Raw genomic sequence first — 57,671 nt, 5'->3', positions numbered from 1 at the left:
CGCCAATAACAAAAATTGGTTCGTCATGTATTACTTCTTTAGAACGATTTAAATGTTCAACGTAAGATTTAATTCCACCTTCGTAATGGAATTCTTTCTTTTGTTTGTTTTCTCTACGGTCTTCAATTGTTAAGCGAATACCTCTATTAAGGAACGCTAATTCTCTTAAACGGTTTGCTAATGTATCAAAGTCATATACTGTCGTTTCAGTGAAAATTTCTGCATCAGGTTTAAAATGAGTAATTGTACCCGTAACATCAGTTTCACCAACGATACTCATATCTGCAACAGGTATACCTTTAGAAAATTGTTGATAATAAATAGTACCTTCACGGTGTACATGAACTTCTAGCAAAGTGGACAACGCATTTACTACTGATGCACCTACTCCGTGTAATCCACCAGATACTTTGTATCCGCCACCGCCGAATTTTCCACCCGCATGAAGTACCGTCATAATTACTTCTAGTGCAGGTCTACCCATTTTTTCATGAATACCTACTGGAATCCCACGACCATTATCTTTAACTGTAATACTATTATCTTCTTCAATTGTTACATTAATCTCATCACAGTATCCAGCCAATGCCTCATCTATACTGTTATCAACGATTTCCCATACTAAGTGATGTAATCCTTTTCCGCTCGTAGACCCGATATACATACCCGGTCTCTTACGTACGGCTTCTAAACCTTCAAGAACTTGTATCTGATTTTCATCATAATTATGTTCTTGCATCTTTTGATCCATTGTCATGAACACTCACCTACTTTTTTTATTTTACATAAAAGAATTAGTAAATTTCAGCTATGCTTATTAGGCGGCGTAGTAGAAATTTCATAAATTATTTATTGAGAAGTACTTACAATTGTTCCATGTGAAACATTTATAATATTAGCTTGTTTTATCGTTTCGTGCTGAATTCCGTCGACACTTGTCGTTGTGACAAAAGTCTGAACTTTATTTTGAATTGCATTTAATAAGTGTGTTTGACGATAGTCATCTAGCTCTGAAAGAACATCATCTAATAAAAGTATAGGATATTCTCCAACTTCCTCTTTAATCAGTTCAATTTCTGCTAGTTTTAATGAAAGAGCTGTTGTCCGCTGCTGTCCTTGCGATCCAAAAGTTTGAACGTTTTTATCATTAACCATAAAAACCAAATCATCTCTATGCGGACCAAGCAATGTAGTACCTCTTGATACTTCACGCTCTTTTTCAGCTTCGAATAGTTTTATGTACTCATCTTCCATTTTCGTCAAATCTGTTAAATCTGATACATTAATGCTTGGTTTATATATAATTTCTAGCTTTTCGGTCTCTCTAGATATTTGACTATGAATAGGCGATGCCCAATCCTGTAGTAATTTGATGAACGAAATTCGTTTTTCGATTATTTTTACGGCATGCTTTACAAGCTGAGATGTTAGGACTTCAAGCATTAAATAGTTCCGATCTCGGCTAGATTGTAATGTTTTTAGTAGTGAATTTCGCTGTTGGAGGATTCTCTGGTACTGACTTAATTCATGTAGGTAAACAGGCGAAACTTGTCCTAGTTCCATATCTAGGAATTTACGACGCACTTGCGGACTACCTTTTACTAAGTGTAAATCTTCCGGTGCAAACATAACGACATTCATCACGCCTATATATTGACTTAACTTCATCTGTTCAAGATGGTTCAGCTTTGCTTTCTTACCTTTCTTTGAGAGGATTAGCTGTAGTGTTACTTGCTGATTTTTTTTCTGTAACGTACCCTTTATTGTACCATATTCTTCATCCCAACGTATCATTTCTTTGTCATTACTTGTTCGATGGGACTTTGTTAAAGCTAGCACATAAATGGATTCCATTAAATTTGTTTTACCTTGAGCATTCTCACCAATAATGACATTGACATTATTTTGAAAATTTAATTCAAGTTTTTCATAATTACGATATTGTTTTAGTTGTAAATCTTTAATATACAATGGGATTCCCCCAAAACTTATGAAGTTATAATATACGAACCTTTTCCAGTTATAGAAATTGTATCATTTAATACTAATTTTTTTCCTCTTCTGTTCTCCGGTTCATTGTTTACAAAGATTTCATGCTCTGATAAAAACCATTTAGCCATTCCACCTGTATCAATTACACCCGCAAGCTTTAAAAATTGGCCTAATGTAATATACTCTGTATTTATTTTAACTTTTTCTGTTTTCATTTTTTATCACCCTCATTTATCCATTCCTTAATTGTACTAAACTTCTTTAAGAAAAAAAACACTTAACCCTTATTTTGTCTATTAAGTAAAAAAAGACTGACCTAAATGTACTATGCACTCCCCAAACAAATTGTAGAATAAATTCTTTATTCATTCTGCTCGTTGGAGATTGCTAGTACATTCTATTAGGTCAGCCCCTTTCGATAGAATTTACTAACTAGTATGTGCGAACTGGTAAAATTAATTGCAATGTTCTTGAATCATTTACAGTACGAATTAAAAATGGTCTCATAGCCCCTGTAAATTGGATATAGATTTCTGGGCTTTCAATTGCTTTTAATGCATCCATTACATACTTCGCACTAAATGAGATCTTTAACTCTTCACCTTTAATATCCTCGCAAACAATTTCGTCTACTACTTTACCGATTTCAGGAGAATAAGAAGAAACATTGACCACTGAGTTACCAACTGTTTCTAAGTGAACAACATTATTTCTACCTTCCCTTGCTAATAAGGAAGCGCGATCAATAGCTTGTAAGAATTCCTTAGTCATTACAGTTAGTTCCGTTTTACTTTCACTTGGAATTAACTTTGATGTATCAGGATAATTACCTTCTAATAATCGAGTAAAGAATAATAGATGTTTTGTCTTAAATAAAGCTTGATGCTCTGTTAAGACGATTTCTACTTTTTCATCATTGTCATCTAGAATTTTACTTAATTCATTTAAACTTTTCCCAGGAATTACTACGCTAGCTTTAAATTCACTTGTCGTAGAATTTCCGTCAATTTTAGCTTGTCTTAAAGCTAGTCGGTGGCTATCTGTCGCAATACATGTTAGATCACCATTTTCGATCTTCCAGTTTACACCGGTTAAAATTGGTCTAGTTTCTGAAGTTGATACTGCAAATACTGTTTGACGAATCATAAATTTTAATAAATCTGCAGAAATAGAAATTGTTTCATGTTCTTCAATTTGAGGAAGTAGTGGATATTCCTCAGAGTCAAAGCCATTTAAACTAAATTCAGTTTTTCCGGCTTTTATTGTTGTTACATAATTATTATCAGACTCTAGTTCGACAAAATCTGAAGGTAATTTTTTTACAATATCACTAAAATATCGCGCATTTAATACAATGCTTCCAGTTCGTTTTACATCAACTAGTTGTTGATCATCCAATACTGTTGGTAAATAAGATTCTATAGATATATCTGAATCACTACCTGTGAAAGTTAGTCCTTCATTTGTAACGACTAATTTAATTCCAGTTAAGATTGGAATAGTTGTTCTTGATGAAACAGCTCTCATAACATCTTGTACAGCTTTAACAAGATGATCTTTTTGTACAGTAAATTTCATTGTTTGTACTCCTTATATAATTTATAAAATAATATAGTAATAGTAGTAGGGCCTGTGAATTTGTGGATAACTCTATTTTATTAAAGAAAAATAAGTCTATCAACATGTGGATAGACTGTGTAAAAAAGATAGAAAGTTATGCACAGGTAAATAACTCTACTGATTTAATTTTTCATTGATTTCTTTGATTTGAGATTGCAGTTGTGAGTCGGTTTCAATTAATTTTGAAATTTTTTCATGCGCATGAATAACAGTTGTATGATCTCGGCCTCCAAACTCTTCTCCTATTTTAGGTAAAGAATGGTCTGTAAGCTCTCTTGAAAGATACATTGCAATCTGTCTTGGGAAGGCTACGGATTTTGTACGTTTCTTTGCTTTAAAATCCTCTAATTTAATACTAAAAAATTCTCCAACTGTTCGTTGAATATCGTGTATTGATACTGTTTTAGGCTTCGTCGCTGTAATTAAATTCTTTAAGGCTTCAGCGGCCACACTAGCGTTTATGTCCTTGTTAATTAACGATGAATAAGCGACTACACGAATAAGTGCTCCTTCTAATTCACGGATGTTTGTATCAATTTGATTTGCTATATATAACATTACCTCATTTGGAATATCTAACCCCTCAGCCTTAGCCTTTTTACGTAAGATCGCTATCCTAGTCTCTAAATCCGGTGGTGTAATATCTGTAATAAGGCCCCATTCAAATCGTGAACGAAGTCGATCTTCTAATGTAGGAATTTCTTTAGGTGGTCGGTCACTTGAGATAATAATTTGTTTACTTTCTTCATGGAGTGTATTAAACGTATGGAAAAATTCTTCCTGTGTTTGTTCTTTTCCAGCTAAGAACTGAATATCATCTATAAGTAGCACGTCTACATTACGATACTTATTTCTAAATTCAATTGCTTTATTATCACGAATTGAATTAATGAACTCATTTGTAAATTTTTCTGATGATAAATAAACGACTTTGGCATTTGGATTATGCTCAAGTACATAGTGTCCAATTGCGTGCATTAAGTGGGTTTTTCCTAATCCAACGCCCCCATATATAAATAATGGGTTATAGGCTTTTGCAGGTGCCTCAGCAACCGCTAATGATGCTGCATGGGCAAAACGGTTACCTGAACCAATTACGAAAGTATCAAAAGTATATTTAGGGTTTAACATACTTTGGTTGAACTCCACTGGTTCCTCAAATTTTACTTTGGCTTTAACTGCCGGTATATTCATCTCTATTTCTTCTACATGATTTTGAGGAAGGATAAATTTGATTTCTAATTCCGCTCCAGTTATTTCTAAAACTGTATCCATTATTAAAGATGAATACTTTGACTCAAGCCAATCACGGGCGAATTCATTTGGCGCAATAATTGTTAAAATATCATTCTTTAAAGAAAATGCCTTTGTTGATTTTAGCCATGTTTCAAAGCTTGGTTTACTTATTTTTTTCTCTATTTCTGCTAGAACCCTGGACCACAGATCCCCTATATTCTCCAAACAATAATCCCTCCTTACAAAGCTTGTTCAACTTTTGTACAAGCACATAAATTAAGTATTTATTTTTATTCATGTCTTTGAATATGCGTTATTTTATAAAACTGCAAAAATCCACTTTATTTGACAGTATTCACCCTTGTGGATAACTTTAAAATAGTACAAGTGTAAAACCTGTCCACAAGTTATTAACATCTGTGGACAAATAAAAATAAAAAACAAGTTGTCCAAAGTGGAAAACAAATTAATAATATCAAAAATCTTTAGCTATTTCAATGAGTAGTTAATGTTATCCACATGCTAATCCACTTGTTTAAAAAAATTGTCCACAGAAAAAGAACTTGTGTAAAAGTTGTCAGTAACCGTTGTGGGTAAAAAATGTGTAGAAAAATATTATCCACAGAGCACTTAACAATTTTAAGAAAAGGGGAAGTACTACTTTTTTATAGATTTTTTTTATTCACTTAAAGTTCCGTTCCAAAAAATCTTTCGACACCACATCTTTTGCTCGGATTACTCGTTTATAAATTTTTTGGAGGGAAATGATAGGAGTAAATCGCATTTCTTTTATTAAATAAGTAACTATTTATTATTTTTTTCTTACTAAAACTCACTGGATCAGCCACTCTTCATAAATTGGAAATAATTATTCATTATGATTTAACATCTTACATTGACATTAATAGTAGTTATTCTTTATAATTTATAGGACTGTCTATTACAGTAATTCCTCAGGGAGGTGTCATATAATGAAAAGAACATTTCAACCAAACAAACGTAAACGCAGCAAAGTACATGGTTTCCGTAGCCGTATGAGCACTGCAAATGGACGTAAAGTTCTAGCAGCTCGTCGTCGTAAAGGAAGAAAAGTATTATCTGCGTAGGCCACTGTCAACAGTGGTCTTTTTCACTAATATGAAGGTCTTTTTTGCTTTTATGTCACAATTTGTAAGTAAAAAAGGCCTCATTTTTTATAAAAAAGTTGTTATGATAATTGAAGGAATCATTTGAGGTGTCAGTGGAACATGAACAAGAAAAACAGAATAAAAAAGAATGCAGATTTTAGTCGCGTTTTTCAAGAGGGTTCGTCAACTGCGAATCGACAATTTGTAATCTATACATTAAAAAAGGAAGATCAAAAACAATTTCGTATAGGATTATCTGTTAGTAAGAAGTTAGGTAATGCTGTAGTCAGAAATCATATTAAGCGGTATATAAGACAAGCTCTTACTGAATTAAGTGATGATCTTCGTGTGAGTATGGATTATGTTGTAATCGCAAGAAAGCCCTGTACTGAACTACCTTTTAATGAATTTAAAAAAAGTTTAATTCATGTGTTGAAAAGGGCGGAAGCGCTTAAAATACGTGATTCAAAACATAAATTAGATAAAAATCAAATTAAGTAATTACATATTTAAATGTAACTTCTTAAAGGAGGAACTAGTTTGAAGACTAAGAAGTACCAATTGCTAGTTACAGTTCTTTTATTAGTAGTCGTGTTAGCTGGGTGTTCGCAAACAAACCAACCGATTACATCTGAAAGTACGGGGATTTGGAATGAGTATTTCGTTTATCCACTATCATGGTTAATCACTGCTGTATCTAAAATTTTTGGTGGAAGTTATGGAATGTCGATTATCGTCGTAACACTTTTAATCCGTTTAGCATTACTACCATTAATGATTAAACAAATTAAAAGTACAAAAGCGATGCAATCAATCCAGCCTGAAATGGCCAAACTTAAAGAAAAATATTCTTCTAAAGATCAAAAAACTGTCCAAAAATTAAATGAAGAAACAATGAAGTTGTACCAACAACATGGTGTAAATCCACTATCTGGTTGTTTACCAATTTTTATTCAAATGCCAATCTTAATTGCTTTCTATCATGCAATTATGAGAACAATGGAAATTAAAGCACATGACTTCCTATGGTTCCAATTAGGACACCCGGATCCAATTTATGCTTTACCAATTATCGCTGGTATTACAACTTTCATTCAACAAAAGGTGTCAATGAGTACTGGTTCAATGACAGGACCTGCTGCTCAACAAATGAAAATCATGCTTTATGTTATGCCAATCATGATTTTAATATTTGCTGTTAGACTTCCATCTGCTTTAGCTTTATATTGGGTAGTTGGTAATACATTTATGATTCTTCAAACATTATTTGTTAATAGAGGTAATACTACCGTAAAAAATAAAAATGTAGGAGGGGCTAGTAAGTGAGAGAAGTAACTGCTACTGGTCAAACAATCGAACAAGCAGTTCAAATAGCACTTCAGCAACTTAGTTCAACAGAAGAAGACGTAGACATTACAGTAATCGAAGACGGTAAAAAAGGATTTTTAGGATTTGGTGCTAAACCTGCTAAAGTATTAGTTGTTAAAAAGAAGACTTTGATCGAAAAAGCATACGACTACCTTTTAAATATTGTTAAAAGTCTTGATGAAACTGCAGATGTAAATTTCGAATTGCAAGGTACGAAAGAACAAACCTTCTTATTTACAGTAAAGGGTGATAAGGTTGCCCTTATTATTGGAAAAAGAGGTAATACTTTAAATGCTCTTCAATTCTTAGTTCAAACATTTGTAAATCGTCATTCAAAACAATTGATTCATGTTGTCGTTGACGCAGAGAATTATCGATTAAAACGTAAGGAATCGCTAGAAATTCTTGCAAAAAAGACTGCTCAAACAGTTTTAAAAACAAGAAAAGCGATCTCTTTAGAGCCAATGCCTTCTTTCGAAAGAAAAATTATACATCATATACTGACAGATATGCCGAATATCTCTACAAGGTCTGTAGGACAAGATCCGCATCGTCAATTAGTTATAGATTTAAAGAAACCAATTAAGGGCTAAGCCTTAATTGGTTTTTTAATGTTCTTCATTCAAGTCATTTAAGTTTACTTGTACTTTCGTACGGTTATAATATAAAAACATTCAATTATAAAATTCTTTATGCTATGCTATAGATTTAGAAGTAACATGTTAACTTTTGTTTAACATGCTCCGAGGTGATTTTTTGATGGAATTCGATACAATTACAGCGATTTCGACACCAAAAGGCGAAGGTGCAATTGCCATCGTTCGATTAAGTGGCGATGAAGCTGTTCAAATAGCGAATAAATTATTTAAAGAAAAAGATTTAAATATAGTAGATTCACACACAATTCATTACGGACATTTAGTTGACCCAAGTTCCGGTAATACTGTTGAGGAAGTTATGGTCTCGATCTTAAGGGCACCAAAAACGTTTACACGTGAAGATGTTGTCGAAATAAATTGTCACGGTGGAATTTTTTCAGTTAACAAAGTACTTGAATTAGTACTATCACAAGGGGCTAGATTAGCGGAGCCTGGTGAATTTACAAAAAGAGCATTTCTTAATGGACGAATTGACTTATCTCAGGCAGAAGCAGTAATGGATTTAATTCGTTCAAAGACTGACAGGGCAATGGCAATCGCGATGAATCAAGTAGAAGGTCGATTGTCTAAGCTAGTTAATAGCTTAAGACAAACATTACTTGAGATTTTAGCTCATATTGAAGTAAATATTGATTATCCTGAATATGATGATGTTGAAGAAATGACCAATACTGTTTTAATTGAAAAAGCAAAAACAGTTCGAGTTGAAATACAAAAACTGCTAGAAACATCAAAACAAGGTAAAATTTTACGTGAAGGACTATCTACTGTCATTATAGGTAGACCGAATGTTGGGAAATCGTCTCTTTTAAATACACTTGTCCAAGAAAGTAAAGCAATTGTTACTGATATTCCAGGTACAACGCGTGATGTTATTGAAGAATACGTAAATGTAAAAGGTGTGCCATTACGCCTAATTGATACAGCCGGTATTCGTGAAACTAAAGATGTTGTAGAAGCAATTGGTGTTGAAAGATCTAAAAAAGTATTGAATTTGGCTGACTTAGTTTTATTTGTTTTAAATAATAATGAGCAATTAAGTGAAGAAGACCGTAAATTATTTGGTGAAATGAGCGGTAAAGATGTAATTGTGATCATTAACAAAACAGATTTGCCACAAAAGCTTGATATGGATGAAGTAAAAGCGTTAGTTGGTAATGCTACAATTGTTACGACTTCCTTAAAAGAAGAAAAAGGAATTGATGATTTAGAAAAAGCAATTGCCAACTTATATTTTGAAGGGCAAATTGAGGCACAAGATTTAACATATTTATCTAATGCTAGACATATTGCGCTATTAAAACAATCAGAACAGACAATTAATGACGCAATTGAGGCGATGAAAAATGGTATGCCGATTGACTTAGTACAGATTGACTTAACAAGAGCATGGGAATTGTTAGGCGAAATCATTGGAGATACAGTTCAGGAAAGTTTAATCAACCAGCTATTTTCTCAATTCTGTTTAGGAAAATAAAATGGTTAGGAGGAGAAAAGATGAGTTTTGAAGCAGGCAATTATGATGTAATCGTTATTGGAGCTGGTCATGCTGGATGTGAAGCCGGTTTGTCATCTGCTCGAATGGGTGCAAAAACACTAATGCTGACAATAAATCTTGATATGGTCGCATTTATGCCTTGTAACCCATCAGTAGGTGGTCCTGCCAAGGGGATTGTTGTACGTGAAATTGATGCACTTGGCGGTGAAATGGGTCGAAATATCGATAAAACACATATTCAAATGAGAATGTTAAATACGGGTAAAGGTCCGGCAGTACGCGCATTGCGTGCTCAAGCGGATAAATTTGCTTATCAACATGAATTAAAGAAAACTATTGAAAATACAGAGAATCTAACACTAAAGCAAGGATTAGTAGAAAGATTAATTGTAGAAGATGGACAATGCACAGGTGTAATTACGCAAACTGGTGCAATTTATCGTTCAAAAACAGTTGTCATTACAACTGGAACTTTCTTACGTGGAGAAATTATTGTAGGAGAATTAAAATACTCAAGTGGTCCTAATAACCAACAACCAGCAATTAAGCTTTCTGAGCACTTAGAGGAATTAGGAATTGAACTTGTTCGTTTTAAAACAGGTACGCCTCCTCGTGTAAATAGTCATAGTATTGATTATTCAAAAACTGAAATACAACCTGGCGATGATGTACCTCGTGCATTTTCATTCGAAACAGAACCAGTTGAAACAGAACAAATTCCTTGTTGGTTAACATATACAAGTGAAACTACACATCAGATCATCGACGATAACTTACACCGTTCGCCGATGTACTCTGGTATGATTAAAGGTACTGGGCCACGTTATTGTCCTTCTATTGAGGATAAAGTTGTCCGATTTAATGATAAACCGAGACATCAAATTTTCTTAGAGCCAGAAGGAAGAAATACTCAAGAAGTTTATGTACAAGGATTATCAACTAGTTTACCTGAAGATGTACAGGAAAAGATGCTACGTTCGATTGCAGGTCTTGAAAATGTTCAAATGATGAGAACTGGATATGCAATTGAATATGATGCGATTGTACCTACTCAATTATGGCCAACATTGGAACTTAAGCAAATTAAGAACCTGTATACTGCTGGTCAAATTAACGGAACTTCGGGTTATGAAGAAGCAGCGGGTCAAGGTTTAATCGCAGGAATTAACGCTGCATGTCGTTCACTAGATAAAGAAGAGTTAATTTTAGATCGCTCTGAAGCTTACATTGGTGTTTTAATAGATGACCTAGTAACTAAAGGGACAAATGAACCATACCGTCTTCTTACTTCTAGAGCAGAATATCGATTATTATTACGTCACGATAATGCCGATTTACGTTTAACTAAAATCGGACAAAGACTTGGTTTAATAAATGATGAAAGATATGCAGAGTTTGAACAAAAGAAAATGTTAATTGAAGAAGAAATAGAGCGTTTAAAAGCAACGCAATTAAGACCGACAAAAGAAGTACAGGAATTAATTGCAAAAAATGGTGGTAGCGAACTGAAAGATGGCATTCGTGCAGCAGATCTTTTACGTCGTCCTGAAATGCTTTATGAGCATATCCATCTTCTTGCTCCATCTGAAAAAGACTTACATTCAGATGTTAAAGAACAAGTTGAAATACAAATTAAGTATGAAGGTTATATTGAAAAATCATTAAATCAAGTAGAACGTATGAAAAGAATGGATTTAAAGAAAATCCCTGAAAATATCGATTATCAAGCTATTCACGGCCTTGCTACTGAGGCAAGACAAAAGCTTGAGCAAGTTCGTCCTCTATCAGTAGGTCAAGCTTCTCGTATATCTGGTGTTAATCCAGCAGATATTTCAATTCTACTTGTTTATTTAGAACAAGGAAAAATTGCAAGAATATCGAACTAATAATAGATAGGGGTATTACTAGTGAATAAAGAACAATTTATCGCTGCTCTTAAAGATAAAGGAATCCATTTGTCAGATTTTCAATTAAAACAATTTGATATATATTTTCACACATTAGTTGAGTGGAATAATAAAATGAACTTAACTGCTATTACAGAAGAAGAAGAAGTATATTTAAAACATTTTTATGATTCAATTAGCGCTGCCTTTTATTTTGACTTTGCTAATGAAATTACTTTATGTGATATTGGTGCAGGAGCGGGCTTCCCCTCTATCCCAATTAAAATATGTTTCCCATCTATCAAATTAACGATCGTAGACTCCCTTCAAAAAAGGATTACATTTCTAAACCATTTAGCGAAGGAATTACAATTAGAGAATGTATCATTTATTCATGATCGAGCAGAAACTTTTGCTAAAAGAACTGGTATGAGAGAATCTTTCGATGTTGTAACTGCTAGAGCAGTTGCTAGAATGTCAGTGTTAACTGAATTATGCTTACCACTTGTTAGACAAAATGGCTATTTTGTTGCACTTAAAGGCGCTGCCGGTCAAGAAGAGTTGGATAAAGCAAATTATGCTATAAAAACACTTGGTGGAGAAGTTAAATCAATTAATCACTTCACTCTCCCAAGCGAAGACAGTGATCGAAATATTGTTATAGTAGAAAAGAAACGCAAAACACCAACTAAGTACCCCCGCAAACCGGGTACCCCTGGTAAAGAACCATTAGAGGTTTAATATGATAAACTAACAAATGTTTCACGTGAAACATTTGTTATGTTTATTCTATTGTGAACGAAATTCTAAAAGGGTGGGAATCACATTGAAAAGCACATTATCTAGGTTATTTGGCTTATCAGAAAAAGAAAATAATGAAGATTCGGTTTCGAGTAATGAAGTTATTCGCCAAATTCCAGTATCGGACATTGTACCGAATCAGTATCAGCCTAGAACATTCTTTGATGATGAAAAAATTAAAGAACTAGCGCTAACGATTCGAACTCATGGAATTATTCAACCAATTGTCGTTAGGGAAATTAGACCAAACTTTTATGAAATAATTGCCGGGGAAAGAAGATTCAGGGCTGTTTCATCTTTAGGTTGGGATACAATTCCTGCAATTGTAAAAACGTTTAACGATACAGAGACTGCCTCCGTCGCTCTGATTGAAAATTTACAACGTGAAGAACTTTCTCCTTTTGAAGAAGCCGTAGCTTACCAAAAACTAATTGATTTACATAACTTAACTCAAGAGGCTCTAGCTCAGCGACTAGGTAAAGGTCAATCGACTGTTGCAAATAAACTGAGATTGTTGAAGCTTCCTGGGGAAATACAACAAGCATTATTGGATAAGTCGATTACGGAACGTCATGCACGAGCACTTATTCCATTAAAGTTGCCTCAACTACAAATTACTCTTCTTCATGAAATAATTGATAAACAGTTGAATGTTAAACAAACAGAAGAACGAGTTGTTACATTACTTACTGAGAAAAAACCAAAGGCTAAACGTAAATTTAAGGCCATTAGTAAAGACATTAGAATTGCGATGAATACGATCCGTGAATCTTTACAAATGGTTACTAAAACAGGCATGAATATTGATAGTCAAGAAGAAGAACATGATGACTATTACCAAATAACAATTAAAATACCAAAAAAATAAACATTAAATTCACCTCTTTTCAGTGGTGAATTTTTTTATTCATTTTTAAATCTAGACACAACGATGAATCTATTCATGGTAAAATAGAAAATAAGAATTGTTTGTTGTGGAAGGAGTAGATTACATAGTGGTTAAAGTAATCTCTATAGCTAATCAAAAAGGTGGTGTTGGTAAGACTACAACATCTGTAAATTTAAGTGCTTGTTTAGCTCACTTAGGAAAAAAAGTATTACTAGTCGATATAGATCCTCAAGGTAATGCAACTAGTGGTATTGGAATTGAAAAAGCTGATGTAAATCAGTGCGTTTACAATGTATTAGTTGATGATGTTGAGGCGAAAAATGTCATTTTAAACACTGCTATTCCAAATTTTGATATTATTCCAGCAACAATTCAACTTGCTGGAGCAGAAATTGAATTAGTACCTACTATTTCTAGAGAAGTACGATTAAAGCGCGCTTTAGATACAGTAAAAGGTAACTATGATTATATTTTAATAGATTGTCCTCCATCACTAGGGTTATTAACTTTAAACTCACTAACTGCATCTGATTCGATTATTATTCCAGTTCAGTGTGAGTATTACGCACTTGAAGGTTTAAGTCAGCTATTAAGTACTGTACGTTTAGTACAAAAACATTTAAATAAAAATTTAGCAATTGAAGGTGTATTGTTAACAATGCTAGATGCTCGTACAAATTTAGGGCTCCAAGTTATAGAAGAAGTAAAAAAATATTTTCAAGATCGCGTCTATAAATCAATTATTCCAAGAAATGTACGCTTAAGTGAAGCACCAAGTCATGGTAAACCGATCATTACATATGATCCAAAGTCAAGAGGTGCAGAAGTATATCTCGATCTAGCAAAGGAAGTGATTGATAATGGCTAAAGGTTTAGGTAAAGGTATTGGAGCATTTTTTCAAGATATAAATCAACAAGAAGAGTTAGTTCAGGAAATTGATCTAAAAGAACTTAGACCTAACCCATACCAACCTCGCAAAGTATTTGATGAGACTGCAATGTTAGAATTAACTCAGTCAGTGATTGAACATGGAATTCTTCAACCAATCATTGCGAGAAAAAGCATAAAAGGTTTCCAAATCGTTGCTGGAGAAAGACGATATCGCGCTGCAAAAAATGCAGGTTTAAATACAGTTCCAGTTATTGTAAGAGACCTTACAGAAGAGCAAATGATGGAGTTAGCTGTATTAGAAAATTTACAGCGAGATGATTTAAATCCTCTTGAAGAAGCTGAAGCATATCAAACTTTAATTGAACAATTACACTTAACACAAGAACAACTGGCAAAGAAACTTGGAAAAAGTCGTCCACATATTGCTAACTATTTAAGAATTTTAACTTTACCTAACTCTGTTCAAAAAATGGTTGAAGAAGGCACTCTCTCAATGGGGCATGGAAGAGCACTTTTAGGGTTAAAACGAAAAGGATTAATTGAAGGTACCGCACTAAAAGTAATTGGAAAAAACCTAAGTGTTCGTGAAGTTGAAACGTTAGTCAATGAGCTAAATGAAAATGTTTCACGTGAAACATCAAAGAAAACTCCGACTAAAAACATATTTTTTAGTGAGTATGAGGATCTTTTACAAGAAAAATTCGGAACGTCAGTTAAAATTAAATCGGCTAAAGATAAAGGGAAAATAGAAATCCAATTCTTTAACAAAGAGGATTTGGAGAGAATCCTTTCAATTATAAAATGAGTTATTAATAGGGAATATTAAATGTGTTGGCTTCCAATGCAGTTAATACTCCCTTTTTGTTTTTATCTGACCTTTTTATAATTGAAAGTTAGGAAACTATTATGTTAAAAATCTAATTGGCACGTAAATTTTCTTTCAGTTTCTTTAATTGAATTCGCAATAAACTTAGCCATTTTCATTACAAGGCTTAATCTAGTATTTTGTAGAACGTAGAATTCCATAAATCCACTAACATTTACAACTCCGGTTAAATTAATTTCGCCAACTAAAGGTAATTCTTTTTTCATTGCCGCACCAGGTTTTAACGGACCATTGGATAAACGTACACTACCAATACTTTTTACTCTGCCTAAACATGCATCTACAGCAATGATAAATGGATTGTTATATTTACCTTTAATTCTTTCAAGTTGTTCTGAAAGATTTAACGCATGAATTGGCTCATCAAGAGTACCATAATAATGAAACCTACTTAAGTTTAATTCTCCTAACATGGTTCCAACTAAAGGACCTAAAGAGTCTCCCGTAGAACGGTCAGTTCCAATACATACAAAAACAATTTCTTTAGTGTGTACACTTGGAAGCGACTTACATAAACGATCTGCAAATCTGTTAATAGCGTTTTCGTCATCTAGAAATACAGAATAATCATCCTTGAATAGGTTACGCAAAGGATTTGCTGAAAATTGCATAATATCGCCTACTTTTCATTTAAGAGAGTAGTATTAGTTTATGCAAAATTTAAACAATTTATACTTTCGTCAAGCGATCTTCGTTATTAAATTAAACTATTATTACATTTGTTCATATTTGTAGTTTTAAAATGATAATTCGTTTAGTATTACGATTGAAGTCACTTGAAAATAGATAGGGGGAAAAGACAGTATGAATAATGCAGCAGATAAAATAGAAAATGCTGAAAAAGTAATAAAAAAAAGCATGCTAACTCCGGAACAATGGGACACAATTTTAAATTCATCAATAAAAATAGCTCTAATTATTATCGTTTCAGTATTGGCTGTAAAACTCGGAAGAAAGTTAATCCGTAATCTTTTAAAGGTTAATGCTAGAGGACCGTTACAAGTATCAGAAAGAAGATCAGTAACACTTATTAAATTGATGGAAAATGTACTTGCATATGTCATATTCTTTATTGCTGCTTTAACGATTCTCCCGATATTTGGTGTGGAAATAAAAGGACTTTTAGTTGGAGCAGGAATAGGTGGCGTAGCAATTGGTTTTGGTGCACAAAGCTTAGTAAAAGATATCATTTCTGGATTTTTTATTTTGTTTGAAGATCAATTTTCAGTTGGTGACTACATTAGAGTTCAAACTTTCGAAGGAACAGTACTATCAATTGGTTTAAAAACAACTAAAATTAGAAGCGGAACTGGTGAGCTTCATATCATCCAAAATGGAATGATTACTGAAGTAACCAATTTTTCATTACATAATGCTGTGGCATTGGTCGATGTTAGTATTTCATATGAGGGCGATATTGAACATGCACAAAATGTAATTGAAGAACATTTAGAAACTATGCCAGCTAGATATGAAGAAATGGTAAAACCTCCAGAATTTCTTGGGATACAAAACTTAGGTCCATCTGAAGTAACATTGCGAATCTCTTCAGAAGTTAGAGCAATGACACAGTTTAAAATTTCTAGAGCAATTCGAAAAGAAATTAAGGAAGTACTTGAAAGAAATAACATAGAAATTTCGTATCCAAAGATGGTATTATATAAACAACCAGAAACTAAAAATGAAAATGCGAATGTATAGTTTGTATGCTACTATTTTAAGGAAGTGAAGTTTTCACATGGAAGAAAAAGAATTTAACCTAAATGATATAGTAGAAATGAAAAAACCTCATCCTTGTGGAGTGAACAGATGGAAAATTATTCGAATGGGTATGGACATTCGATTAAAATGTGAGGGATGTGAGCATAGCGTTTTAATACCTCGCAGAGAGTTCACACGAAAATTAAAAAAAGTTTTAGTACGATCTGAAGAGTAGGACGATTTTTAAATCAATGGGTATCTAGTAGGGCGATTTGAAGAATCGCTTGTATTAGATACCTTTCGTATGTTTAGAATTAATATTCAGATTTTCTTGTTATTTTTTTTTGAAATCAATATAATTGTGAAAGATTAACTAAGTTCGTATAGGAGTGGAAAATATGCCATTAACAGCAGGAATCGTAGGATTACCAAACGTAGGAAAGTCGACATTATTTAATGCAATTACACAAGCGGGTGCTGAATCAGCTAACTATCCGTTTTGTACAATTGATCCAAACGTAGGTGTAGTAGAAGTACCAGATTATCGTTTAGAAAAATTAACTGAATTAGTTCAACCTAAAAAAACTGTTCCAACAACTTTTGAATTTACTGATATCGCAGGGATCGTTAAAGGTGCAAGTAAAGGTGAAGGATTAGGAAATAAGTTTTTATCTCATATTCGTGAAGTGGACGCAATTTGCCAAGTAGTACGTTGCTTTGCAGATGATAATATTACTCACGTATCTGGAAAAGTAGATCCAATTGCAGATATTGAAACAATTAACTTAGAACTAATTCTTGCAGACTTAGAATCAGTTGAAAAACGTATTGACCGTGTAGCTAAATTAGCGAAACAAAAAGATAAAGATGCATCTTATGAACATGAAATTTTAGTAAAATTAAGAGAAGCATTTGAAAATGACAAGCCAGCTCGTTCAGTAGAGTTTACGGAAGAGCAAATGAAAGTAGTAAAAGGATTACATTTATTAACGACTAAGCCAATGCTTTACATCACAAATGTTGGTGAAGAAGACATCGCAGACGCTTCATCAAACGAATACGTTGAAAAAGTAAGAGAATTTGCAGCTGAAGAAGGTTCTCAAGTAATTGTAATTAGTGCAAAAATTGAAGAAGAAATTGCTGAGTTAGATGATGAAGAGAAACGTACATTCCTTCAAGAACTTGGAATTGAAGAATCAGGTTTAGATCAATTAATTCGTGCAGCTTATTCTTTATTAGGATTGGCAACTTATTTCACTGCAGGTGTACAAGAAGTAAGAGCTTGGACATTTAAAAAAGGTATGAAAGCTCCACAATGTGCTGGCGTAATTCATAGTGACTTCGAACGTGGCTTTATCCGCGCAGAAACAGTTTCTTTTGAAGATTTAGCGACTTATGGTAACATGACAGCAGCAAAAGAAGCAGGTAAAGTACGTCTTGAAGGTAAAGAGTATATCGTACAAGATGGAGATGTAATGCATTTCCGATTTAATGTTTAATGAGAATAGCAAATGAATTATTGATTTGCTATCTTTAAAAAACTATGCTATAATTTTAACTCGTGAGTGATTAATTAAATTGCTCCTTGCCCTTAATTGGGCCGTTAGACCAAAAGGAGGTGACATTGTGATGAATAAATACGAAATCATGTACATCGTTCGTCCAAACATGGAAGACGAAGCACAAAAAGCATTAGTTGAGCGTTTCAACGGCGTTTTAACTGAACAAGGTGCTGAAATCACAAACGTTAAAGAGTGGGGTAAACGTCGTTTAGCTTATGAAATTAACGATTTCCGTGATGGACACTACATGCTTGTAAATGTTTCTGCTAAGCCAGAAGCTGTACAAGAATTCGATCGTTTAGCGAAAATCAGCGAAGATATCATCCGCCACATCGTTATCCGTGAAGAAGAAAAATAATTTTTTTTAAATGCTTTAGGGAGGTAGGAATCAGATGATCAATCGTGTTGTACTTGTAGGTCGCTTAACAAAGGATCCGGACTTACGTTATACGCCAAGTGGGGTTGCCGTTGCAACATTTACTCTAGCGGTGAATCGTACCTACTCAAATCAGCAAGGTGAAAGAGATGCAGATTTTATTAACTGCGTTATCTGGAGAAAGCCTGCTGAAAACGTAGCAAACTTCTTGAAAAAAGGAAGCTTAGCTGGCGTTGAGGGACGTATTCAAACTAGAAGTTTTGATGGTCAAGATGGTAAGAGAGTATATGTAACTGAAGTTGTAGCCGACTCTGTTCAATTCTTAGAACCAAGAAATGCATCAGGTAACCAAGGTGGTTCATTCGGTATGAACCAACAAAATCAAGGTTTTAACGCTGGAAATCCTTTCGAAGCACCATCTCAGAAGCCTAGCTTTAATGATGATCCATTCGGTGGGACAAGCAAAACGATTGATATTACTGATGACGATCTTCCTTTCTAATAATAAAAACAGTGTAATGTTGAACGGTTAGCATTACTAAAAAACTAATTTTTAAGTAGAGGAGGGAAATAACAATGGCAATGGGTGGACGCAAAGGTGGACGCGCTAAACGTCGTAAAGTTTGTTACTTTACTTCAAATGGCATCACTACAATTGACTTCAAAGATACTGAGTTATTAAAACGTTTCGTTTCTGAACGTGGTAAAATTTTACCTCGTCGTGTAACTGGTACTTCTGCGAAATACCAACGTAAATTAACGATTGCAATCAAACGCTCTCGTCAAATGGCTTTATTACCATACGTAGCTGAATAAGCTAAGTAATAAAAAGTACAGCATTCTAGTGCTGTACTTTTTTTGTATTTATGAAAAAATAAGTTTTATGGTAAAATAAGAAATAGTATGCTTATCGTGAAATAAGTAGAGGTAGTTGAAAGGAGCTTTATTTTGAAATCGACTCGATTTATTACCGAGGGTGCAGTACTATTAGCTATTTACTCAGTACTACTGTTAATATTTAGATTTGTACCGTTTCTCTCAATATTTATGGCATTCCTTATGCCGCTGCCGTTTATTATTCTAAGTATTAAATACTCAATTAAGGAATCACTTTTACTTTGCTGTGTGGCACTGGGGTTAACGATTGTGATTACCTCATTTAATTTACTTCCAGTTACTTTAATGTACTCAACAGTTGGTATAGCGTTTGGCTATCTATTGAAAAATGAGCGAAGTAAAGGAGAGATATTACTTACTAGTACTTTCTTATATTTAATACATACAGTACTATCGTACATACTATTCAAAGCTGTTTTTCATATTGATTTCGTTAAAGAGAATATAGACTTGGCAACGGAAGCTATAGAAAAAAGCAAGGAACTAAGTGCCAGTCTTGGTACAAACGCCAATGAAAAGGCATTAGATAGTCTTACAAATGCTATTAAATTAATCCCTACATTAATTCCTTCATTATTGTTAATGGTCAGTTTTATACTTGCTTTTTTAACACAACTAGTAACTTTTCCATTAATAAGGAGATTAGGTTATAAAACTCCGAAATTTAAGCCATTTAGAGAGTTTAGACTCCCAGTGGGATTCATGTGGTTCTTTTTAATTGTAATGATTTTTTCATTCTTCAATTTGAAACAAAGTAGTTTCCTCAGTACAGCAGTGATTAACTTAACATATGTACTTCAAATTTTACTGCTCGTTCAAGGTTACGCATCGATATTTTATTTTAGTTATTTAAAACATTTTTCTAAAGCGGTACCAATTATTATATTGATTGCAAGTTTTATCATTCAACCATTAATTTATATTGTTTTACTAATTGGAATTGTCTCAATTGGAATATTTAATAGAAGAAAAATTTAAACTTAAAAACATATTTGTTACTAATTAGTTGTGAAAAAGTGAATAAACTTTAATATGTAAGTTAGATTTTATTTGGCTTAGGGGTTGAACATATGCAAGATTTTCATAAGAAACAGATGTTTCTTATACCCGTCTATCTTTTAACTGCTCTTTCAGTGTTTCTGATCGGAACTGTGGTCTATATTCAACCTAAAATAGGGATAATTTTTATCGTTATCTTTTTATGCGTTATTTTTCTAGTTGTAAAGTTAGAAATTAAGTACCGCTACGTTTTAGACATGTATATAGAATCAGTTATGTCGAGAGTAAAGAATTTAAGTAATGAAGCAATTACAGAAATGCCAATTGGAGTATTACTTTATGATAGAGAGTACCATATTGAATGGGGCAATCAATATATTTTAAATATTTTAGACGATCGTTCATTAATTGGTAAACACATATATGATCTATCTGAAGGATTAATGGCTTTAATTTCGAAAAAAGAGAAAAAAGAAGATGTATTGAATATAAGTAAAAGAACATATCGAGTAGTTATTAAAAGAGAAGAGCGATACATTTACTTATTTGATGTGACAGAACAAGCACAACTAGAGAAGTTATACGAAGACCAAAGAACAGTAATCGGAATTATTTTATTAGATAATTACGATGAAATGACACAGGGCCTAGATGATCAAGAGCGTTCTAGTGTAAATGGTGCAGTAACAACAATGTTAAATAGTTGGGCTAATAGCCATGGTATGTTCTTGAAACGTGTTTCATCCGATCGATATAGTGTAGTTTTAAATGAAGGAATACTGGCAGCATTAGAAAATAATAAATTCTCTATATTAGACCAAGTAAGGGAAGAAACTACAAAGCGTAATTTACCTCTTACTCTAAGCGTCGGTGTAGGAGTAGGTAGTTTGAATTTAACCGAACTTGGCCAACTAGCTCAATCTGGTTTAGATTTAGCACTAGGTCGCGGGGGAGATCAAGTAACTGTTAAAAACATTAACGGTAAAGTAAAGTTTTTTGGTGGAAAAACAAACCCTGTAGAAAAGAGGACGAGGGTTAGAGCGAGGGTAATCTCGCATGCATTAAGAGATTTAATGAAAAGTAGCACCAATGTTATGATAATGGGACATAAGTTACCTGACATGGATGCTCTTGGTTCAGCGGTTGGTATCTTAAAAATGGTAATGCATAATGAAGTGGATGGTTATGTAGTAATTAATAAAGATGAAGTAGATAAAAGTGTTAATCGTTTGATGAGGGAAATGTCTAAAAATGAACAATTTATGTCTTGTTTTATTACACCCGAAAAAGCAAAAGAACTTATTTCTGAAGATACATTAATAATCGTAGTAGATACTCATAGACCAACAATGGTTGAAGAAGAATCACTTTTAAATGAGACAGATAAAATTGTTGTTATAGACCATCATCGAAGAGGAGAGGACTTCATTAAGGATGCAATTCTAGTTTATATGGAGCCGTACGCTTCCTCTACTGCAGAATTAGTAACTGAGTTATTGGAGTACCAGCCTAAGAAAATAAAATTAAGCATGCTTGAGGCAACAGCCTTACTTGCAGGTATTATTGTTGATACAAAGAGTTTTACTTTCCGAACAGGGGCACGAACTTTTGACGCAGCGTCATACTTGCGTTCGAATGGCGCAGATACGATCCTCGTTCAAAATTTACTAAAACAAGATATGAATGAATATATTCGCAAAGCAGAATTGATAGAGGAAGCCTATATGTACAAAGAGGGATTTGCGATTAGCTTTGGAAAAGACAATGTAAACTATGATCAAGTTTTAATTGCAAAGGCTGCAGATACATTATTAACGATGACTGATGTCATTGCATCTTTTATTATTGCAAAAAGGTCAGATAATGTTGTTAGCATCAGCAGTCGTTCATTAGGGAATATAAATGTTCAATTAATAATGGAAGAGCTTGGTGGTGGTGGTCACTTAACAAATGCTGCTGCGCAAATTGAATCTTCTTCAATCAGAGAAGTTGAACAACATTTATTGAGAATAATCGATGAATATATTGAAGGGAGAACAAACAAATGAAAGTAATTTTCTTAAAAGATGTAAAAGGAAAAGGTAAAAAAGGAGAAACTAAAAATATCGCAGATGGCTATGCAAGCTTCTTAATCAAAAACGGAGATGCTATTGAAGCTACTGCAGGTAATATGAAAACTCTTGAAGCGAAAAAAAATAAAGAATTAAAAGATGCACAAATCGAATTAGAAAATTGTAAAAAGCTAAAAGAAACAATTGAAACTCTAACAGTAGAATTAAAAGCTAAATCGGGTGAGGGCGGTCGTCTTTTCGGATCAATCACAAGCAAGCAAATTGCTGATGAGCTTCAAAAAGTACATGGTATTAAACTAGATAAGCGTAAATTCGAAATGAATGATGCGATTAGAGGACTAGGTGTAACAAATATTAAAGTTAAATTGCATTCTGAAGTAAGTGCAACTTTAAAAGTACACGTTAAAGAACAATAAGAAAAACAAGCATCTGGAGGACTAGAAATGAGTGATTTGCTAAATGATCGTACTCCACCACAGAATATAGAAGCTGAACAGGCTGTATTAGGAGCTATACTGTTAGACTCAGAGGCGCTAATATCAACTTCAGAACGGCTTTTACCAGATGACTTTTATCGAGCTGCCCATCAAAAAATATTTGAAGCAATGCTTAAGATTGCTTCAAGGAATGAGCCTCTAGATGTTATCACGCTAACTTCTGAACTAGCTAATCAAGGAGTGTTAGAAGAAGTAGGAGGAGTATCATACTTAAATGATTTGCTGGCTTCAGTACCAACGGCATCTAACGTTGAATACTATGCAAAGAGCGTTGAAGAAAAATCTACTTTAAGAAGATTAATAAGAACCGCTACAAATATTGTAACGGAAAGCTATGCGCCAGATACTCCAGTAGATGTTGTACTAAACGAGGCTGAAAAAAGTATTTTAAAAGTAGCTCAGCGCACAAACGTTTCTGGTTTTCAAAGTATTAAAGATGTAGTATTTACTACATTTAGTAAAATTGAGACCTTATTTAATCAACGCGGCGAAATCACGGGTGTACCGACAGGGTTTACCGATTTAGATCGAATGACAGCGGGATTTCAGCCGAATGACTTAATTATAGTAGCCGCCCGTCCTTCAGTAGGTAAAACGGCTTTTGCATTGAATATCGCACAAAACGTAGCTACTAAAACAGATGAAAACGTAGCAATTTTCAGTCTTGAGATGGGATCAGATCAGCTTGTTATGCGTATGCTATGTGCGGAAGGAAATATTAACGCACAGGCATTGCGTACAGGTAATCTTGAACAAGAGGATTGGAATAAGCTTACGATGGCTGCTAGTAGCTTAGCTGGTACAGGCATTTATATCGATGATACACCAGGTATTAGAGTAAACGACATACGTGCTAAGTGTAGAAGACTAAAGCAAGAGCATGGCTTAGGAATGATCCTAATTGATTATCTGCAGCTTATTCAAGGTAACGGCAAAAGTGGAGAAAATCGTCAACAAGAAGTATCTGAAATTTCACGTTCTCTTAAAGGTCTGGCGAGGGAATTAAAAGTACCTCTAATAGCCTTATCTCAGCTATCACGTAGCGTTGAGTCAAGACAGGATAAACGTCCAATGATGTCCGATATCCGTGAATCAGGAAGTATTGAGCAAGATGCGGATATTGTTGCGTTCTTATACCGAGACGATTACTATGATAAAGAATCGGAGAATAAAAATATTATTGAAATCATTATTGCTAAACAAAGGAATGGTCCAGTAGGTACTGTTTCGTTAGCATTCGTAAAAGAATATAACAAGTTCGTAAACTTAGAACGAAGGTTTGATGAGCAAGCACCAGGTGCCTAAAAATAGTTTGGAATCAGACAGTCGCAAATATGTTCAATTGTCTGATATCTACTACTTGGATGTCAGCTAAAAATAATCACATAGTGAATCTATGTGATTATTTTTTTTTGTTAGGGCAAACTATTTTTATCAAATTCTTTAGTTTGTATTTACGAACAAAAAAAACTTAGAACAGAATTATTCAAAGAGATTTATTGACAAATTCCGTAAGTTTGATATACTAGTTTTGGTTTTAGTTCGGAAATAGCGTATTTTAATCGGAGGTGCAGTACATTGTCATCAGTAGTAGTAGTTGGTTCTCAATGGGGAGACGAAGGAAAAGGAAAAATTACTGACTTTTTATCACAACAGGCAGAAGTAGTTGCTAGATATCAAGGTGGTAACAATGCAGGTCATACAATCGTATTTAATGGTGAAAAGTACAAACTTCATTTAATTCCATCAGGTATTTTCTTCTCAGATAAAATTTGTGTTATTGGAAATGGTATGGTTGTAGATCCTAAAGCTTTAGTTCAAGAGCTAGCATACCTACATGATAAAGGTGTTACAACTGACAACTTACGTATTAGTAACCGTGCTCATGTGATCTTACCTTATCATTTAAAACAAGATGAGTTAGAAGAAGAGCGTAAAGGTGATAATAAAATTGGTACTACTAAAAAAGGTATTGGACCAGCTTATATGGACAAAGCTGCTCGTGTGGGAATCCGTATGGCAGACCTTTTAGATAAAGAAGAGTTTTACGAAAAATTAAAACGTAATCTTGAAGAGAAAAATAATTTATTTGAAAAAATGTATGATTCAAATGCATTAAATATCGATGAGATTTTTGAAGAATATTATGAGTTCGGGCAACAAATTAAAAAATATGTGTGTGATACTTCAGTTGTATTAAATGATGCAATTGATGGTGGAAAGCGCGTATTATTTGAAGGCGCACAAGGTGTAATGCTAGATATCGACCAAGGTACATATCCATTCGTTACTTCTTCTAACCCAGTTGCAGGTGGAGTAACAATTGGATCTGGTGTTGGTCCGACAAAAATTAATCACGTTGTTGGTGTTTGTAAAGCTTACACTACTCGTGTTGGTGAAGGTGCATTCCCAACTGAGCTTTTTGACGAAATTGGAAATACAATTCGTGAAGTAGGTCGTGAGTACGGTACAACTACTGGAAGACCAAGACGTGTAGGTTGGTTTGATAGTGTAGTAGTTCGTCACGCTCGTCGTGTTAGTGGTATTACTGATTTATCACTTAACTCAATTGACGTATTAACAGGTCTAGAGACTGTAAAAATTTGCGTTGCTTATAAATTCCGTGGAGAAACAATTTCTGAGTTCCCTGCTAGCTTAAAACAACTTGCAGAATGTGAGCCAGTTTATGAAGAACTTCCAGGTTGGACAGAAGATATTACAGGAGTAAAAACTCTTAATGAACTACCAGTTAATGCAAGACATTATGTAGAACGTGTGTCTCAATTAGTAGGCATTCCATTATCTGTATTCTCAGTTGGTCCAGATCGTAACCAAACGAATATCGTGCGTAACGTTTACGGAGCTTAATATAATAAAAAGCCCTTAAATAAAAATTTAGGGGCTTTTATTATTTTTTTAAAAAAACTATTGCAAATTTATTAGAAAGTATGATAAGATAAACCTTGTCGTCATAACTAGTACATAGTTTATGAAGTTTAAGTAATATATTCTAAATTGTGAGCCATTAGCTCAGTAGGTAGAGCATCTGACTTTTAATCAGAGGGTCGAAGGTTCGAATCCTTCATGGCTCACCATTTTCTCAAATTAATGTGGCCCGTTGGTCAAGCGGTTAAGACACCGCCCTTTCACGGCGGTAACACGGGTTCGAGTCCCGTACGGGTCATCCTTTTTTAAAATAAAATTTTCTTGGTCCCGTGGTGTAGCGGTTAACATGCCTGCCTGTCACGCAGGAGATCGCCGGTTCGATCCCGGTCGGGACCGCCATATAATGGCTCGGTAGCTCAGTCGGTAGAGCAGAGGACTGAAAATCCTCGTGTCGGCGGTTCGATTCCGTCCCGAGCCATCATAAAAACTACTGTATATACAGTAGTTTTTTATTTTATATCGACCTTATGAAAATAGAATAAAACAGTTCGATTTTACAAAAAAACCTACTTAATTTAAAATAGAAGTAAGTGGAGTAGACCTCTAGCAACAAGCTAGAGGTTTTTTTCAAAAATCTAGTGTTTATATACAAAAAGAATAACACATAAGATCGTAGTCGTATTATATTTAGAGAGATAGTCCACAAAACGAAATTACTATGATAAGTTTATTTGTTGCCTAATTTAATATTAAATTGCAAAAGATATGTATAGAATTGACGGTAGCAAAAACTGACTAGAAAAGGAGTGCGGGGAATGAATAAAAAAATATTAATAGTCGATGATGAAAAACCAATTGCTGATATATTGAAGTTTAATTTAGAAAAAGAAGGTTTTGAAATTGTTTGCGCGTATGATGGAGAGGAAGCTTTACAAAAAGTAGATGAGTTTCTTCCTGACCTAGTTTTATTAGATATTATGTTACCAATTAGAGATGGTTTAGAAGTTTGTAGAGAAATAAGAAAGAACCATGAAATGCCGATCATTATGATTACAGCCAAAGACTCAGAATTAGATAAAGTACTAGGTTTAGAAATGGGAGCAGATGACTACGTAACAAAACCATTTAGTACACGTGAGTTGCTTGCCAGAGTAAAAGCAAATTTACGTAGACACCAAACAGGAACTCCATCTGAAAAAGAGGAGTCAGTTGAAGTTATTATTGGCTCGCTTGTTATCAATCCAAACGCTTATATCGTTACTAAACGTGGTGAGAAGATTGAATTAACTCACCGCGAATTTGAATTACTATATTACTTAGCGAAGCATATCGGACAGGTTATGACGAGAGAACATTTACTTCAAACTGTTTGGGGTTATGATTACTTTGGAGATGTGCGAACTGTCGATGTAACAATTCGAAGACTTCGTGAAAAAATTGAGGACAATCCAAGTTATCCACTTTTCATTGTAACAAGAAGAGGAGTAGGATATTACCTGCGTGATCCGGAGCAAGATTAATGGCAGCTTATAATAAAGTTGGTTTATTTAAATCAATTGTATTTAAATTTGTACTTGTTTATATTTTGCTCATCTTAGTAGCTATGCAAATTATTAGCGTTTATTTTTCAAGAGAGCTTGAAAAGCAACTCGTAAACAGTTTTACAGTTGCGATAAACGAACGTGCTAAGCTACTGGCTTATAATATAAAAATAGAGTATGAAAAAAAGAAAACTCTTGATGACCCAGAAGTAAAAGCTAATATCCAAAAAATAGTTTCTGACTTCGGAAAGAATATTGGAATATCAGACGTAAGAGTTATTAACCAAAATAGTGAAGTCATTGCTACTTCAGATTCTAGTAATCGGTCTATTGTTGGTAAAAGGACTACTGATATTTTAGTAAAAAGAGCTCTTCTAGTAGGTACAAGAACTGAGAAAGTGTTAATTGATCCTAAAAATGGTCATCGAATGAAAACGATTGTTACCCCAGTAATGGAAGGTGACGAAATTGTTTCAGCCATTTACACAAGTGCTTCAATGGAAAGCACTTATGAAAGAATGGAATTAATTAACCGTATTTTTTCAACTGGTACACTTATAGCAGTCGCGATTACATCCATTTTAGGGATATTATTGGCTAAAGCAATTACGAAGCCAATCTCTGAAATAAGAAGACAGGCCCAAGAAATGGCGAAAGGAAACTTCTCTCGCAAATTAAAGGCCTATAGTGAAGATGAGATTGGTGAATTAACGATATCATTTAATAATCTATCACGTAATTTACAGCAGGCCAGAGCTTCAACGGATGGAGAAAGAAGAAAGCTTCAATCAGTACTAGAGCATATGTCAGATGGGGTTATTGCAACTGACCGTAGAGGGAAAATTATTCTCTTAAACGATCCAGCTGAAACGATGCTTAATGTTTCACGTGAAACAGTATTAAATAAATCAATCTTAGAAGTATTGGGAATCGAAAAGATTAATACTTTAGATGATTTATACGATGAGCCAGATTCAATCATGTTAGATTATAGTAATAATAAGAGACCAATGATTATACGAGCTAGTCTTTCAACTATTCAAAAAGAATCCGGTAAAGTTAATGGTCTAATCGCTGTACTTTATGATGTAACTGAACAAGAAAAAATAGAGCAAGAACGTAGAGATTTTGTCTCCAATGTGTCACATGAATTAAGAACACCATTAACAACGATGAGAAGTTATTTAGAAGCATTGTCAGATGGAGCTTGGGAGAATAAAGAAATTGCACCTAAGTTTTTACAAGTAACTCAAGATGAAACAGAACGAATGATTCGACTAGTAAATGACTTATTACAATTATCTAAGTTAGATAGTACAGAATATCGTTTAATGAAAGATTGGGTTAACTTTACAGAATTATTTAATCGTATAATTGATCGACATGAAATGAGTAAGTCTCAAGAAGTATCGTTCAAACGGGAGTTTATAAGTAAGACAAGATTTGTATTTATAGATGAAGATAAAATTACACAAGTGTTAGATAATATTATTTCAAATGCACTAAAGTATTCACCAGAGGGTGGGACTGTAACTTATCGTATTAAGGAATCTAGAGATCAAATATTAGTTAGTATTACTGACGAAGGTATGGGAATTCCAAAAGAAAATCTATCAAAGATATTTGATCGTTTCTATCGAGTAGATAAAGCTAGATCGAGACAAGTTGGAGGCACTGGCCTAGGGCTTGCTTTGGCAAAAGAAATGATTTACGCGCACGATGGTCATATATGGGCTAAAAGTGAAGAAGGAAAGGGTACAACAGTCTATTTCACACTTCCAGTGGCTGATGACCAAGAGGATGAGTGGGAATGAGAAGAGAACATATAAAATCAGTTATATTAACTACTCTTGTTATAGTAAGCTTAGTTCTTTCATATAGCTTATGGTCATATCAACCAACATACGATGTACTTCAAAATCAAGACTATGTCCAAAAAGTTTCGATTGGTGCAAAAAGAGACTTTAAGGACATAGTAATTCCGAATTTATTAGTTGTTCATGAATCAAATAAAAATTATGAAACAACTAAACAGAGTAATATTTCACCAATTTATAGATCATTGCAGAAATCCGAAATCACAAATTTTGAAAACCTAACAAATAAAACGTCTGAAGTTGCCTACCAATCAATTACAAAAGGAAAAAATAAATTAGAAATTATTTTTCCAACTGTAGTGCCAGTAGAGACATTAGGCAAAGTTCTTAATATAGATGCAAAACGATTACAAAATGTTTTATTTGACCGAATCATCATCAATTTATCTACTAAACAGGATTCTTCAGCAAGGATTTATTTTTCAAATGAAGCACAAAATATTCTCTATGGAGCAACCTTTGATAACTCTTCAATTATTGCTTCTGTTGAAAAGATTAGAGACAATTACGAAAGCTTTACTGAAAGCTTAAGATATAAGTTAGATTCAGGTAAAATAATTTATTTACCTAAAAAACCAATCAGATTAACTACGATGGAGTTTCTTACAACGGATATAGATGTTGATAAATTAAAAGATGCAATATTTAGTGATCCTTCAAATGTCCGAAAAGAAAGTGCCGATTCAGGAGATACATTCACAGACGGTACTAGATTAATGTCAGTTTCACCAATAAATCGTTCGATATCCTTTGTTAACCCGACGACGTCTGAAAACAATAATAATCAAAGTCCTAATTTATTAGTCCAAAGAAGTGTTGATTTTATTAATGCTCATGGTGGTTGGACTGATGGATATATTTTGTCTGGTGTTAAACCTGAGAATAATGAAGTTGCATTTAGACTTTTTGTAAATAATTTACCTGTGTATAATAATTCAACAATCACGACGAGTTGGGGAGTAGACGATATAGAAACCTTTAAACGTCCATTGTATAAATTTAGAATCCAGGTGGACAAGAAGGAAAGTGAAATGGAGTTAATGGCTGGTCCTCAAATTATGGAAATCATATCTAATAATAAATCTATTAATAAATCCCTTATTAAGGATATTAGCTTAGGGTACGAGACGATATTTGATGAAGATAAATCAACAATCAATCAGCCTTACTATAATAGAGCAATTCAGTTAAAACCTGTTTGGATTATAAATTACGATGACACATATAAGAAGATTGATCAAGATTTGCTAAGTAGAACTGGGGTGAATATTGTTGGATTGGAGTAGGATCAAAACAATATTTATTTTAACTTTCTTAGTATTAGATTTATTTTTAGCGATTCAATATTATCAAAAGCGAAGTAGCGATCAGTTTGATACGATGGCAGAATCGAGCATTGAGGAGCAATTAAAGGAAAATGATATCACATATGTGACATTACCTAAAAATTCTTTAAAGGAATCTTATATATCAGGTAATATTAAGGATTTTTCAAAGAAAACGATTGCTGATAGAAAAGGACAGAATATACAAATCTACAAAGATGTATTACAAAGTCAATTGAAAAAACCAGTTCCAATTGCAGAGACAAATAAAATACTCTTCTTAGAAAACTTTGTGAAGGAGTATGTTTGGAATGGTGGTAACTATCATTATTGTCAAATAGATCCAACATCAAAAACGATATATTTCTGTCAAACCTATAAAGATCGCCTAATTTATAATATCGATAGCTCAGTAGTTGAAATAAAGTATAACGATAATAATGAGATTTACGGGTATCGCCAAAAGTATTTAGAAAACTTAAAAGAAATGATCGATAAAAAGAATGTGCAAGAAGGTTTACCGGCAATTAAGGCCATTGAAAATTTATTTGTGAAAGATGAATTAAAACCGAGTGATCGAATTACAAAAGTTGATTTTGGCTATTATACAGTAATCCCGTTATCGAATGGAGTTAAATTCATAGCACCCGCGTGGCATATAGTTGTCAATGAACAGCAGGATTACTTTGTTAATGCTATTGAGGGACAAATAATTAAGATAGATAAAGAACAATGGAGTGAATAGCGATGAGTCTGCATTTTAGTGTACTTGCAAGTGGAAGTACCGGAAATGCGTTATACGTTGGGACGGAGAAAACTAAGCTTTTAGTTGATACAGGACTAAGCGGTAAAGCGATGGAGTCTTTATTTAAAGAAATCAACAGGGATATAAAAGAAGTTTCCGGCATTCTAGTCACGCATGAGCATAGTGATCATATTAAAGGACTTGGAGTTCTTGCCAGAAGATATCAAATCCCAATTTACGCGAATGAAAAAACATGGAAAGCAATGAACCATTTAATTGGAGAAATTCCAACAGAGCAAAAGTTCATTTTTAACATGGAAACGACGATTCAGTTTGGGGATATTGAAGTTGAATCATTTGGTGTATCACATGATGCTGCTGAACCAATGTTTTACGTATTTCATCATAATGAGAAAAAATTTGTTACAATTACGGATACAGGCTATGTAAGTGACCGAATGAAAGGGATCATTTCTAATGCAGATATGTACATTTTTGAAAGTAACCATGATGTCGAAATGCTACGCATGGGTAGATATCCATGGAGCATTAAACGCCGTATTTTAAGCGATGTTGGTCACGTATCAAATGAGGATGCTGCACTAGCGATGTCAGATGTAATTGGAGACAAAACAAAACGTATTTATCTTGCTCATTTAAGCCAAGATAATAATATGAAAGAGCTTGCCAGAATGTCTGTTACACAAACATTAGAGGGAAAAGGATTTGAAGTTGGGATGCAATTCGAAATTCATGATACGGACCCTCAAAAACCAACAGATATAGTGTATGTATAAAACAAAGCGCATACTCAAGGGGAGAGTTTACTTTCTCCTCTTTTTTTTGTGCTAAAAAAAGGAGCTGTGTATAAGTGGAAAAAGTAATTTTAAGCTGTGATGAACATATAGAATGGGCTCTTGACGATTTTGTGGATAAGTATAGTGAAACACCCCTGTTGAATAAAGTCGAAAAAACGCATAATATATCCACAACCTGTGAATATTGTCAAAATGATGCCATATATATTGTATCGAACATAGATTCCCCCACTAAATGTGGATAGAAATTGTGGGTATGTGGATAACTTTTGTGTATAACTTGTTCGTAAAGTGAGGATATAGTGTGAATATCTCAATTATCAGTGTTGGAAAGTTAAAAGAGAAGTATTTAAAGATGGGGATTGATGAATACATAAAACGATTATCTAGTTATACAAAAATGGATATGATCGAAGTCCCAGATGAAAAGGCACCGGAGAATTTAAGCGATGCAGACATGCTAATCGTAAAGGAAAAAGAAGGCGAAAGAATCTTAAGTAAAATAGCAGAAGATGCTTATGTAATTGCATTAGCCATTAAGGGGAAGGAACATACGTCTGAATCATTAGCAAAAAAAATAGATCAACTTGCCACGTATGGAAACAGCAAAGTAGCATTTGTGATTGGCGGGTCATTAGGTCTAAGTGATGCTGTAATGAAAAGAGCGGATGATACATTGTCATTTTCAAAAATGACTTTTCCACATCAATTAATGAAGTTGGTTTTAGTTGAGCAAATCTATCGTTCATTTAGAATTAATAGGAATGAGCCGTATCATAAGTAAATGAGGTTATTGAATTATTAATGTTTGGATGTTTCTCAATATAGCAGGAGTCTGTTACATAACCTAACCTGGAGGTGTGAAATGAGGTATTCTCATGTAGGAATAGTTGTACAAAACATGAAAGAATCGGTTGACTTCTATACTAAAGTTTTAGGGTGCATAGTCCAAAAGCAAGGGAAAGACGAAATAACTCAGTACACATTGTTAAAAGCAGGTAATCAAAAAATTGAACTGTTGCAATTTCTAGATGATGAAAAGGAGAGGGCAGAAGGAGTAATCAGCCATATTGCTTTTAGTGTAGAAAATATTGAAAGAGAGATAGAAAAGTTAAAAGAAAATGGTGTCAGTTTATCAACAGAGATACCGAGAGAAAGTGTAGATGGTATCAAAATTTACTTTTTTAAAGGACCAAGCGGTGAAAGTATAGAGTTATTACAATTACCAAAATAAATATGAGTGCGAAAAAACCTCATTTAGAATAAGTACGATGAGCTCTTTTATAAATAGGGGAGATTTAAGATTGAGAAGGGAATGTGTTACGAAAAGATCTTTGTACACGTTCCCTTATTCTAATTATTTAAATGTCTCACTTATATTAATTAGTAGGACCATTGTCAACGCTAGCTTCGATGGCACTTTGAACGTTAGCCGGCACTGAGGATAAGAAGTCGTAACCAGTCAATGACTCAATTGAATCTACACTTACTCTGTAGTAGCTCCAAGGATGGCTAGAAGTTGTTTGATCATTTGGTAACACTACAGCTATTACTCTCGTAGAAGATGTAATTCGACTTACATCGTTATTCCCATTTGGTAATACAACGATCACTTTCCATGTTTTTGCTGGTACGACAACACCATTCCCAACAGTAGTCTTATATCCATTAGATCCAGTGCCTCCGGATCCATAGCCACCAGATCCATAGCCACCAGATCCATAGCCACCAGATCCATAGCCACCAGATATTACATATAATTCATTTCCAGCAGTTACAAGTGAACGACTATACTCTTCTAAATTTGCCCAAGTAACCTCGTTGTTATTTGGAGCTTGAGGAATCATATTGCTCATTAGAAAAGTTGCTGAATTGCTAGCAACAGTAGAGGTACGGTCAGCGGATGGACACATGTGACCGCGATCAAATCCGCTTCCTGAAAATTCACTAGCAGTAACTTGATACCACCCTGATGGCAATGTAGTATCAGCACGGAAGTCATCCTGACGAGCCGCACTTCCAAGATCAGATGAACCTACGTGCCAGCTAACCCAGTTAGGCTCGTGTTTGCTATTGTTGTAAGATAGATCATACTGAGATTTAACCATCAAATAATTGCTAGAATTAGATATATTACTTGTAGCACCACTTGGGTTTCCTAATCCTATATTGTCATTATCAGTTCCAGTATCAGTTTGTGATGAAGGTTCAGCCGTAGAAGACGTATTTTGAGGAACTAGACTGCTCGTAATCACAAAGTCATTCGCATTATTATTCGTGTCCCAACCATTTCCTTGACCTTGGGCAGTTCCACCATTGTTGTCTTTACGCTCTATACTTGTCGTGGCAGAAATAGTACCTACTGGTGTAGTTTCTGAATCATTTGCAGAGCCGAAACCAACAAAATCTACTACATTTGAATTCGTCGAACCTGATACCGCTGTAGTAACCTTTGCTAGCGCAACTTTTCCACTGCTTGCACTTAAATTTATTGTACCTGTAGCATCTGCAGTTGGTAAATCAACTGTTCCACCGCCACCACTTGCTTCTTTAATTAAATAATACTGATGTGACCCAATACTACCTGACAAATTTGTAATGCTACTGAATGTACCAGTTGAAGAAGCATATTGGACAGACCATCCAGACAAGCTTACACTCGAATCTGTAGGATTATAAAGTTCAATATAATCATTTTTGTAGGAAGTACCGCTATTACCTCCACCACCATAAACTTCGCTAATTACAACATGATTTCCTACAGCTGCCTGCGCAGGTTTGTTAAATAAATCCCCAAACGCACCACCAAAAAAACTAGACTAGTACAAACAAGAAGCGCTGTATTTCTCTTAAGATTTCCCTTAATTTTTTTAAATAATATAATCTTTTGTTCAAATCGATTTTCTAACATATAACAAAAACCTCCTATTAAGTTTTTCAAATTGATTTATTGGATGAATTGGAGTAGCTAAGAACAAGAGAATTGATCGCCCATCGTTAAAGAGAAGTAAAAAACAAATTATTCGTTGGTCCAAATGATGAGATTCTGGTTGAAGATTCTTTGAGCACCCTAGTTTCTTCAATAGACAAATTGGGCTAGACTGTACACTAAATAAGGTGAAAAAATAACGAATTTTTTGAAAATAAGCAAAAAAAACTGTTTAAAGTTGATTTACATAAATTATCTTGCTAACAGTCTATGTAATCCTAAGTAGGCTTTTAGGCACCTCCTTAAATGTTTTTTTGTAGCTTTGCTTTTTTTACTAAGAAAAAAAACGAAAATAGGATATGGGCAAAAAATCATAAGATCAACTTCTTACATATTCACAAAACATAGACCGTATGGCTTAGATTTGTAATTGAAATCATTTAATTTGCCTATTTCCACAATAGCATAATTAAATTTAGAAAAGTTTTAATTTTTAGTAAACTATTACCATTCTTTTATTATAAGAAGTAACTTTTCATGTAATTGGAACTTAATGAAAAATATTGTCGACTAAAAAAAATAAAATCTAACAATGTGATTTCCATAAATTAGTTAAATAATGAGTAAAAAATGCGTACCTCTTATGAAAACTAAGAGGATTTTAATTGATCTTATATGTTAGAGCCATTATGGTTTTTTTATAATCCTAAGAAAATATTAAGATTTACATTGAAAGTTTATTAAGATTTTACTGTTATCATCCTCTTAACATGAAAAATAAAGAGGTGATAAAATTATGAAAAAGGTAAATAGGAGAGAGATACATGAACATATTAGTTTGTGATGATGATCAGTCAATTGTAGAGGCTATTTGTATTTATCTAGAAAATGAAGGATATAGCATGTTCAAGGCCTATAACGGACTAGAGGCCCTAGAGACTATCGAAACCGAAGAGATCCATCTCATTATTATGGATATTATGATGCCTAAACTAGATGGAATTCGGACTACGATGAAGATTAGAGAAAATCATGGTGTACCTGTCATTATGCTGTCTGCAAAGTCCGAGGATTCCGATAAAATTTTAGGCCTAAATTTAGGAGCAGATGATTACATAACAAAGCCATTCAATCCTTTAGAGCTAATCGCACGGGTTAAATCACAACTGCGGAGATATACAAGCTTAGGCAGTCTTGAAACAAAGAATAGTTTATATCGTAGTGGAGGGCTAGTAGTCGATGATGAAGGCAAAATCATTACAGTTGATGGGGAAGTTGTTCATCTTACGCCAGTTCAGTATAAAATTGTAAAGCTCTTGACTGAAAATGCAGGTAGGGTATTTTCAATCGAAGAAATTTATGAAAGAGTATGGAACGAAGCGGCTTTTAATCCCGAAAATACAGTATCTGTCCATATACGAAAAATTAGAGAGAAAATCGAAATAAATCCTAAAGAACCAAAATATTTGAAGGTGGTGTGGGGAGTTGGATATAAGGTCGAGAAAATATAGTCATTCGTTAACTACAAAAATAATTGTATTTACGTTAGTTGTTTTATTTTTTTCAGGCATACTTAAGTCGATTGCAAATGTGTCTGATTTAACTGATGATGATTTTGGCATAGTCTTTGAAGATAATTACTTTCTTAGCAAATCCTATATGCTGGAAGTTGAGCCTATTTTAAGTAGCCTAACTCAATTAGTAAGTGAGTATAAAAGTGAAGAGAATATTTCAAAGGGTGGAGCAATTAGCTCAGAGGATATGAGATCAATTGAAGAATCTTTATATCCAGACTTTACTGAGAGGTCAAAAATATATAATCCAAGCTTAAGCGAAGAAGAAAACTTTAACAATTTTAAAGAAGCTTATGCAAAAGAAATAAATCAAGCAAAGAATGAGATGATAACGGATGATCTAAAAAGATATCAAGGGTTATTGCAAATAGTAGCTGGTAATAAAGATTTATTATATTATGCCAATGATGGTGTTAATGAATTTACGAATAATACTTTAAAAGGTCAATTCAAAGGAAATCCTTCCTATTTAATATACAAAGATTATAAAAGAGAAATTTATCCAGCAACAATTGAAAAGAATAAGCGTTTTAATTGGATTACCGAAAATTTAGATCAGTTGAATGCAAAGAATATGCAAGTTTCTATTGCGTTCAAGCAAGATGCTTTGGATCAAAAAATAAAAGAATGGAAAGAAAATAAGTCAATTGCAACGCATGCATTCATTTTGTTTATAGGTTGTTCGATCGGATTTTTACTATCCTTTGCGTACTTAGCACTTATAATTGGTAGAAAATCATTCAATGATCGAGAATTACATTTAAACGTATTAGATAAATTGTTTAATGATGTTAATGTCGTATTGTTAATGGCTATCATTGCCTCTTGGATAGCATTAATAGACTCGATAACAATTGATGTTATTAATAAGTTAGCTTTCTTCATTACAATTCCGTTTTTTATCGTGGCACTAGTGCTGACCTTATCGATCGTAAAGCATATTAAAAATAAAACATTGTTGAAACATACCTTAATCTATCTTTTATTAAGTAAGTTTTTTACTTTTATTAAAAATGTCTATAATAGTGGCAGTACTGGTGTTAAAACGGTACTACTTGTAGTTGGCTATCCAATCGCAATAGCGATAACATTTTTTATATTCCCGATCACAATCGGCTTTGCGGCATGGTTTGCTTATAAACAAGTAAAAAAATTCAACGCGATTAAAGAAGGGGTCGAGCAAATAAAAGCAGGCGATTTTCATCACCGTATAGAGGTAGATGGGAAAGGTGAGTTTGCAAGTCTTTCTAATAATATAAATACCATTACAGATGGTTTGAAAACAGCTGTTAATCGTGAACTAAAGAGTGAGAGGATGAAAACTGAGCTTATCACTAATGTATCACATGATATTAGGACACCACTGACTTCAATCATTACGTATGTTGATTTATTGAAAAAGGAAAAGGACCCTATTAAAATACAAGAATATGTAGAGGTTTTGGATCAAAAGTCGCAAAGATTAAAGTTATTAACTGATGATTTATTTGAAGCAGCAAAAGCATCTAGTGGAACGATTCCTGTTCATCTTGAGCGTATAGATATTTTATCGTTATTAACCCAGGGCTTAGGTGAAGTTAATGCAAAAGTTGAAGCTTTAGATTTAACCTTTAAGATAAACTATCCCCAAGATAAACTCTATGTTGCAGCGGATGGAAAACTATTATGGAGATCCGTAGAGAATCTACTATCTAATATATTTAAATACGCACTTAGAGGATCAAGAGTATATATTGAAATAGAAGATATGGGGAATGATGTACTTCTTACTTTCAAAAACATTTCAGCTTATGAATTAAATATTTCAGCCGATGAACTAATGGAACGATTCAAAAGAGGCGATGAATCGAGAAATAGCCAAGGTAGTGGGTTAGGTCTTTCAATAGCGAAAAGTCTAATTGAAATTCAAAATGGGCAGTTTGCAATTCAAGTTGACGGTGATTTATTTAAGGCGATGATTCGAATACCTAAACATAATAGCTTAATTTCTTAATCTAAAATAATTAAGATCGAGCACCCTGTTCAAATTGGGGTGCTTTTTTATTTTTTGAAACAAAACTGTAAATCACAAGTCATGCAGAAATCTAGGAGAACAAAGTATACTTAGATTGGATGAATAGAACGACTAATTCAATTAGGAGGGATCTATAGATTGAAGGGAAAAGTAAAAAGAATAGTTATAACATTATTAACAAATCCGATTTTCCTAATTGGATACTGGGTTTTTGGACTAAAGTTAGCTTCAATATCTAGGTATGGAAGTATCAATAAAAATCTACCCATTTTATTAGTAAGCATAGCCCTATTACTAATGGTCATTTTATTTACCATTTTAAAAGTTATAAAAAGTAGCGAGTGTAAACCGAATAAACTAACAGACTTAAAAGCATGGAAATTTATCTCGATTATCTTGTTTGTTGCAATTACATTATTTTACGGTGCAAACATATATAAAAGTGCGACAAATTTTGGCGGTAAACTTGCGTGGTATATAGAACGACTAAAAAACCAAAGAACAGTTAAATTTGAGCATAACAATATATATCAATATGGCGTTGAGGGCATTTTTGAAGATATAAATAATAAGCATACATTACCAAAGAAACTATATATAGAAAATAATTTTTCCCTTAAGTTTAATTCAGATGGAACAATTACATCTCTTGATACATTTGTTTATGGAAAAAACGACAATGGAAAAGAAGAAAGTTTTCTAATAACTTATGATAAAAATAAGTCAGAAAATATCACAGTATATTTACACGGGTATGCCACTCCCAATTATAATGACGATAAACTGTTAGATCCTTTAATTGAAACCGTTAATGTGATTCCAATTAAACAAGCGGTTAGTAAATGGAACGAAAATCAGTATGGATTGATCTATTATGGGAAAAGAAATTGGGGATACAATACAAATGGAATCATTAATGTTGATAAGGATGGAAGAGAACATAGTCCGGAAACAGCAAATACTGAAATAATTGGCTATACAGTATCTTTATTTGTCCCTGGAATGGATAAAGTCATTACGCCAGCTAGATATAACCTAATAGGTAATCCAAACTGGAGCAAACCATCTACTAATCAATCTACTTCAGATGAGAAGAAAAACGAGCTAACTAATACAAAGGAACAGTTTTTTCAATCTAAAGAAGTTGGTTATAAACTAAATGTTGCAGATAAAGCATTAGGAAGCACATTTTATTCATTAAGCAAAACCACTGATGGTGGAACTACATGGACGATCATTAACAATGACCCATATGGAGGAACAGTTGGAAGTGCCACTGGAATTGTCTTCTTGGATGACAAGCTAGGATTTTTGGGTTCTATTAATCCTTCCGGGAATGAAGGAGCCTTATATCGTACAGATAATGGAGGCATTTCTTTCAGTAAAGTTAATTATTCACCTCACGAGGTAAAGTTAGATAATGAAATGTCTATAAGACCTTTTGATACTCCAGGTATGCCTTTTGAGATGAATGGAGTTTTAAGTATGTTGGTTGGTCAAGGTTCAGATGGGGATTACAAAGGGAATAGTAGCGAACTTTATCAATCAAAGGATAAAGGGCAAACATGGAACTTTGTGAAAGAAGTTAAAAAATAGATCTATTAATTATTTCTATAATTGCCATTGCAGTTTGTTTAAATTAGAGAACACACAAAAAGATCTCTCGTAATTATGAGAGATCTTTTTTATATATTCAAAATCTTAAGGGTAAATCTTTAACTTGGAGACGTAAGAAATAAGAATAAAGAATCGGATTAAACAGATTAAGAAGATTAATAATTACTAATTTAATCCAATAAATTGAAGTTTCCAAAATTTGTAGAAAAATAAGTTCTAAATTCCCCCAAATCCTTTCCTAGAAAATACTCATAAAAAACAATGAAAGCAAGGACAATTCTCCAATTTTCTAACAAAATATGACAAATTTTTTTCTTGGTTTTTCGTTAAATTTCCCCAATTTACTGTCGACAAGAACCCCAATTATAATGAAGAATGGCAATTAAATTGTCGTAAAATTTATAAAATTATAAATTTGGTTATTTAAGGGGGATAAGTGGTTAGGGGGAAATGGCGTTATTTTTTATCTATTAAATTAGTGAAAGGAAATGAATAATGTATGAGGCATCGTAAAATAAAAAAAGCAATCATGTCTTCATTAGTAGCGACTTCTACGTTGCTAGGCTACACAGTCCCGACTTTTGCCATGACGGGCGGAACCGCGCGAAATACTACCATCGATACTACACAACTAGGAAACAAAAGTAATTTAGAATTAAATCAAACGCAACAATTACAGAATTTATATTTAGAGAAGCTACAAATAGACCCAAATATATTAAATTCATCGAAGCAATTAGATTTAATTGTTCAATTTAATGTTGATCCTGTCTCTATACAAATGTTAAATCAACAAAAAGATACATCATCTGAAAAACTCTCTGTTAATCAAGAGAGCACATCTGTTATCACACCTGAAATTGCCACAAATGCAGTAAATCAAACTCACAGTGACTTTAAAAACTTTATTAATAGTCAATCGAAATCTTTAAAGGCTGCTGGAGAAACAGCTTCTATTAAATTAGGAAAAGAGTATTCGACAGTTTTTAACGGTGTTTCCGTTAAAATTCCAAGCAGTGCACTTAACGATCTTTTGGCACTACCTTATGTAAAGAAAGTTTATCAGAACGTTAAATATGCACCGATCCCTGCATCGCAGTTAACCGACACACCTGATAGCGTTACAGGCGATGGTAAGATTTCCGAGAAACAAAATGATACAAATTTATTATCTACTATCCGTTCGAATCGAACAAATGTGCAATCTAGTAGTGTTACGAATAGTCCAGATACACCAAAAGCTACAACTAACGAAGCGGGTACAGTGACATCGCCAGGTCCTGAAGGTCCACAGTCTGGTGAAACAGCGGTTCTTGATTGGTTAAAAATCCACGATCTTCAAAATGAAAATATTACAGGAAAGGGTGTAAAAGTCGGTGTTATTGATACAGGTATCGACTATAATCACCCAGACATCGCTGGTGAATACCAAGGTGGTAAAGATTTTGTAGATAATGATAATGATCCAATGGAAACAGTCTATTCAGATTGGTTGGCTGCGAAGCAAGCAAATGATGCACTACCGTCAAATCAACAGGATCCAAATTTCCCAACGGATTACCGTGATTATATTACTTCTCATGGGACTCATGTTGCTGGTACAATTGCTGGTCAATCAAGAAATAATTCTCCTTATGCACTTAGAGGTGTTGCACCTGAAGTGCAGCTATATGCTTACCGTGTTTTAGGTCCTCACGGTGGGACTGATGAAGCGGTAATTGCCGGAATTGAACAATCATATAAGGATGGTTGTAAAGTTATTAACCTATCTCTTGGTGCGAATTACAACGATTCATTATCTGCTAATTCGATTGCAATCAATAACGTAACTGACCTTGGCGTAACGGCTGTAATCGCTGCAGGTAACTCTGGTCCAGGCGCTGGAACAGTAGGAACTCCAGGTGCTGCTGCTAAGGCAATTACCGTGGGCGCAATCTCTTATCCTAAGCAAGTTCCTATGTTGGATATCCATTCTTATGGTGCAACGGGAGAAGGTTCATATTCTACAATTAACACTCGTTTGTTAGCAAAAGATTTTACCGATTCAAATGACAAGCTTAGTGGCTCGACTAAGTACGATATTGTGGATGCTGGATATGGTACTCCTGCATGGTACGATGATCTTAGAAATAAAAATATAAGCGTTAAAGATAAAGTAGTACTAATAAAACGTGGCGCTGCTCCTGTAAATCAGCTAATCATGAATGCAGCTGCAGAACACGCTAAAGCTATGATTTTATGGAATCCGCAAGATAATCCTGATCTTGTCTTTGACGATCAAGGCTATTATCCATATTATTTAGGCGCAACGGGCGGTTTAATCTACACAGTGCAAATAAACAAGAATGAAGGTACAAACTTTTATAATGCTTTTAAAAGCGGTACGATAAAAACAATTTCTGTTTCAAATGGCGGTAACTTTACATTTGGTGGAAATGAGCTTGCGAGCTTTAGCTCGACAGGTCCTGTTACAGGCTCGTTGGCAATCAAACCTGACGTCGTAGCGCCAGGTGTCGATGTTTTCTCGGCTGCGCCATATGATATTTCTGAGCCAACAAACAAAGATTATACAAATGCTTACCAAACGATGTCAGGTACATCGATGGCAACTCCTCATGTTGCTGGTATGGCTGCATTGATTCTATCAGCTCATCCAAACTATAAGCCTGAGGATGTAAAAGTAGCGTTGATGCAAACAGCCGATCCAATTAATAAGCAACAAAGTTTATTCCAAATCGGTTCAGGTAAATCGGATCCTTATCAAGCCGTTCATACAGACATGCTATTTAAGGTAAAAGACTTTGTTCAATCACGCTCGTCAACCGATGATTCTTCTACATCTAATATTATAAATGTAGCAAATACAACAGGTTCATTTTCGTTTGGCTATACTTCTCGTTCAGAAGATGGTTCAGTTACGAAAACAGGAGACTTGTATATTACTAATAATGGCTCTACTGCTAAAACTTTCGATTCATCAAGTGTTTTCTTTAAGGATGCATTTTTGAAAGATGGACAAGATGGTGAGAAGGAAGGCGTTAAAATTAGTTTAAATAATGCGACTTCTCCTGCAACTGAATTAACTTCGATTAGTGTGCCTGCAGGTGATACGGTTCATTTGGTCGTAAAATTTACTGCACCGGCTACAGCTGCTAGTGGATACTACGAGGCGTATATAAACTTTGTTAATTCAGTTAATACTACTGAAACCTATCGTATGCCTCTTGCTATCAGTATCCAAAGTAGAGGAGTAGATTTCAGAATTGTAAGAAAAGCAATAAACCTTGATCGCAATAAAAACTTTAATCCAAATACGTATGCATTTATCCCAGCAAGTTGGGCAGATATTAGAGTGAAAAGTCCACTTGATCCTTCTTTTGGTCTTAAACTCTACGTTATGGATCTAACTGGGAAAAATTATATTGGTTTTATTGGCACGCTTAATCTTTCTGCCTTTACGCTAGGGAATTCAATGAATGTTCCTTTAATGATGAATGGAGCTTACTATCCTTATAGCTCGCCTATTTCTAAGGATGACCCTAATCTTTCTGTAAAACTTACACAGCAATCATCACAGCAAAAAATCGCTGATGAAGGCGGATACATGATACAGGCTCGAGCATTAGATGCAACAAGTGGCCAGCTTTATACATTAAATGGCTCACTTTATGTTGATAATACGTCTCCAACCATGCAAATGGATGCTGGTAGCGGACCTGGCATTTATGAAATTGACCCTAATGGTCCTACAACAGATGGTGCGTTAAAATGGTTCTCAGGAAAAATGTATGACTCAAACGTTGATTACATGAAAAATGTTGGGCACGAAACGAAGGTTCCTGCGCCACCAAACTATGATACTGATACAGATGTTAGCCAATCTTTAGGTCAAATTGACGGCATGCTTGGTGACTCGAACTCTGCACCGTACGTCAATTACTTTTTACATCCTAATGATGACGGAACATTCAAATTTGGTATATCGAAAGAAGATCTAATTAATACAAGTGATGATCCTCTGAAAGAAAACTATGGAGAGATGTTCAGATTCTATCCAGAAGATTATTCTTTCTCTGGAAATATAGACACTACAGCAAAATATTATTACTTTGTTAAAAAAGGAAACGAATATGTCGTTAACAGATACGAACGTTTAGATTCACCAGGATCGAAAACGCTAAATGGCGTTGACCCTGATTTCTTAAAGGATAAAACATTAGTTGCAAATGGTGATAACTTTAAATCAACGTTATCAGTTAAATATCCTAAAAATCTAGTTGGTGCGAAGTTCTATTTGTACAGGCTTGATTTTGCAGAAATGACGGATGTTGATTTTAGTGATCAATACAAAGCCTTTCTAGCATCTAAAGGAATTACAGCTGATAAAAGTTGGATTCGTCAAGATAAGGACATAAATGAAGATTATATTTTCAGTTTCAATCTGCCTGAAGCTGTAAAAGCCCAAGGTGTATTGAATGCAGAGGATGTAATTAGCGGTGGCGTTGCAAAGGAAATGCCTCTAATTGATATTAAATTTAAAGTTACAAACGATGCAGGATTAGATACAATGTGGCCTATGTGGTCGGGTAATATCCCAGAAATCACAACGTACAAAGATGGTAAAAATGGAATGGATCGTGTCCCTACTTTCCAAGATAAATTTATTTACGTTAGAGGCGGGGCATACGTCAGCGGTAATATTAAACCGGAAGGATTCCAAAACTATCTGGCAACGAGTGCAGTTTTTGGTAGATCAACACCGATTACGACTAATGGTTCAGGCGTAGAAATCAAATTTGAAGATCCTAATACAGGTGGAAATACTTCTGCATTATCAATTGCACAAGATCCTACTGGAGCTTCGTCAAGTGCAAACCCGGGTATAAATCAAACTGGCTCATTTGCAACAAATCTTCCAATGCCAGCTGGTAGTAAGCCTTACAATGTTACGATGAAAATGCCGGGTCATTTCACATACTATGGCACATTGGCAATGAACAACTCTGGGCAGTTTGGCTATTCAGCGGGAGGAAACTATTCGGTCCCAGGTGCTCTTATGCTAGCTGGTGATGTGAACGGTGATGATGTAATTGACATGAGAGATATCCAAGCTGAAAGTACTGCATACAATGCATACGTTGCAACGCCATCGACTTATACGAGAGCAGCTGATTTCAACTTTGATGGTGCAATTGATTATACAGATTTTGAGTATATTGTTAAAAACTTTGGTAAATACAATACAACTGCACCTAATGCAGCGGCTCTACCAGGAACAATCGTATCAACTACAAGTTCAGCGATTTCGTTAACTGGATTTAATACTGTACCAAGTGGTTCGGATTTAACAGCATTTAACACTGTCATAAAGCCAGTACCATATTTGAAAACAACTGACCTAACCGCTTTGGTAAATTTTGGAAAAGTAAATCCGTTCCAATTATTCTCTGTAGTTTACAAAAATCCAGACAATTCTGTAACTGGTGCTGCTACACTTACGCAAATAGATGATGCGGCTTATAGGGCTGCTTTAGACGGTGCCGGCGGACAAATTCTGATTGACGGTGTCGACCGTAAATCAGCTACAAATGTGTATAATGGCGCATCTACAAATTCAATTGTTGACAAGGTAGTTTCTGGTAAAGGACAATACGAATTTGATCCATCATTGTTTGCAAAATCAGGAGTTCATACAATTGTATTTAAAGCTCCTGGATATATGGATCGTACATTGAAATTTAGAATGCTAGATGGGGCTGGAAATAGCTTCACATTACTTTCACCGAATAATGTTGCAACAATTGGAAAAGCATTAACATTTAGTCGTTCAGATACAACAGGTTCTACAGCCGCTCACTATCGTGACATTTGGCAGCCGAATATCACGGCAATCAATGTAATTGATCCAAACAATAATGTTGTTAAAAGCTATAAAGGGGAAGAACTAACAACACTCTTTAACCAAGTAACACCAGCTAACGCAACAACATTTAACTTTACAATCCCAGCAGGTGTATTTTCGCAGGCAGGTGATTGGAAATTTACAATAGAGGCTGACAATTTTTCAACTTATAATTTAACACAAAGAATTAACGCATTTTCAGCTCCAATATTAACAGCTGAAACGAATCGTTATTTTAATGATAGTAATGTAAATCCGTTATCGATTGGGATCGGAGCAACAAATGATACACAAGCATGGAGAGATGCGATTACAGCTATCCAAGTTGGAAGTACTACAATCGCAAGAGCTGATTTTGAAGCTAGTAAAATCACTTTAGGTGCCCCTGGAACACCTATCATGATTGATAAAACGTTAATCACAGCGCCGGGAAGCGTAAAAATCAACATTTTCGCAAATAATTACCAAACGGCAACTGTCGATCAACCATTTTATAAGCAAGGCGTAACACTGACTAAGCCAGCAGGAACAATTTATGCTGGTCAAGACCTAGTAATGACATTTAATCCAGGTACAGCAGCATCTGAATGGATATCAGCTATGAAGACAAGCGGTGATATAAAATATGGTACAGCTTCTTCGCCATCTATTAAAACGAAAGTTGTGATAGATGAAACAGCAGGAACAGTAAAGATACCGTTTGATTTAGTAAGAACTGATGGTGGCGGTGCAGTGACAAAGAATGTTATTGTATCAGCTCAAGGATTTGCTGATATAAGCTTACCAGTATTAGTTACGCCTCAAACTGCGCCAACTCTTACGCTATCAGCACCTGCTGGAACACCGCAATTTGGTGATACGATTACTTACACAATTAGTGGTGACGATAATCCACTGTGGAGAAGTTCAATTTTACTAGCAGCTTCATCGGATCAAACAGTAGATAATGGTGACGTTACAATTCAGTTATCATCAGTTACATCAGTAAAATCTTTTGTAACAACATCTGCAGGAAAAGTAACGATTGATGGTTCTGTAACTCAGTCAAATACTGCGGCAGGCAATAAGAACGTTAAGTTTAAATCGCCTTACTTTACACCGATTACAATTGCTCAACCATTTGCTCAAAGAACAGCACCAACGCCAGCTATGACGCCAAGTGGAGTTGGGAAGCCAGTAATTATGACAATACCGAACAATACTGAAAACATGAGATGGGCAAATGCATCAAAAGCAGTATCAGGTGATATTACAGTAGATGGAGTATCGGTTAAATCTGATGCGACAATCTCATCAGATGTAAGTAATATTACAATTACGCTTCCTGGAACAGCATTTACAACAAAAGGCAATAAAGAAATTAAGTTTACGGCGTATTGCTACCCAGACACAAAGGTAACTCAAGTAGTTAAGAGTAATTCACCAGTGTTTGCTTCAAAAATAGCTTATATTCAAGAAGATACACCAATTACTATTGGCTACAATCAAGATTCAGATTGGCTTGCAGCTTCACCAGTTGTTTCATTAAATGGAAAAGTGGTCGACTCTAGCAAGTACACTCTTACAGCTAAGGAACTGACATTTGTTGATCGATCTTTATTCAATAACCTAGGTGATTATGAATTTACAATTTCTGCACCAGGTTATATGGACACTTCGTTTACGATTATCATAAGTGATGATTTGTCACACTCGATTTCAGCAACAGCGGACAGTAATGGAAAAATTGATCCAGACGGCTTCGTTTCTGTAAAACACGGTTCTAATCAAACGTATAAAATCACGCCGAATACTGGGTTTGAGATTGGAAGCGTTAAGGTTGACGGACAAGAAGTAACGGTTACAAATGGTGAGTACACATTTACAAACGTAACGAAGAATCATTCAATCGATGTAACGTTCAAACAGATCGTTCACATTATCACGGCAACAGCTGGAAGTAACGGAATGATTAGTCCGAACGGTAGAATTGCTACAAATTATGGAACAAACCAAACGTTTACGGTCACGCCTTACGATGGTTTCGAAGTTGCAACCGTTAAAGTAGACGGTGTGGATGCTCAGTTAATAAACAATACGTACACGTTTACGAATGTAACAAAAGATCATACGATTAATATAACGTTTAAACAAATCGTACACACAATCACAGCAGCAGCTGGTAGCAACGGTACGATCAGTCCGAGCGGCAATGTTTCTGTAAATCATGGAAAAGATCAAACATTTACGGTAACACCGAATAAAGGCTATGAGGTTGCTACATTTACTGTTGATGGTGTGAATGCAAATCTTACAAATAACTCTTATACGTTTACAAATGTAACAAAAGACCACACGATTAATGTAACGTTCAAGAAAATCATTTACACAATCGTAGCATCAGCTGAAGGCAATGGAACGATTAGCCCAAGTGGTGTACTTTCAGTAGATGAAGGAGCAAATCAAACATACAAAATTACGCCTGATAAGGGTAATTATGAGGTTGAATCGTTTAAAGTAGACGGAGTAGAAACAAAGCTAACAAATAATACGTACACGTTTACAAATATAACAAAGAATCATACAATCAGTGTTACGTTTAAACATAAAGGTAACAGTGGAAAGTAATGGCACATAGCTTAAACAGCAAAGCTTCAGCTATTTATGGAGCTAGTGATCGTTAAAGAAAAATAAGTGCGGTTATAAGATTAGAAAATATATTTTTTCAAATGAGGAATTAAAGGGCTCATTTTGAGTCGCATTAGGCTGTCGGGAACTTCCCGCCAGTCTCTTTTTTGTGTTTAAATCATATAAGGCGGAGTAAATTTAGACTAAAATTTGGTTCAATTAAATAATTTTAAAATAATAAGCAAATCTTTCCTTCAGTTATTTTTTATTGTACACGAGACAAACTTAAAATAAGCGCTTACTATATAGAGGTAGGGTTCATTAACTAATAGTGAGTCAGAATTTATTTTTCTAAAATAAGGACCTTAATGATAGATTTTTAACTTTTTTACATTGTTTAAATAGTTTATAATTATCAGATAAAGAAAAAAATTTTTTTAGGACAGTTAGTAATAGAAATATACTATTAATTGGATATAATTAAATAGTGATATACTATTATTAAAATGTAGTTTAAATGTGTTATACTATTAATAAGATATAATTGAGACAGAAAAGGTGTGTTCCTAGGTGGTGCCTTGCTTTTTGTGACACCTAAGCAGGAAAACCTACTTTTTTGCAAATAAAGGGGAAAAGGAAGGTTATTATGAGCAACAGACAAACTAGAACAGACATTATCTTAATTGGTGCCGGAGTCATGAGTGCGACTTTGGGATCATTACTAAAAGAGTTAGCACCGGAATTAGAAATTAAAGTATTTGAGAAATTAGAAAAAGCAGGAGAAGAAAGCTCTAATGAGTGGAATAATGCAGGTACGGGACATGCTGCGTTATGTGAGCTTAACTATACATCAGAAAAAGCTGATGGCTCGATTGATATTAGCAAGGCGATAAAAATTAATGAACAGTTTCAACTTTCAAGACAATTTTGGTCATATCTTGTAAACAAGAATTTGATTGGTAATCCACAAGAATTTATCATGCCAATTCCTCATATGAGTTTAGTGCAAGGTAAAGAAAATGTGGAATTTTTGAATAAACGATTTGAAGCGCTTTCTAAAAATCCTTTATTCAAAGGGATGGAATACTCGGAAGATGCTCAAAAGTTGAAGGAATGGATCCCGCTTATCATGGAAGGACGCACATCTAATGAACCAATAGCGGCAACAAAAATAGATTCAGGAACGGACGTAAACTTTGGCGCTTTAACGCGTATGATGTTTGAGCACTTAGAGAGTAAAAATGTAGAGATAAACTATAGACATGCTGTAGAAGATATTAAGCGCACTAGTGACGGCTCATGGGAAGTAAAAGTGTATAATATGAACACAGGTAATATCGATTCCCACATTGCAAAATTTGTATTTATCGGTAGTGGAGGAGCTAGTCTACCTTTACTGCAAAAAACTGGTATCCCTGAGTCAAAACATATTGGGGGGTTCCCTGTAAGTGGACTATTCTTAGTATGTAAAAATCCAGAGGTTGCCAAGCAACACCATGCAAAAGTATACGGAAAGGCTAAAGTTGGTGCACCACCAATGTCTGTTCCGCATCTTGATACAAGATATATCGATAACCAAAAGTCGTTATTATTTGGACCGTTTGCTGGGTTTTCACCAAAGTTCTTAAAAACGGGCTCAAATATGGACCTGATTAGTTCTGTAAAACCAAATAACGTCATGACGATGTTAGCAGCAGGCGTAAAAGAGATGTCTTTAACGAAATATTTAATTCAACAAGTCTTATTATCGAATGAAAAACGTATGGAAGAATTACGTGAATTTATTCCAAATGCTAAGAGTGAGGATTGGGATATCGTAGTTGCTGGTCAACGTGTACAAGTTATTAAAGACACGCCAGCTGGAAAAGGAACACTTCAATTCGGTACGGAAGTAGTTAGTGCGGCTGATGGCTCGATTGCAGCATTACTTGGAGCATCTCCAGGAGCTTCGACAGCTGTTCACGTAATGCTTGAAGTATTAGAAAAATGCTTCCCACAACATATGATGGAATGGGCGCCAAAAATTAGAGAAATGATCCCTTCATTTGGATTATCTCTAGAAGAACATTCAGAACTTTTAGAGGAAATTCAAGCTTCAACTTCAAAAACACTTGGATTAAACGAAAAAGAGCTAGCTTATAGTTAACTTTTTTCAATTAACTTTAAAATAAAGAACCTTCAATTGATATTGGATTGGAGGTTCTTTTTGTTATGGTAGGAAATAGGGGATTAGGACTAAATAACGAAGATAATGATGAATCATGTCGATTTAAATTTTTTGAAAAATTGAAAAAAAGTGTTCATGATTTAAAAAAGAGGTGATATACTACATACAACTGGTAATGACATCATTACTAAAGTGATTTTATGAAAGTTATAACTGGAGGTGAATGTTTTATTAGAAATTAAACATTTTTTGTAAGCCTTTTCAAATAAACTGGTAATAACATCATGACAACGTGTTCATGGAGCACAATATTCCAAATCATGTCTTTTTAGAGCAACTACTGGATTAAAAGGCTATTAAACTTTTAAAAGAAAGAAGGGGAATGGGATGAAAAAGTGGCTTGTTTTACTACTAACCTTGGCTTTAGGCTTACTAGGATTAGCTGGATGTGGTAGCAGTGACACATCGGGGGATGCAAAAGATGGAAAGGTTGAAATTACTTACGGTTTTTGGGATAAGAAGCAAGTTCCCGCGGTTGATGAAATTATAAAATTATTTAATGAAAAGTACCCTAATATTAAAGTGAAAACTGAGCTTACTCCATATGCACAGTATTTCCAAAAGCTAGAAACAGCTGCAACAGGAGGAGCGTTACCAGACGTTTTATGGATGAATGGTCCACATATAGTCCAATATGCGGAAGGTAAAGTAATTGTCCCACTTAGTGACTTAGCATCAAAGGACAACTATAGTCTAGACAATTATCCTAAGTCATTAGTCGATCTTTATACAGTAGATGGAAAGCTTTATGGTATTCCAAAAGACTTTGATACAACTGGACTTTGGTATAACAAAAAGATTTTTGATGAAGCAGGTATACCTTACCCAGATAATACTTGGGATTGGAATAAGTTAAAAGAGGTTGCTAAGAAGCTTACAAATAAAGACAAGGGAATTTACGGATTTGCAGCTTTAATGGGTAACCAAGGCGGATATTATGATTTCATTTGGCAAAATGGTGGTCATATTATTTCCGATGATGGCAAATCAGTTGGATTTGATCAACCTGAGGCAATTGAAGCTCTTAAATATAACATTAGTTTTATAAAAGAAGGACTGTCTCCAACACAAGCTCAAATGACGGAAACGGCACCATCAGAGTTATTTTCTTCTGGAAAAATTGCAATGATGTTTGATGGACCTTGGATGGTTCCGGAATATAAGAAAAATCCAGATTTAAATGTAGCTGTCGTACCTAAAGGAAAACAACGTGCAGTTTCCATTCATGGACTAGCAAACGTTATTGCGGCAAACACAAAACATAAAGATGCTGCTTGGAAGTTTGTTCAATTCCTAGGTTCTAAAGAAGCAGCAGAAGTATATGCGAAAACTGGTACAGTAATCCCTGCTTATAATGGTACACAGGATGCTTGGCTAAAAGCTGTTCCAAATTTAAATCTTCAAGCCTTTATTGATGAAGTTGACTATTCAGTTCCGCTACCAAGTGTGAAAAATACGGGCGAAATCTGGCAGTATGAAACGGATATCTTGAAAAAGGCATGGAGTAATGAAGAAAGTGTTGAAGATGCTGTAAAAGAATTAACGAAAAAGGCAGACGAGGCACTAGCTAAGAACTAAAAAAATGAAGAGAAGAAGATTTCTAAAGCCTAAAATTACTTCTTCTCTTTATTTCCCTTAAAAGGAGTGAATACAGTGAAAGAAATGCCTCTACAAGTTGAAGTGAAATCAAAAAGTAAACTAAAAATACCAAGCTTATCAAAGACGAGAAAACGATCAGATTATTTTTGGGCGTATTGTATGATTGCACCAACAATGATTGGTCTAACTATTTTCTATTTGTGGCCAATCATTCAAACGATTTACTTCAGTTTTACAGAATGGGGAGCATTTGGGCAATATGAATGGACAGGATTAGACAATTATAGACGAATGTTAGAAGACTCTAACCTATTACAGTCGTTTAAAAACACAGGCATTTATATCGTTTTTACGGTTCCGATTGGTATTTTTTTATCGATTCTTATAGCAGTACTTTTAAACCAAAAAATTAAGGGTAAATCTGTTTATCGAACCTTATATTTTTTACCTGTTATTACCATGCCGGCAGCAATCGCTATGGTTTGGAGATGGTTATATAATTCTGATTATGGGCTCCTAAATTATCTTTTATCCATCTTTGGAATAAAAGGTCCACAATGGGTAAGTGATCCAAAAATTGCACTGTATTCAATCATTGTAGTAGCAATTTGGAGTGGACTTGGTTACAACATGGTTATTTTTCTTTCAGGGCTACAAGGGATTCCAAGATCATATTACGAAGCAGCGGAGATAGATGGTGCAGGGCCAGTCAAGGTCTTCTTTAAAATAACACTACCGTTACTTTCCCCGGTTATATTCTTCGTAACAATCATGTCTTTTATTGGAGCGTTCCAAGTGTTTGATTTAATTTTTATGATGATTGGGAAAAGCAGTACAGCACTCGAAAATACTCAATCGATCGTGTACTTATTTTATCAGCATGCATTCGTGTTAAATGATAAAGGTTATGCTGCTGCAATTGCAGTTTTACTATTAATCATTATTTTGATCATTACAGCGATTCAAATGGTTTTACAAAAGAAATGGGTTCATTATGATTGAAGGAGGAGTAACCATTGGAGAAAGCAAGATACCAGATCACAAGTAAAACAATCTTAATTCATTTAATCCTAATTGTCGGCGCCTTGGCGATGGTCTTCCCTTTTATATGGATGTTACTAACTTCATTAAAAACGTATGCTGAGTCGATTCATGTTCCACCTGTTATAGTTCCAAAGCATTTCCAGTGGGTGAATTATAAAGATGTTTTTGATTTACTACCATTCTTTAAATTCATGTTTAATACGCTAATCATTACAGTGATTCGCACAATTGGACAATTATTATTATGTTCATTAGCCGCATACGCTTTTGCGAGAATTGAATTTCCAGGAAGAAACATTCTTTTTTTAATCGCATTATCGGTTTTAATGGTACCAGGGCAAGTCTTTTTATTACCGCAATATATGATCATGGTGAAATTAGGCTGGTTAAACACTTTACAAGCGGTAGTCGTTCCAGGTTTATTTAGCGCATTTGGTACATTCCTATTAAGACAATTTTTTATGGGATTACCAAAGGAGTTAGAAGAAGCTGCTAGATTAGATGGCTGTAATCATTTCCAAATTTATTGGAAAATCATGCTTCCTTTAGCTAAGCCAGGTTTAGTTGCTTTAGGTATATTTACAACGCTATGGAGCTGGAATGAATTAATGTGGCCAATGATTGTTAACAGCTCACCAGAATCAATGACGTTGTCCGTCGGTTTGTCTTCATTACAAGGACAATATTTAACCAACTATCCAGTTTTAATGGCAGGATCATTTTTAGCCATTTTACCAATGCTTATTTTATTTATGATTTTACAAAAACAATTTATTGAGGGAATTGCAGTTACGGGAAGTAAATAAAAATCTTACAAAGCTTGGAGGAAACTAATTATGAAGGCAGCTTTAATAGGAGCGGGAAGTAGAGGATTTTACGCATACGGTTCATATGCTTTACAGTATCCACATGAAATACAATTCATTGCTGTAGCTGAGCCAAATAAAGAAAAAAGAGAAAAGTTTGCGGAAGCTCACAATATCCCTGAGAATTTGAGATTTGAAGACTGGACTGAGCTATTAGAAAAAGAACAGCTATGTGAGGCATTATTAATTTGTAGTCCAGACCGTAATCATTATAAGCCCGTTATGAAGGCAATTGAAAAAGGATATAGTATTTTATTAGAAAAACCGATGTCACCAGAACCAATTGAGACGTTGGAAATAGCAGAAGCGGCAGAAAGGCATAATACATTATTAACAGTTTGTCATGTTATGAGATATGCGCCATTTTATCAAGCATTAAAAGAAGTTGTTGATCGTAAAGTAATCGGCGACATCATTTCGATTCAGTGGAATGAGAATGTAGGTTACTTTCACCAAGCTCATAGTTTTGTACGTGGTAACTGGCGTAATTCGTCTGAATCTAGCTCAATGCTCTTACAAAAAAGCTGCCATGATATGGATATGCTTGCGTGGCTGATTGGTACAGAGTGCAAGAGTGTATCTTCATATGGGAGTTTAACTTACTTTAAAAAAGAAAACGCACCAGAAGGTTCAACACATCGCTGTTTAGATGGTTGTAAGGTAGAAAAGGAATGTCCTTATTCAGCAGCTAAATGGTATTTACATGACCGTGATGTTTGGCCAGCAAATGTTATTTCAGCAAGTTCAAGTCTTGATAGTAGACTTAAGGCAATTCAAGAGGGACCATATGGTCGTTGCGTATATCACTGTGACAATGATGTTGTTGACCATCAAGTAGTTAATTTATTATTTGAAAATGACGTAACAGTTGCATTTACTATGACGGCATTTACAAATGAAACATTCCGTAACTTTAAAATTATGGGAACAAAAGGCGAAATAATTGGAAATGATGCTAAAAACGAAATTGAAGTTAATTATTTTTCAGGTAAGAAGGAATTAATTAAGCCATCAACTGTAGATGGTGGCCATATGGGAGCTGATACAAGTATTATGGCTGATTTCATTCAACGCGTTACTAAGAAGGACAAAGGCAGCTTAACATCAGCTATCGTATCAGCTAAAAGTCATATGATTGCTTATGCTGCAGAAGAATCAAGAGTGTCAGGAACAATGGTTTCACTAGATGACTATGAGAAAAAATTAAGAATGACAGAAGAGAGAGTTTTGTAGAAATTTCTATTGCGACATAATGTGGTATCTTTTTCAAAATTATGTATAATAGATGTATATTTAACTGGTTATGACAAAGATACCACTAAAGGAGCTAATCATGGTAGAAAAGGATTCACGACTTCCTCTTTATTATCAATTAATGGATATTTTATTAGAAAAAATCGAATCAGGCGAACTTGCTGAAAACGATCAGCTACCATCTGAACGAGAATTATGTGACACGTATCAAGTTAGCCGTACAACAGTAAGGCAGACGATGCAAGAACTTGAAAAACAAGGCTATATTTATAAAGTTCATGGCAAGGGGACATATGTTTCAGAAAGAACGTATAACCAAAGTCTTGTAAAATTTTATAGTTTTACGGAAGAAATGAAAAAAGCAGGGAAAATCCCAACCACAACAGTCGTTTCTTTTGAAAAAATAAATTGTGACAGTAAGGTAGCAAAGGCCATGGATCTATCGGTAGAAGAAGAGGTATTTAAGATTGTTCGATTAAGACTTGCAGATCAGGAACCGATGTTATATGAAACCTCTTATGTACCCGTAAAGGATTTTAAAAATCTTTCGAGTGAAGAATTGCAACATACGCCGATGTATGAAATCTTCAGAACTCAATATAATGTGAATATTTCTAGCGCCTTAGAAAGCTTTATGGCTGTTAGTGCAAATAAAGTGGAGTCAGAAATGCTAAACATAATCGAAGGTGCACCATGTCTAATGCTTAAACGAGTAACTTATGATCAAAGCAAAGTAATTGAGTATACAATTTCTATTGCAAGAGGGGATAAATTTACTTATACAGTAGAGTTGAAGTAGAGACTTCAGACATGGCCGCCACCGCTCGTTTGCAATCGGTCTGAAAACCAGCTTTTAATGGTTTTTTCTACACACTAAAAATAGATACAGAAGTATCTATTTAATGCAACTGGTAATGATGACACTAACAGTTAAAATAGGAGGAAGTAAATATGGAGCTATTAAAATCGAGTGAATATGAAAGAATGAATGTTGGCGCGAGCCATACAGCAAAAGAAATAGCCCAGCAACCTAGATTATGGAACGAAACAAAGGATATTCTTTTATTTAATAGAGACCGAATTCTTACATTTTTAAAGAGCATTAAAAATAAACACGATCAGATACGAATTATTTTAACTGGTGCAGGTACATCTGCATTTGTTGGTGACACAGTCCTTCCTTATTTAAAACAAATTGTTAACAACAAAAAAATTGTAGTAGAGAGTATTGCTACGACAAATATTGTGTCAAATCCATATTCTTATTTAAAAAAGGACCTTCCAACAATCATGATTTCATTTGCTCGTTCAGGAAATAGTCCAGAGAGTTTGGCTGCTATTCACTTAGGAGAACAAGTTATAGATGATTTTTATGGAATCGTTTTTACATGTAACCAAGATGGACTACTGGCTCAAAAGAAGAAAAATGATCATAATCATTTGGTCATCTATATGCCAGAAGAAGCAAACGACCAAGGATTTGCAATGACGAGTAGTTTTACGACGATGCTTTTCTCAGCTTTACTGCTTTTCAATATTGATCAGATTCATACGTGGGAGAAGAAAGTTGATGAACTTATACATGCTGGTCATTCAATTATTAGCGGGAGCGAGCAAAGTATTAAACAGTTGGCGAATTCATCTTTTCAAAAAGTTGTTTATTTAGGCTCAGGTGTTTTTGAAGGCTTGGCAAGAGAAGCATCATTGAAATTGTTGGAGTTAACAGGTGGGACAATTCCGTCTACATTTGATACCTCATTAGGATTTAGACATGGGCCTAAGTCCATTTTAGATAAGGATACTGTTGTATTTGTATTTCTATCTTGTAACCCTTATACAAGACAGTACGATCTCGATATTTTAGAAGAGATTTACAAAGAAACCAATC

General features: G+C 34.4%; 48 protein-coding genes and 4 tRNA genes (2 of these 52 only partly in view). 44 read left to right on the top strand and 8 right to left on the bottom strand.

Features of this window, described 5'->3' with window-relative positions:
- The 5 genes from gyrB to dnaA form a co-directional block, all read right to left on the bottom strand.
- On the bottom strand, positions 1-751 hold the 5' end (the start) of the coding sequence (gene gyrB, locus ABEY15_RS19285) for a DNA topoisomerase (ATP-hydrolyzing) subunit B (RefSeq protein ID WP_429891727.1). The gene continues 1,169 nt to the left of window position 1, outside the view; 751 of the gene's 1,920 nt are visible here — the first part of the coding sequence; the start codon lies at positions 749-751; its stop codon lies off the left edge, out of view.
- 98 nt (positions 752-849) lie between these two features.
- The gene (recF, locus tag ABEY15_RS19280; RefSeq protein ID WP_429891714.1) at positions 850-1,971 is read right to left on the bottom strand and encodes a DNA replication/repair protein RecF; all 1,122 of its coding nucleotides are present in this window, start codon (positions 1,969-1,971) and stop codon (positions 850-852) included.
- A 17-nt stretch (positions 1,972-1,988) separates the two neighbouring features.
- Complete coding sequence (gene yaaA, locus ABEY15_RS19275; RefSeq protein WP_069033635.1) at positions 1,989-2,207, bottom strand: S4 domain-containing protein YaaA; 219 nt, start codon at positions 2,205-2,207, stop codon at positions 1,989-1,991.
- Positions 2,208-2,424: 217 nt separating this feature from the next.
- Positions 2,425-3,570: a DNA polymerase III subunit beta gene (gene dnaN, locus ABEY15_RS19270; protein WP_429891713.1), complete on the bottom strand. Its 1,146-nt coding sequence runs from the start codon at positions 3,568-3,570 to the stop codon at positions 2,425-2,427.
- Between the two features lie 156 nt (positions 3,571-3,726).
- The gene (dnaA, locus tag ABEY15_RS19265; protein WP_429891712.1) at positions 3,727-5,073 is read right to left on the bottom strand and encodes a chromosomal replication initiator protein DnaA; all 1,347 of its coding nucleotides are present in this window, start codon (positions 5,071-5,073) and stop codon (positions 3,727-3,729) included.
- A gap of 746 nt (positions 5,074-5,819) precedes the next feature.
- On the opposite strand from dnaA, the gene rpmH reads away from it, so the two are divergent.
- The 10 genes from rpmH to ABEY15_RS19215 all read left to right on the top strand — a co-directional run bounded on the left by rpmH (position 5,820) and on the right by ABEY15_RS19215 (position 14,773).
- Positions 5,820-5,954, top strand: coding sequence for a 50S ribosomal protein L34 (gene rpmH / locus ABEY15_RS19260; protein WP_056467137.1), 135 nt, complete (start codon positions 5,820-5,822; stop codon positions 5,952-5,954).
- 141 nt (positions 5,955-6,095) lie between these two features.
- Complete coding sequence (gene rnpA, locus ABEY15_RS19255) at positions 6,096-6,476, top strand: ribonuclease P protein component (RefSeq protein WP_429891711.1); 381 nt, start codon at positions 6,096-6,098, stop codon at positions 6,474-6,476.
- A 39-nt stretch (positions 6,477-6,515) separates the two neighbouring features.
- A complete protein-coding gene (gene spoIIIJ, locus ABEY15_RS19250; protein WP_429891710.1) occupies positions 6,516-7,301 on the top strand; it encodes a YidC family membrane integrase SpoIIIJ in 786 nt (261 codons plus the stop codon).
- Positions 7,298-7,936, top strand: a complete 639-nt coding sequence (gene jag / locus ABEY15_RS19245; protein WP_429891708.1) for an RNA-binding cell elongation regulator Jag/EloR — start codon at positions 7,298-7,300, stop codon at positions 7,934-7,936. Before spoIIIJ ends, jag begins: the two co-directional genes overlap by 4 nt.
- A gap of 166 nt (positions 7,937-8,102) precedes the next feature.
- Positions 8,103-9,479, top strand: a complete 1,377-nt coding sequence (mnmE, locus tag ABEY15_RS19240; RefSeq protein ID WP_429891707.1) for a tRNA uridine-5-carboxymethylaminomethyl(34) synthesis GTPase MnmE — start codon at positions 8,103-8,105, stop codon at positions 9,477-9,479.
- Positions 9,480-9,499: 20 nt separating this feature from the next.
- Positions 9,500-11,386: a tRNA uridine-5-carboxymethylaminomethyl(34) synthesis enzyme MnmG gene (gene mnmG / locus ABEY15_RS19235; RefSeq protein ID WP_429891706.1), complete on the top strand. Its 1,887-nt coding sequence runs from the start codon at positions 9,500-9,502 to the stop codon at positions 11,384-11,386.
- A 21-nt stretch (positions 11,387-11,407) separates the two neighbouring features.
- Positions 11,408-12,127, top strand: a complete 720-nt coding sequence (rsmG, locus tag ABEY15_RS19230; RefSeq protein WP_429891705.1) for a 16S rRNA (guanine(527)-N(7))-methyltransferase RsmG — start codon at positions 11,408-11,410, stop codon at positions 12,125-12,127.
- A gap of 85 nt (positions 12,128-12,212) precedes the next feature.
- Positions 12,213-13,055 carry a nucleoid occlusion protein gene (gene noc, locus ABEY15_RS19225; protein WP_429891704.1) on the top strand — a complete coding sequence of 281 codons (843 nt, stop codon included), beginning with the start codon at positions 12,213-12,215 and terminating at the stop codon, positions 13,053-13,055.
- Positions 13,056-13,182: 127 nt separating this feature from the next.
- Positions 13,183-13,944 (top strand): ParA family protein, encoded by a 762-nt coding sequence (locus ABEY15_RS19220; RefSeq protein WP_025568951.1) that lies wholly within the window; start codon positions 13,183-13,185, stop codon positions 13,942-13,944.
- Positions 13,937-14,773 carry a ParB/RepB/Spo0J family partition protein gene (locus tag ABEY15_RS19215; protein WP_429891702.1) on the top strand — a complete coding sequence of 279 codons (837 nt, stop codon included), beginning with the start codon at positions 13,937-13,939 and terminating at the stop codon, positions 14,771-14,773. The genes ABEY15_RS19220 and ABEY15_RS19215 overlap by 8 nt, the downstream gene beginning before the upstream one ends.
- 104 nt (positions 14,774-14,877) lie before the next feature.
- On the opposite strand, the gene yyaC is transcribed toward ABEY15_RS19215, so the two are convergent.
- Positions 14,878-15,465, bottom strand: a complete 588-nt coding sequence (yyaC, locus tag ABEY15_RS19210) for a spore protease YyaC (RefSeq protein ID WP_049813552.1) — start codon at positions 15,463-15,465, stop codon at positions 14,878-14,880.
- Positions 15,466-15,658: 193 nt separating this feature from the next.
- Between yyaC and ABEY15_RS19205 the strand changes: the two genes are divergently transcribed.
- The 23 genes from ABEY15_RS19205 to ABEY15_RS19095 all read left to right on the top strand — a co-directional run bounded on the left by ABEY15_RS19205 (position 15,659) and on the right by ABEY15_RS19095 (position 33,384).
- Complete coding sequence (locus ABEY15_RS19205; protein ID WP_429891701.1) at positions 15,659-16,555, top strand: mechanosensitive ion channel family protein; 897 nt, start codon at positions 15,659-15,661, stop codon at positions 16,553-16,555.
- Positions 16,556-16,592: 37 nt separating this feature from the next.
- Positions 16,593-16,790, top strand: coding sequence for a DUF951 domain-containing protein (locus ABEY15_RS19200; protein WP_098232427.1), 198 nt, complete (start codon positions 16,593-16,595; stop codon positions 16,788-16,790).
- Between the two features lie 163 nt (positions 16,791-16,953).
- Entirely contained in the window at positions 16,954-18,054 is a 1,101-nt protein-coding gene (gene ychF / locus ABEY15_RS19195) for a redox-regulated ATPase YchF (protein WP_429891700.1), read from the top strand.
- Between the two features lie 130 nt (positions 18,055-18,184).
- The gene (rpsF, locus tag ABEY15_RS19190; protein ID WP_025568958.1) at positions 18,185-18,475 is read left to right on the top strand and encodes a 30S ribosomal protein S6; all 291 of its coding nucleotides are present in this window, start codon (positions 18,185-18,187) and stop codon (positions 18,473-18,475) included.
- 34 nt (positions 18,476-18,509) lie between these two features.
- A complete protein-coding gene (gene ssb / locus ABEY15_RS19185) occupies positions 18,510-18,995 on the top strand; it encodes a single-stranded DNA-binding protein (protein WP_429891699.1) in 486 nt (161 codons plus the stop codon).
- 80 nt (positions 18,996-19,075) lie between these two features.
- Positions 19,076-19,309 carry a 30S ribosomal protein S18 gene (gene rpsR, locus ABEY15_RS19180; protein WP_056467298.1) on the top strand — a complete coding sequence of 78 codons (234 nt, stop codon included), beginning with the start codon at positions 19,076-19,078 and terminating at the stop codon, positions 19,307-19,309.
- 132 nt (positions 19,310-19,441) lie between these two features.
- Positions 19,442-20,368 (top strand): YybS family protein, encoded by a 927-nt coding sequence (locus tag ABEY15_RS19175; RefSeq protein WP_429891698.1) that lies wholly within the window; start codon positions 19,442-19,444, stop codon positions 20,366-20,368.
- Between the two features lie 92 nt (positions 20,369-20,460).
- Complete coding sequence (locus ABEY15_RS19170; protein ID WP_429891697.1) at positions 20,461-22,437, top strand: DHH family phosphoesterase; 1,977 nt, start codon at positions 20,461-20,463, stop codon at positions 22,435-22,437.
- Complete coding sequence (gene rplI, locus ABEY15_RS19165) at positions 22,434-22,877, top strand: 50S ribosomal protein L9 (protein ID WP_429891696.1); 444 nt, start codon at positions 22,434-22,436, stop codon at positions 22,875-22,877. Before ABEY15_RS19170 ends, rplI begins: the two co-directional genes overlap by 4 nt.
- A gap of 27 nt (positions 22,878-22,904) precedes the next feature.
- The gene (gene dnaB / locus ABEY15_RS19160) at positions 22,905-24,263 is read left to right on the top strand and encodes a replicative DNA helicase (protein WP_056467182.1); all 1,359 of its coding nucleotides are present in this window, start codon (positions 22,905-22,907) and stop codon (positions 24,261-24,263) included.
- A gap of 273 nt (positions 24,264-24,536) precedes the next feature.
- Positions 24,537-25,826 (top strand): adenylosuccinate synthase, encoded by a 1,290-nt coding sequence (locus tag ABEY15_RS19155; protein WP_429891695.1) that lies wholly within the window; start codon positions 24,537-24,539, stop codon positions 25,824-25,826.
- A 151-nt stretch (positions 25,827-25,977) separates the two neighbouring features.
- Positions 25,978-26,053 (top strand) — tRNA-Lys (locus tag ABEY15_RS19150).
- 17 nt (positions 26,054-26,070) lie between these two features.
- Positions 26,071-26,142, top strand: a tRNA-Glu gene (locus tag ABEY15_RS19145).
- Positions 26,143-26,167: 25 nt separating this feature from the next.
- A tRNA-Asp gene (locus ABEY15_RS19140) sits at positions 26,168-26,243 on the top strand.
- A gap of 6 nt (positions 26,244-26,249) precedes the next feature.
- Positions 26,250-26,322: transfer RNA gene (locus ABEY15_RS19135), tRNA-Phe, on the top strand.
- A 337-nt stretch (positions 26,323-26,659) separates the two neighbouring features.
- Positions 26,660-27,364, top strand: a complete 705-nt coding sequence (gene yycF / locus ABEY15_RS19130) for a response regulator YycF (RefSeq protein ID WP_097976436.1) — start codon at positions 26,660-26,662, stop codon at positions 27,362-27,364.
- Complete coding sequence (gene walK / locus ABEY15_RS19125) at positions 27,364-29,199, top strand: cell wall metabolism sensor histidine kinase WalK (protein ID WP_097976437.1); 1,836 nt, start codon at positions 27,364-27,366, stop codon at positions 29,197-29,199. Before yycF ends, walK begins: the two co-directional genes overlap by 1 nt.
- Positions 29,196-30,548, top strand: coding sequence for a YycH family regulatory protein (locus ABEY15_RS19120; protein WP_429891694.1), 1,353 nt, complete (start codon positions 29,196-29,198; stop codon positions 30,546-30,548). The genes walK and ABEY15_RS19120 overlap by 4 nt, the downstream gene beginning before the upstream one ends.
- A complete protein-coding gene (locus ABEY15_RS19115) occupies positions 30,535-31,332 on the top strand; it encodes a two-component system regulatory protein YycI (protein ID WP_429891693.1) in 798 nt (265 codons plus the stop codon). The genes ABEY15_RS19120 and ABEY15_RS19115 overlap by 14 nt, the downstream gene beginning before the upstream one ends.
- 2 nt (positions 31,333-31,334) lie before the next feature.
- Positions 31,335-32,129 (top strand): MBL fold metallo-hydrolase, encoded by a 795-nt coding sequence (locus tag ABEY15_RS19110; RefSeq protein WP_098233308.1) that lies wholly within the window; start codon positions 31,335-31,337, stop codon positions 32,127-32,129.
- Between the two features lie 74 nt (positions 32,130-32,203).
- Positions 32,204-32,395 (top strand): CxxH/CxxC protein, encoded by a 192-nt coding sequence (locus tag ABEY15_RS19105; RefSeq protein WP_056467203.1) that lies wholly within the window; start codon positions 32,204-32,206, stop codon positions 32,393-32,395.
- Between the two features lie 59 nt (positions 32,396-32,454).
- Positions 32,455-32,934: a 23S rRNA (pseudouridine(1915)-N(3))-methyltransferase RlmH gene (rlmH, locus tag ABEY15_RS19100; RefSeq protein ID WP_429891692.1), complete on the top strand. Its 480-nt coding sequence runs from the start codon at positions 32,455-32,457 to the stop codon at positions 32,932-32,934.
- An 81-nt stretch (positions 32,935-33,015) separates the two neighbouring features.
- Complete coding sequence (locus ABEY15_RS19095; RefSeq protein ID WP_429891691.1) at positions 33,016-33,384, top strand: VOC family protein; 369 nt, start codon at positions 33,016-33,018, stop codon at positions 33,382-33,384.
- Positions 33,385-33,529: 145 nt separating this feature from the next.
- Here the strand turns inward: ABEY15_RS19095 and ABEY15_RS19090 are convergent, their stop codons facing one another.
- Entirely contained in the window at positions 33,530-34,894 is a 1,365-nt protein-coding gene (locus tag ABEY15_RS19090; RefSeq protein WP_429891726.1) for a DNA/RNA non-specific endonuclease, read from the bottom strand.
- 14 nt (positions 34,895-34,908) lie between these two features.
- Positions 34,909-35,061, bottom strand: a complete 153-nt coding sequence (locus tag ABEY15_RS19085; RefSeq protein ID WP_429891690.1) for a hypothetical protein — start codon at positions 35,059-35,061, stop codon at positions 34,909-34,911.
- 842 nt (positions 35,062-35,903) lie between these two features.
- Here ABEY15_RS19085 and ABEY15_RS19080 point away from each other — a divergent pair.
- The 11 genes from ABEY15_RS19080 to ABEY15_RS19030 all read left to right on the top strand — a co-directional run.
- Complete coding sequence (locus ABEY15_RS19080) at positions 35,904-36,590, top strand: response regulator transcription factor (RefSeq protein ID WP_429891689.1); 687 nt, start codon at positions 35,904-35,906, stop codon at positions 36,588-36,590.
- Positions 36,565-38,646, top strand: a complete 2,082-nt coding sequence (locus ABEY15_RS19075) for a histidine kinase dimerization/phospho-acceptor domain-containing protein (protein ID WP_429891688.1) — start codon at positions 36,565-36,567, stop codon at positions 38,644-38,646. The genes ABEY15_RS19080 and ABEY15_RS19075 overlap by 26 nt, the downstream gene beginning before the upstream one ends.
- A gap of 135 nt (positions 38,647-38,781) precedes the next feature.
- Entirely contained in the window at positions 38,782-40,263 is a 1,482-nt protein-coding gene (locus tag ABEY15_RS19070; protein ID WP_429891725.1) for a WD40/YVTN/BNR-like repeat-containing protein, read from the top strand.
- 520 nt (positions 40,264-40,783) lie between these two features.
- Complete coding sequence (locus ABEY15_RS19065) at positions 40,784-48,793, top strand: S8 family serine peptidase (protein ID WP_429891687.1); 8,010 nt, start codon at positions 40,784-40,786, stop codon at positions 48,791-48,793.
- 646 nt (positions 48,794-49,439) lie between these two features.
- Positions 49,440-50,939 carry a malate:quinone oxidoreductase gene (locus ABEY15_RS19060; RefSeq protein ID WP_429891686.1) on the top strand — a complete coding sequence of 500 codons (1,500 nt, stop codon included), beginning with the start codon at positions 49,440-49,442 and terminating at the stop codon, positions 50,937-50,939.
- A gap of 408 nt (positions 50,940-51,347) precedes the next feature.
- The gene (locus ABEY15_RS19055; RefSeq protein ID WP_429891685.1) at positions 51,348-52,598 is read left to right on the top strand and encodes an ABC transporter substrate-binding protein; all 1,251 of its coding nucleotides are present in this window, start codon (positions 51,348-51,350) and stop codon (positions 52,596-52,598) included.
- An 84-nt stretch (positions 52,599-52,682) separates the two neighbouring features.
- Entirely contained in the window at positions 52,683-53,621 is a 939-nt protein-coding gene (locus ABEY15_RS19050; protein ID WP_331224403.1) for a carbohydrate ABC transporter permease, read from the top strand.
- Positions 53,622-53,710: 89 nt separating this feature from the next.
- Positions 53,711-54,469 carry a carbohydrate ABC transporter permease gene (locus ABEY15_RS19045; protein WP_098231300.1) on the top strand — a complete coding sequence of 253 codons (759 nt, stop codon included), beginning with the start codon at positions 53,711-53,713 and terminating at the stop codon, positions 54,467-54,469.
- A 27-nt stretch (positions 54,470-54,496) separates the two neighbouring features.
- A complete protein-coding gene (locus tag ABEY15_RS19040; protein WP_429891724.1) occupies positions 54,497-55,762 on the top strand; it encodes a Gfo/Idh/MocA family protein in 1,266 nt (421 codons plus the stop codon).
- 100 nt (positions 55,763-55,862) lie between these two features.
- Positions 55,863-56,582, top strand: coding sequence for a GntR family transcriptional regulator (locus ABEY15_RS19035; RefSeq protein WP_429891684.1), 720 nt, complete (start codon positions 55,863-55,865; stop codon positions 56,580-56,582).
- Positions 56,583-56,734: 152 nt separating this feature from the next.
- A protein-coding gene (locus ABEY15_RS19030) for an SIS domain-containing protein (protein ID WP_429891683.1) crosses the window boundary here: on the top strand, positions 56,735-57,671 show its 5' portion. 275 nt of this gene lie beyond the right edge of the window; the window shows 937 of its 1,212 coding nt (coding positions 1-937); its start codon is at positions 56,735-56,737; its stop codon lies beyond the right edge, outside the window.

The sequence above is a fragment of the Gottfriedia acidiceleris genome, from assembly GCF_050457485.1.
Taxonomy (GTDB): Bacteria; Bacillota; Bacilli; order Bacillales; family Bacillaceae_G; genus Gottfriedia; species Gottfriedia acidiceleris_D.
The sequence above is the reverse complement of the archived record's forward strand: the minus strand, read 5'-3'. Positions and strand labels throughout refer to the sequence as shown.

Coding starts and splice junctions, on each gene's coding strand:
- walK (WP_097976437.1), top strand. CDS start 27,364: ATGGCAGCTTATAATAAAGTTGGTTTATTTAAATCAATTGTATTTAAA.
- ABEY15_RS19035 (WP_429891684.1), top strand. CDS start 55,863: ATGGTAGAAAAGGATTCACGACTTCCTCTTTATTATCAATTAATGGAT.
- mnmG (WP_429891706.1), top strand. CDS start 9,500: ATGAGTTTTGAAGCAGGCAATTATGATGTAATCGTTATTGGAGCTGGT.
- ssb (WP_429891699.1), top strand. CDS start 18,510: ATGATCAATCGTGTTGTACTTGTAGGTCGCTTAACAAAGGATCCGGAC.
- ABEY15_RS19200 (WP_098232427.1), top strand. CDS start 16,593: ATGGAAGAAAAAGAATTTAACCTAAATGATATAGTAGAAATGAAAAAA.
- ABEY15_RS19045 (WP_098231300.1), top strand. CDS start 53,711: ATGGTCTTCCCTTTTATATGGATGTTACTAACTTCATTAAAAACGTAT.
- ABEY15_RS19060 (WP_429891686.1), top strand. CDS start 49,440: ATGAGCAACAGACAAACTAGAACAGACATTATCTTAATTGGTGCCGGA.
- ABEY15_RS19095 (WP_429891691.1), top strand. CDS start 33,016: ATGAGGTATTCTCATGTAGGAATAGTTGTACAAAACATGAAAGAATCG.
- yyaC (WP_049813552.1), bottom strand. CDS start 15,465: ATGCAATTTTCAGCAAATCCTTTGCGTAACCTATTCAAGGATGATTAT.
- rnpA (WP_429891711.1), top strand. CDS start 6,096: ATGAACAAGAAAAACAGAATAAAAAAGAATGCAGATTTTAGTCGCGTT.
- rpsF (WP_025568958.1), top strand. CDS start 18,185: ATGAATAAATACGAAATCATGTACATCGTTCGTCCAAACATGGAAGAC.
- ABEY15_RS19170 (WP_429891697.1), top strand. CDS start 20,461: ATGCAAGATTTTCATAAGAAACAGATGTTTCTTATACCCGTCTATCTT.
- yaaA (WP_069033635.1), bottom strand. CDS start 2,207: ATGAAAACAGAAAAAGTTAAAATAAATACAGAGTATATTACATTAGGC.
- ychF (WP_429891700.1), top strand. CDS start 16,954: ATGCCATTAACAGCAGGAATCGTAGGATTACCAAACGTAGGAAAGTCG.
- ABEY15_RS19120 (WP_429891694.1), top strand. CDS start 29,196: ATGAGAAGAGAACATATAAAATCAGTTATATTAACTACTCTTGTTATA.
- ABEY15_RS19205 (WP_429891701.1), top strand. CDS start 15,659: ATGAATAATGCAGCAGATAAAATAGAAAATGCTGAAAAAGTAATAAAA.
- ABEY15_RS19215 (WP_429891702.1), top strand. CDS start 13,937: ATGGCTAAAGGTTTAGGTAAAGGTATTGGAGCATTTTTTCAAGATATA.
- ABEY15_RS19065 (WP_429891687.1), top strand. CDS start 40,784: ATGAGGCATCGTAAAATAAAAAAAGCAATCATGTCTTCATTAGTAGCG.
- ABEY15_RS19050 (WP_331224403.1), top strand. CDS start 52,683: ATGCCTCTACAAGTTGAAGTGAAATCAAAAAGTAAACTAAAAATACCA.
- rpsR (WP_056467298.1), top strand. CDS start 19,076: ATGGGTGGACGCAAAGGTGGACGCGCTAAACGTCGTAAAGTTTGTTAC.
- rpmH (WP_056467137.1), top strand. CDS start 5,820: ATGAAAAGAACATTTCAACCAAACAAACGTAAACGCAGCAAAGTACAT.
- ABEY15_RS19055 (WP_429891685.1), top strand. CDS start 51,348: ATGAAAAAGTGGCTTGTTTTACTACTAACCTTGGCTTTAGGCTTACTA.
- ABEY15_RS19110 (WP_098233308.1), top strand. CDS start 31,335: ATGAGTCTGCATTTTAGTGTACTTGCAAGTGGAAGTACCGGAAATGCG.
- dnaN (WP_429891713.1), bottom strand. CDS start 3,570: ATGAAATTTACTGTACAAAAAGATCATCTTGTTAAAGCTGTACAAGAT.
- yycF (WP_097976436.1), top strand. CDS start 26,660: ATGAATAAAAAAATATTAATAGTCGATGATGAAAAACCAATTGCTGAT.
- dnaB (WP_056467182.1), top strand. CDS start 22,905: ATGAGTGATTTGCTAAATGATCGTACTCCACCACAGAATATAGAAGCT.
- mnmE (WP_429891707.1), top strand. CDS start 8,103: ATGGAATTCGATACAATTACAGCGATTTCGACACCAAAAGGCGAAGGT.
- ABEY15_RS19080 (WP_429891689.1), top strand. CDS start 35,904: ATGAACATATTAGTTTGTGATGATGATCAGTCAATTGTAGAGGCTATT.
- rplI (WP_429891696.1), top strand. CDS start 22,434: ATGAAAGTAATTTTCTTAAAAGATGTAAAAGGAAAAGGTAAAAAAGGA.
- ABEY15_RS19085 (WP_429891690.1), bottom strand. CDS start 35,061: ATGTTAGAAAATCGATTTGAACAAAAGATTATATTATTTAAAAAAATT.